Raw genomic sequence first — 55,712 nt, forward strand, 5'->3', positions numbered from 1 at the left:
AAACAGATTTTATTGTTAAGCAAACAGAAAAATTTAGAGAAGCTTCTGCAAGTGCTGAATATAACGCTGGTTCTTTAGATGGAACACGCCCTGGGGTTTTTTATACACCAATTCCTGATGCTACAAAATACAATGTATTTTCAGACGAAGCTTTATTTTTACATGAAGCAATACCAGGCCATCATTATCAAATTTCTTTAACACAAGAAAGTAACGATTTACCTGATTTTAGAAAAACATTATGGTACAGTGCTTATGGTGAAGGCTGGGCTTTATACACCGAAAATTTAGGTAAAGAGTTAGGTTTATATACAGATCCTTACCAGTATTTCGGAATGTTAGGTATGGAAATGCATCGAGCAATTCGTTTAGTTGTTGATACTGGAATGCATGCTAAAGGTTGGAGTCGTGAAAAAGCGATTGAGTATTCATTAGAAAACGAAGCAGAAAGCAAAGCTAGTATTATTTCTGAAATTGAACGCTATATGGCAAATCCAGGGCAAGCATTATCTTATAAAATTGGTCAATTAAAAATTAGAGAGTTACGTGCTAAAGCTAAAAAGGAATTAGGTGATAATTTTGATATCAGAGAATTTCATAATCAAGTGTTAGAAACAGGCTGTATCCCTTTAGCCTTGTTAGAAAATAAAATTAATAAATGGGTTACAAGTAAAAAGTAATCTTTCTTATTTTTTATAAAACCTCTTTAGAAATTTCTAAAGAGGTTTTATAGTATTTTTAAAGTTTTAAAATAACATATAATGAAAAAGATATTTTTATTTCTACTTGTATCAAACATAACACTTGCACAAACGAACACAGAAATTCACTTATTTGATATTTCTAATAAAGAGGGTAAATATATTATCTCTAATGGTAAAAACATTTCTAATAACGAAGGTTATGATAGTCAACCACATTTTTATGATGATGAAAACATTTTATTTGCTTCAACAAGAAACAACCAAACTGATATAATTAAATATAATACAAATACAGCAGAAAAAAGCTTTATAAATAACACATTAAATGGGAGTGAGTATTCCCCACAAAGAATACCTAACTCTAAAAACATATCGGCTGTTAGATTAGATAAAGACGGATTACAACGTTTTTATCAATACCATGTTAAAACAGGTAAAAGTAAAGAGTTAATCGAAAATTTGGTTGTTGCATATCCATATTGGTATGATAAAAACACTTTAATTTCTTCAGTAATTGTAAATGATACTTTAGAGCTTTTTGTTAGTAATTTAAAAAAGAAAACAAATAGTTCTATTACAAAACAAACAGGGCGTTCTTTACATAAAATACCAAACTCTAACTTAGTGAGTTTCATGAAAAAAAATGGTAAAGCGTGGGAAGTTTGGTCTTTAAACCCTAAAACAAAAGAAACTAAAAAAATTACCTCTACAAGAACGAGAGAAGATATTTGTTGGCTTCCAAACGGAACGATGTTGGTCGCCAATCAAAATATGATTTTACAGTTTAATCTAAAAAAAGATAAAAACTGGAGTGTTTTTCATAGATTTAAAGGTGAAAACATTAACAATATATCTAGAATTACCGTAAATCATAATGCCACTAAATTAGCTATTGTTGCCGAAGTTTCACCTAAATTTTTGGCTCAAGAACAGCTAGAGGGATATAATAAAAGAGATATTGATGCCTTTTTAAAACCATATGCTAAAAATGTAAAAGTATACACTTTTCCTGATAAATTAAACTATAAAGGTATTGATGAAATGCGAAAACGTTATGCTCCAATGTTTGAAAAAACGACCGATTTACATTGTAAAATACTAAATAGAATTGTAAAAGGTAATACAGTTATAGATGAAGAATTGGTTACTGCAAACGGTAATACATTTAAAGCAGTAGCTATTTATGAAATTACTAACGGCAAAATTAGCTCAGTTAGGTTTGTACGCTAATTTATTTTTAATAATAAATTTAAAATATCCGTTGTATCCTATTAGATAATAAATATATAGACTACTACACAATAATCTTAAAGAGACCACTTTTCAATATTGAAAAGTAGTCTCTTTTTTTATTCTCGGAAGATAGAATAAACCATTCGGAAATAATTTCTCTTCTATTAAACTTAAGTAAACTTACTTTGTTTATATAAAAAATATACGAACCAAAAACTTTATTAAAATGGAAAAGAAAAAATTACTTTAACAATAAGAATTCTTTAAAAAATCTAAGCATTACTTATTTAAAAACATTTTAGAAGCTATCCGCTTCTATACAAAACATTAAAATTATGAAAGAAAAAAAAATAATCATAGGGATTCTATTAGCCTTATTATTCCTAAACACAGCAGTAGCCCAACAATCATTTAATTGGGCCAATTCAATACCCTATAGTGCTCCTGGAATGGTAGGAGTTAGCTCAGGAAACGATATTGCTAAAGATGAAAATGGTGATTTAATAACTACAGGGTTTTCTTGGGGGAACTCAGATTTTGATCCTAGCACTACTAATCAAGCTTTTTCCAATGGAGATAATTCAGCGAATTTGTACGTACAAAAACTAGATAAAAACGGTAATTATATATGGCATAAAAACTACGGAAATCAAGGAGTTGTTATTGGAAGTTCCATTACAACAGATAATAGCAATAATATTTATGTTGTTGGTACTTTTACTGGTACATTGGTTTTTGATGCTTCTACAAGTATTATTTCTAATGGAAGCGGAGATATTTTTGTTCTAAAATTAAATGCTCTTGGAAATGTATTATGGGCAAGAAATTTTGGTCTTTCAGGATACGATAGTGCAGATTCAATTTTTTTCAATAAAACCACCAATGAATTATATTTTTCGGGGAATTATAAAACTACTCAAACTCCATCTTCTGTTACCGACGATTTTTTTCTATATAAATTAAACCCTACAACTGGTGCAGATCTATGGGTTGAAACTTTTGGTAGTAATAAAAGTGAGTCTAGTTATGGATTAACTGGAGACAATGCTGGAAACATATACATGGTTGGAACTTATATTCATAAACTAGATCAACGTGCATTCCCATCAACAAATGTAATTTCAAATTTACTTACTACACCTTATGTTCCTTCTAATTGGTATGGCGCAAATACGTTTGTCTTAAAAATTAATAACGGAGGTCATGTATTATGGGCTAAAGGAATTAACAAAAACACAGATACAAAGGGCTCTGTAATAGCAAAAGCCATTGAAGTAGATAATAATAACAATGTTTATTTAATTGGTGATTTTAATGGAATTATTGATTTTGACCCAAATAATTCTCAATACGTTACTTCAAATCAAGGTAACAAAGATGTTTTTATTACGTCTTTAAATAACAATGGAGCTTTTAGATGGTTTCAACGAATTGCTGGTTTAAATAATAATGGTGCTTACGACAGAGGAAATACTATTGCTATCGATAATCAAGGAGGAATTGTTGTTGGTGGTCTTTCGGTTAATGGAGGGCTATTTATAGGAAGGTATGGCGCTACTGATGGAGCTCTTGGTTGGTTACATAAAGGAGGAGATGGTGGTTCTGTTAAATCAATAGTTATTAATGATTGTGATGCTATATTTGCAACTGGAGATATTAATTCTGGAGCTACCGATTTTGATCCTGATTTAAATGTAAACCATCCAATTAATGCTATTGGGCACACCAACGCTTTTAACCTTTCATGGGGAAATGCAACTACTAATTTTGATACTTCTTTTACCTACACCGTATGTACTAACACCTTAAGTGTTGTAGGAGCAAACCAACCTTTTGGAGTTAATCCAAATTCAGATTGGCGTTTGGTAAAATACTACGACCCAAATATTCCTAATATGACTCCAACAGTGGTTAGTAACATGTATTGGTGGCAACAACCAACCCCATATACATACCATACAAATGCACTTACATTTAATTACCAATTAGTACCAGGCTGTTTGTATTATGTGAGACATGGAATGTATTTAAATAACAACTGTGCTCCTTGGCAAGAAGCTAGAGAGTACGGAATTCAGTCTAACTTAATTTCTTGTCGCCTTAAAAACGAAAAACAAGAATTAACGAAATCTAAAAAAGGCATAAATACACTTAAGATTACTAGTAATGATTTAAAAATATTTCCTAATCCTGCAACAGAAATTTTACAAATAAAATCTACATCATCAAAAGTTACTGCTTATCAAATTTTTGATCTAATAGGTAAAAATATTTCTAGTGGTAAATATAATAATGAACCAATAAATGTTTCAATATTAAAACCAGGAAGTTATATTATACGGGTAACTACTCCAGAAGGTGTTCACTCTAAACAATTCATAAAAAAATAAAAGAATTTTATACCTCTTAAGGTTTATTAAAAATAAAAAACCACCAATTTTTCATTCAGAAATAATTGGTGGTTTTATTTATATTCAAATATAATTTTCAAAGAACAAACATTCTTATTTTAAAATTTATTCAACTCATTAAAAGACCTTACACATTTAAATTCTTTGTGAAATGGTTTTTTAATAAGTAAATCTGTCCAAAGAACATTAATGTAAAAAAGAAACAAGCAAATAGCATTGTATTAGAAACAGTAATACCTTCAAATAAATTAGGAATTTGAACTCTAGAGAAAAAATCTAAATTAACTTTAGGCATTTTCATCCATGTTAAAGAAGTTCCTCTTGATACATATAAAATACATACTCCTAAAACCCCTACAAGAACAAACCACACTTTTTTTGATATTAAAGCAGTGGCTTTATAAATTTCAGAATTTTCTTTTTGTAATAATGTATCCATCAAATTAGCTGTAAAATCTATTGATGGTGTTTCTATCTTTATTTCCTTAATATACTTTTTAGAAAAAGCATCTAATTCATTTATGTTTTTATCTTCTCCCATAATGATTTATTAATTCGGGTTCAACTTTTTGTTTTACAATATTTAACAACCTTTTTCTAGCTCTATGTAACTTTACTTTTACATTTGCTTCTGAAAAATCAGTTATAGCTATAATTTCTTTTAAACTCAATTCTTCAAAATAAAACATCCATAAAACAGAACGTTCATCTTCAGGTAAACTTAACATACATTTATTTATTATTTCTGCACGCTCTTTTCGTTCAATACCTTCTAAAATACCTTCTGTAGATTTTATTTTATTAATTGTAATTTCATCTATAGTATCAGTATTATATTTCTCTTTATTCTTTTTTAAACTATCTAAACAAGTTCTGTAACCAATTTTATACAACCATGTAGAGAATTTTGATTCTCCTTTAAACTTATTTAAATTTTTAAAAGCTTTAATAAAAGTATCCTGAGAAATTTCTTCTGCCTCTTCCCTACTCTTTACCATTTTTAAAGCCAAAGTAAATACCATACCCTTATACTTTTCTATTAAAATAGAAAATGCATTGGTATTACCATTTAGCACTTCATTAATATATGTTTGGTCGTTTTTAGTAGTCATTTTAATCTTTGACTGTATATTGTTTTAAAAGGTTACATAATTTTCGAAAAAAGTTTTTTAATTTTTCTGTAACCTTTTTTATAAGTCTATGGTCATACTTGCAAACACATTAAAAATAATCATTTAAAATTAAAAATATGGAAGTAGCAATTGTATTTATGTTCTTATTCGCAATAACATTCGGAATCTTTTATTTATTCTACTCTACACGTAATAAAGAGCGTTTAGCATTAATTGAAAAAGGAGTAGATGCTAAAATTTTTATGCAAGGAGAAAGAAAAAAATCAACATTAACAGGAAGAGTAATTGTTTTAAACTTAGCACTACTATTAATGGGAATTGGTTTAGGTGTATTTTTGGCACTTCTAATAGATACTTATACAACTATGGATGCTGAAGCTATTTACCCTGCAATGATATTTTTTATGGCTGGATTAGGTTTATTTGCTGGTTTTAACTTAACAAAAAAATTAGATAACGAATAATTAGTAAATATAATACGTTTTAAAAAAGGGAGTGAAATTAAATTTCACTCCCTTTTCTTTGTATTTTAGTTGTCTAAAATTTATTAAATGAAAAAAACAATCTTTTTTTTATGCAGTTTCTTTTCAATAGCAGCACTCCAAGCACAAACGGATACCAAAATATATGATATTATTAATAAAATATCTGCTAATAGAATTAAAGCTGATATAACAACACTTGTTAATTTTGGCACCCGTCATACACTAAGTGATACACTCTCAAACACTAGAGGTATTGGTGCTGCTCGTCGTTGGATTAAACATGAACTAGAAACTATTTCTATAGATTGTAATAATTGTTTAACTGTTTTTAACCAAAAAGATTTGGTTAAAAAAGGAGCTAATAAAAGAATTACTAAAGATGTTTGGGTTGTTAATGTAGTTGCAATTCAAAAAGGAACCAAAAATCCTAATGATTATATAATTATGAGTGGTGATATTGATTCTAGAATTACTGACCCTAATAATTATACTGATGATGCTCCTGGTGCAAATGATAACGCTTCAGGTATAGCTGGTACAATTGAAGCTGCTCGTATATTAAGCAAATATAAATTTGATAATAGTATTATTTATGTTGGTTTATCGGGTGAGGAACAGGGGTTATTCGGAGGAAAAGGCCTAGCTAATTATGCAAAAAGTAAGAATTGGAATATCATCGGCGTTATTAATAATGATATGATTGGTAATATAAAAGGCGTAGATGGTGTAATAGATAATCGCACATTTAGAATTTTTTCTGAACCAACACCAACTACCGAAACTGAACGACAACGAAAAGCACGTCGATTTTATGGTGGTGAAGTTGATGGAATTTCCCGTCAGTTAGCTCGTTACGTTTATAAAACTACCAAAACATATATGCCTGAGATGAATCCTAAAATGATTTATCGTTTAGATAGGTTTGGTCGTGGCGGACATCACCGTCCTTTTAACGATGCTGGTTTTTCAGGTATTCGAATTATGGAAGCTCATGAAAATTACACACAACAACATCAAGATATTCGTACAGAAAACGGCATTGAATATGGTGATAGACTTAAATTTGTAAATTTTAATTACGTTAAAAAATTAACTGCTGTTAATGCTATTAATTTAGCAAGTATCGCATCGGCTCCTGCTTCTCCTATGAATGTTGCTATTGGAGGAATTGTAGAAGCTGCTGCAAAATTAAAATGGGATAAAGTTTCAAATGTAAAAGGCTACAAAATTTATTGGAGAGATACGACTTCTCCTACTTGGGACAATAGCAGGTATGTAAAAAGTAATATCAATGAGTTTACTTTAGAAGGAATTGTGCTCGACAATTACTTTTTTGGAGTTGCTGCTGTTGGTAAAAACGGACACGAAAGTATCGTTAGTTTTCCTTCAAAAATTATTAGAAAATAATGACTTCTAAAAAAATTCAACTCTATTTTAAAACGGACATCGAATGGAGAACTTGGCTTTCAGAAAATTATGATAAATACCAAGGTATATATCTTATTTTTTATAAAGTAGAAAACCCTGAACCTTCAATGCGTTGGGAAGAAGCTGTTAAAGTTGCTTTATGCTACGGATGGATAGATTCGACCGTAAAAAGTTTAGGAGATGGTAAACGTCAACAATACTTTTGTCCTAGAAAACCTAAAAGTGTTTGGAGTGCTTTAAACAAAAAATATATTAAAGAATTATCCATAAACAACTTAATTCATGAAGCTGGTTTAAATTCTATAGAAATAGCTAAAAAAAATGGTTCTTGGATTGCTTTAGATGATATTGATAATTTAATTATTCCAAACGATTTACAAATTGAATTTAATAAAAACATAACTGCTTTTACTAATTATAACAAATTTGCAAAATCATATAAAAAAGGATACTTGTATTGGCTACATCAAGCTAAAAGAGAAACAACACGTTTAAAAAGAATAACCGAAATTATTCGCTTTTGTGAACAAAATATAAAAACACGAGACACATGGTAAAGGTTTTAATTACTGGGGGAACAGGTTTAATTGGAAAATATCTTCAAAATAAATTGAACGATAAAAATTATGAAGTTACTGTTCTTACCCGTAATCCTACTTTAAAAAATGAGTTTAAATGGAATATTGATGAAGAATATATTGATGATAATGCTTTTAAAAACGTTACACATATTATTCATTTGGCTGGTGCAGGAATTGCCGATAAACGTTGGACTGATACACGTAAAAAAGAGCTTATTGATAGTAGAGTATTATCTACAGATTTGTTACTTAAAAAAATAAAAGAATTAAATATTGATTTAAAAGGTTTTATTTCGGCATCAGGAATTGGGTATTATGGTGCTGTTAGTTCGCCACAAATTTTCACAGAAAATGATGCTCCTAAAAACGATTTTATTTCTAAGGTTTGTGTTAAATGGGAAAAGTCTGCGCTTCATTTTAAGCAAATAAATGTTGCCGTAACTATTTTACGTACTGGAGTTGTACTTGCTAAATCAGGTGGTGCTTTATCTAAAATGAATACTCCTTTGTTTTTAGCTGCATTAGGAAACGGAAAACAATACATGCCATGGATACATATTGATGATTTATGTAATCTTTATATAAAAGCTATAAAAGACACTAATTTTACAGGAATATACAATGCTGTGGCTCCAGAACATCATACTAATGAAACTTTTACCAAAACAATAGCTGAGGTTATTAATAAACCAATGTTCCTATTTAAAGCACCTTCTTTTATATTAAAAATAATTTTAGGTGAAATGTCTAGTATCCTTATTAAAGGTAGCAGAGTTTCATCAAAAAAAATAAATGAATTATACTCTTTTAACTTTCCTAATTTAAAGACTTCCTTAAAAAATATTTATAACGATGAATAGTAAACTAATAAATCCAGTTTGGCATTCTTTAAATGAAACTCATAAAAAATTTGCTATCAATTATGATGGTGTACAATTTTATGACCCTGAAATTTGTCCTTTTGGTGCATTTTCAGATGTATCAAAAACAGCGAATGCTTTAAATGAGTATGCAAAACTTACTGATAGTTTCTTCTTAGTAACTGAAAATAAAACTCCAATTTTTGATGATAGGTTTGTTTCTTTAGATAGAAAAATTGACGGTTGTCAGATGGTATTGCAAAGTTTAATTGAAGTGAATATTACTGAAAACATTGTTCCACTTACAAACGAACATATTAACGAAATATATAATTTAGTATGGTTGGTAATGCCTGGGTACTTCAAAAAAAGAACTTTTGAAATGGGGAATTTCTTTGGAATTTTTAAAAATAATAAACTTGTTTCTATTACTGGTCAGCGTATGCAAACTAATGACTTTGTAGAAATTAGTGCTGTTGTTACCCACCCTGAATACACTCGTAGAGGATACGCTAAGCAATTAACAACTCATGTTACCAAAGAAATTATAAAACACAATAAACACCCTATTTTACACACCACAAAAGGAAATAGTGCAATACCTCTTTATGAAAAATTAGGTTATAAATTAACTCGGGATATGAATTGGTGGCATTTTACAAAAAGTATAAGTTAAGATATTAATCTTAACTTATACTTTTCTATACTTAAACATCTTTTACTTTTTCTTGGTACTTATCTTTATGCTACTTTTTGTGTTTTCTATCACCGTATCAATATTAGACTTTAATAAAACACCTGATTTTTTATTAATATTTACAGTCCCCTCTATATTTCCTGTTACTTCGCCTCCTACCTTACCAGAAACCTCTAATATTACTCTTCTTGAAGTAATAGACACTACTTTATAAACAAAATTATATTTAACTACCTCGTCTCCCTTGATAACAGACCAATTATCTCCTACCGAAACTTCATTCACTGGATATATAATATCATTTAACACCTTAGTAAAATCAGGAAATCCAGGTACATTAGGTACAGTCTTAGTCTCTTTTACTTTTCCTAATTTATCAGATTTTATGGTAGTAATAGCATTCATTTTTAATACTGAATCTATTTGAGCTTTTATAATTTCATCTTTTTTATCTAACCTAGTACTACTTTTACTAGAATCAAAAAACATAATCGTATCTCCTTTAGAAATATTCATCATTATTCGCTTAATTCTCACAGCACTTTCATATTCTTTCTCGGAAACATCTTTAACCTCGTATTGCATTACTATCTTTGTGGATACATTTTTTTTATCTTCTCCTTTTTCATTAGTTATTTCTATACTCGTTTCATAAACATCGCCTTTCTCATAGTTTAAACGAAGTAATACCTTTTCTTGACCAATACATACCATTGTTACCGCTAGCAATAAAAACACTAACAAATTTTTAATTCTCATAATTAAATTTTTAATTCACTTTAAACGAATATATGGAAAATAAAAAAAGGCTTAAGAAATTTCTTAAGCCTTTTTAGTAAAATATAATTTATATTTAAAAATCTTGATTTACATCCCAAGATTCTAATATTTCTTTTAGTGTTTTTATAAACATTCCTCCTAAAGCACCATTAACAACTCTATGATCATAAGAGTGTGCTACAATCATTCTTTGGCGAATACCTATAAAGTCACCCTCTGGTGTTTCAATTACCGCAGGCTTCTTTACAATAGCTCCTAAAGCTAAAATAGCTACTTGTGGTTGGTTTATAATTGGTGTTCCTGTAATACTTCCAAAACTACCTACATTTGTTACGGTATAAGTACCTCCTTGAATATCGTCTGGCTTTAGTTTATTAGCACGTGAACGTCCTGCTAAATCATTTACTTGCTTAGTCATTCCAACTAAACTTAACTGATCAGCATTTTTAATTACTGGTACAATTAAATTCCCATCAGGTAAAGCTGCTGCCATACCTAAATTAACATTTCCTCTCTTAATGATTTTATCACCATCAACAGCAATATTAATCATCGGGTGTTTTTTTATTGTTTGTGCAACTGCTTGCATAAAGATTGGAGTAAATGTTAACTTTTCTCCTTCTCTCTTTTGGTAAGCATTCTTTACTTTATTTCTCCAAGTAACAATGTTTGTAACATCTATTTCAATAAACGACTGAACGTGAGCTGAGGTTTGTACAGAGTCAACCATATGTTTGGCAACTAATTTACCCATACGACTCATTTCAATAATCTCGTCTTGTCCACTTAATGTAACTGGTGCTGCTTGAGCTTTGGCTTTCGGCTTTTCTACTTTTGCAGGAGTAACAATAGTTTGTGGTTGACTTCCTCTATTTTTTATATAAGAAAGCATATCTGCTTTAGTTACTCTTCCTTCTTTACCTGTTCCTTTTATTTTTTCTAATTCTTCAAGAGAAATTCCTTCAGTTTTTGCTATATTTTTTACTAAAGGTGAATAAAAACGATCACTAGATGAAGTATCAATTGCTTCTGAAGTAATTTCTTTAGCAACTTCTATCGATTTTTCAACCGCTACAATTGCCTCTTTTACTTCTACATTAGCTACCGAATTATCGTTTGTTGTTTCTGTTCCTCCTTCTGTTTCTATAATAGCTATAGTTTGTCCTACTTGAATAACAGTATCTTTTTCAAATAATATTTCAACTAAAGTTCCTTCAACTTCACTAGGCACTTCACTATCTACTTTATCAGTTGCAACCTCAACAACTGTTTCATCAATATCAATAGTTTCTCCAATTTCTTTAACCCAAGATGTAATAGTTGCTTCTGCAACACTTTCTCCCATTTTAGGTAACTTCAATTCGTATCTAGCCATAATGTAAATTTTTAAACGTTTGCGAAGTTACTAAAAACCTAGCATTTTTTTTAACTTTTAATCACTAAAAAAATATTGTATTTTGTTTTTATTTGAATAATTCACAAAAAACAGCTCATAATTAAGGTTTTATTAAACTAAAACTTGATAAATCAATTTTATTTTAAATATTTCGCACTAAAAACAACTTTACTGATTTTCAGTACATACTATTTAATAATAAACCCTATTCTATCCAATTTTTAGGAGTTGCTAAAACTTCAAGTAATTTTGCTTCTTCACTTCCTTTTTCTGGATGATGATTATATTTCCATTGAACAACTGGAGGCAAACTCATTAAAATACTTTCAATACGACCGTTTGTTTTTAAACCAAATAAAGTACCTCTATCATGAACCAAATTAAACTCTACATAACGACCTCTTCTAACCTCTTGCCAATCTTTATGCTGTTTAGTGTATACTATATCTTTTCTTTTAGCGACAATTGGTACATATGAATTTAAAAAACTGTTTCCTACCTCGGTTACAAAATCATACCTGTCTTGCATAGAAAATTCATCCGTTTCTTTTAAATAATCAAAAAATAAACCTCCAATTCCACGAGCTTCATTACGATGAGTATTCCAAAAATAATTATCACATGTTTCTTTAAATTTCGGGTAAAACTCAGCACTATGCTTATCACAAGCATCTTTACAAACTGAATGAAAATGAGTTGCATCTTCATTAAATAAATAATATGGTGTTAAATCTTGACCTCCACCAAACCATTGTGTTACAATATTCCCATCACCATCATACATTTCAAAATAACGCCAATTAGCATGTACTGTAGGTACAAACGGATTTTTTGGGTGTAATACTAAACTTAATCCACAAGCAAAAAAATCACCACTATCTACCCCAAACTGTTTACGTAAAGCTTCTGGTAACTCACCAAATACCTTAGAAATATTAACGCCTCCTTTTTCAAATATATTACCATTTTCAATTACACGTGTTCTTCCTCCGCCGCCTTCTGTACGTTTCCAGTTATCTTCTTTAAACTTTGCAACACCATCAACTTCTTCAAGTTTAGAGGTTATACTATCTTGTAATTTTTGAATATATGCGTAAAACTGATCTTTCATTTATTTAATTCTTGGTAAGCAAAAATACTTATTCTAATAATTCTTTTCTTTTAATATTCTTAATAGTTTCTGTAGTTGCTGCAGTTACTGACAATGGTAAAACTAAAATTACTCCAATAATTGGTATTAATAAAAACAACATAAATACAATACCATTACCTATTGCTAATCCTTTATTGTTCTTTACAAATTGAATACTTTCTTTGTATTTAAAATGTCGTTCTAAAGTATAATCCATATTTCCAAAACCAGCATAATATGCTTGCATAAGAAATAATAATACTGTTGATAGTATACCTATAACTGGTATTATACCAATTAGTAAGATTGGAATTGTTAAAAAAAGTTCTCTCAAAAGATTTCTTACATTTATTCTTATACCTCTTATTAGTTGTTCGTTAAAAGAAGTTTTTCTATGCTCATGATTTCCTTCTCTTAAATGTGCTTCAATTTTTTCTGATACTGGGCTCATAAAAGGAGCTGATAAAGCCATTACAATATGTTTGTATAAAACCAAACCAATAACAACTATTAATAATCCGCTAAAAAAAGTGCTAACCATTTCAAATGCACTCTTTCCAAATTCCCATTTCCAAAAACTAGAAACATAATGTCCAACATTATCAGACAAACTATAGGCTAGAATTATTATTAGGGTTGATGTTAAAACACTAATAGTTATTGGTATAATAAAGTACTTCCATAATTTTAACTTCGATATTAATTGAAATGCTCCGAAATAAGCCTTTACACCTTTTATTATATTTTTAATCATATTTATTTTTTGTCTAAAGTAAAAAACCTCTTTCCGATAAGAAAGAGGTTTTTTATATTTTTTATAAAAATCTATTTAACTACACGTTTAATAAAATCGTCTAGTTCTTTTTCGTTAATTTGATTAGCTTCATCTTTAGATCTAGTTTTTGTAGGAGTTAAAGCACCTCTTTTAAAATCTAATATTTTTTTGTTATCTGTTATTAAATAAGCTGAAGGATAATCTAATTTATGAATGAATCCAGAAATTCTTATTGAAGATTTATTCTTTAGTTTTTCTTTAGATGGCACTAAAAATATTCTTTTATCTAGCTTTTCTGCCATTCTCTTAACACCTTTTTCCATATCCCAAAAAAGCATTATGAATTTCACTTTACCATCATACTTCTCTACCATTTTATTCAATGCTGGTATTTCTCCCCAACAAGGAGCACACCAGGTAGCAGCCGTTAGTAAAACAATAGGCACTTTGATATCTTTTGTACTAATAGCTTCTCCGTTTATTGATGTAAAATCATAATTAGAAATATACTTATCTTTTATGCAATTATACACAACATCGTCTAGCATTGCCGCATCTGTGCTAGATGTGGTTATACAATCATCTACTATATCTTTATAATATATTTTCTTTTGTGAGAAAGTTTGTGTTACAAACAATAGGGTTAATAAAAGTAATAATTTATTCATTTTTAGTAATTTAAAGGGATTAAATTAGACTTTATACTCTTTTACCGCGTCTACAAATGCCTTTGCATTTTCGAGCGGAATATTAGGTAAAATTCCATGCCCTAAGTTAACAATATATTTATCTTTACCAAACTCATTTATCATTTGGTGTACCATTCTCTTAATATCAGCTGGTGGAGACAGTAATCTAGAAGGGTCAAAATTACCTTGCAATGTAATATTTCCACCTGATAAATAACGCGCATTTCTAGCTGAACATGTCCAATCTACTCCTAAAGCTGATGCATTTGATTTAGCCATTTTGTCTAAGGCAAACCAACATCCTTTTCCGAAAGCTATAACTGGCGCATCATCTTTTAATGCTTCTATTATTTGATTAATATATTGCCATGAAAATTCATGATAGTCAGTTGGAGATAACATTCCTCCCCAAGAATCGAAAATCTGAACAGCATTTACACCTGCTTTTACTTTTGCTTTTAAATAAGCAATTGTGGTCTCTGTTATCTTACTAAGCAATTGGTGTGCCAAAACTGGTTTTGTAAAACAAAATTCTTTTGCCTTATCGAAATTTTTAGACCCCTGACCTTGTACAACATAACATAATATTGTCCATGGAGACCCTGCAAAACCTATTAAAGGAACTTCATCATTTAATTTTTCTTTGGTTGCTTTTATAGCCTCCATTACATAACCTAAAGATTCATTAACATCAGGTACAATTACAGTATCTAATCCTTTTTGATCTCTAATTGGGTTTGGTAAATAAGGTCCAAAATCTGGTTTCATTTGCACCTCAATATTCATCGCTTGTGGAATTACTAAAATATCAGAAAATAAAATAGCAGCATCCATACCATACCTTCTAATAGGCTGCACAGTAATTTCTGAAGCTAGTTCTGGTGTTTGACAACGTGTAAAGAAATCATATTTCTTTTTTATTTCTTGAAATTCTGGTAAATATCTTCCTGCTTGACGCATCATCCATACTGGTGGACGATCAACAGTTTCTCCTTTTAATGCTCTTAAAAATAAATCGTTTTTTATCATCTTATTTGGTTACGAAGATTATTTCTTTATTTGTTTTATTAATCTTTATTACTTGAAAAGGTTGCTCTATTGCCATTGTAACCATATCTGTAGGTTTTGGCCCAGCATGCTTTACATTAATTATTAATTTACGCTCTTGAATGCTAATTTTTTCAACACCAATATCAAATCCTCCTGTGTTTCTTACTTTATCTATTAGTACGATTAATGTACTTTTAGAAAAATCAACAACAGGAATATTGTTCTTATCGATATTTAATGTTGATAAAAAATACTGCCATTCATTATCAGAAGTAATAACTTTATTAGTTTCTTTAATATTCTCTGAACCATTCATTTTTCCTTTATATAAAGAAACAAATAAACTTTCTTCTTGTAAACCTCTTTGATTTTTGTTAGGGCAAGAGGTTAACATTATACTAAATAAAATAGTTACTACTAATTTCATATTTCTATTACATTTTTGCAACAGCCTCCATTGCTTTATCAATGGCCTTTGTTATTTTTTTAAGGTCTTTTTCTGTTAAAGCTGATGATAAAAACCATGCCTCAAATTGTGATGGTGGTAAGAATACACCATTATTCATCATTGCCCAAAAAAATGTAGCAAATTTTTTAGTATCTGAAGTCTGAGCCTCTTCAAAGTTAGTTACTGTTACATTTGTAAAAAATGGGTTAATCATAGATCCAAATCTATTCACCGTAATTTCTACTCCATTCTTTTTAGCTGATTCTAATAAGAATACTTCAATAATTTGAGCAATCTCATTAAATTTCTCATACGGATTTTGCTTCTTAAGCTCTGTTAAAGTAGCTATTCCTCCTGCCATTGCAACTGGGTTACCACTTAACGTTCCTGCTTGATACATTCCTCCTAACGGTGCTACTTCTTCCATTATTTCATTACGTGCTCCGTATGCTCCTACTGGAAAACCACCTCCTATTACTTTTCCTAAACAAGTAATATCAGCTTCTACGTCAAATAACTCTTGTGCTCCACCAAATTTAGAACGAAAACCTGTCATTACTTCATCAACAATTAACAAAGCTCCTTTAGACTCTAAATATGTTTTTAATTCTTTTAAGAAATTATCTTTAGGTGTTACAACTCCCATGTTTCCTGCAACTGGCTCTAAAATAACCCCTGCAATATCATCATGTTCTTCAAAATGTGCTTTTACACTTTCTAAATCATTATAATTTGCAATTAAGGTATTTTTTACTGCTCCTTCTGGCACTCCTTTAGAGCCTGGTAAACTTAATGTAGCTAAACCTGAACCTGCTGCTACTAACAAAGCATCTTGATGCCCATGATAACAACCTGCAAATTTTATAATTTTATCTTTCCCTGTAAATGCTCTTGCCAAACGGATTCCGCTTAATACAGCTTCTGTACCTGAGTTTACAAAACGAACTTTATCCATTCCTGGAAAAGCATCACAAACAATTTTCGCTAACTTAATCTCATTTTTAGTTGAAGCTCCAAATGAATATCCATTTTTTAACGCTTTTGTAATTGCTTTTTGTACTTTTTTATGACGATGACCTAAAATCATTGGTCCGTAAGACAATACTAGATCTATATAGGTATTATTATCTACATCGGTAATTTTAGTTCCTTTTGCTTTTTTTATAAATAAAGGATTTCCTCCTACCGAAGAAAATGCTCTTACAGGAGAATTTACTGCTCCTACTAAATTTACTAATCCTTTAGTATATAATTCTTGTGATTTTTTAAATTTCATAACTTAATTTTCAGTTATATTTTTTATTAACTAATTACTTTTAGTAACCTAAGTATTTTTATTTAACTCTAACAAGTCCCAAAGGTTACCATATAAATCTTTAAATACCGCAACAGTACCATAGTCTGCTTCTTTAGGAATCCTTACAAATTCAACTCCTTTAGAAACCATTTGATTATAATCTCTCCAAAAATCATCCGTACTTAAAAACAAAAAAACTCTCCCTCCTGTTTGATTTCCTACAAACTTTTTCTGTTCTTCTTTAGATGCTTTTGCTAATAATATTGTTGTTCCCTTTGAATTTGGAGGGGCAACAACGACCCATCGTTTATTTTCAACTGGTTGATACGTATCTTCAATCAATTCAAAATTTAATTTTTTTGTATAAAATTGAATTGCTTCATCATAATCATTAACAACCAAAGCGATATGCACAATAGATTGCTTCATCTTTTACCTATTTAAAACTCTCGCAGCTTCTTTTGCAAAATAAGTAATAATAATATCTGCTCCTGCTCTTTTCATAGATAATAAGCTTTCCATCATTACTTTTTCACCATCAATCCAACCTTTCTCAGCGGCTGCTTTCACCATTGAATATTCACCACTTACATTATAACATGCAATTGGTCTATCAAAATTATTTTTTAAATCTCTAATAATATCTAAATAAGATAATCCTGGTTTTACAATTAAAATATCAGCTCCCTCCTGATCATCAAAAGTAGCTCTCCTTATTGCTTCATTTCTATTAGCAGCATCCATTTGATACGTTCTTCTATCTCCAAAACTTGGAGAAGAATCTACCGCCTCTCTAAAAGGTCCATAAAATGCTGATGCATATTTAACTGAATACGCCATTATTGGTAAATTAGAAAAACCTGTATTATCTAAAGATTCCCTTAGCATTGCTACGATTCCGTCCATCATACCTGAAGGAGCCAACATATCTACCCCTGCTTTTGCATGAGAGACTGCTTGTTTTGCTAGGTTTACAATTGTTGCATCGTTATCTACATCTTTATCGTGAATTACACCACAATGGCCATGTGAAGTATATTCACAAAAACAAACATCTGTGATTACATATAAACTTGGGTAATTTTTTTTGATAAATCGAATTGCTTGTTGCATAATTCCATTATCATTCCAAGTCTCTGTTCCAATATCATCTTTTTTTAAAGGAACACCAAACAACATTACAGCCGGAATATTTAAAGAAACTAATTCTTCTAATTCTTCTGAAATTAAATCCAAAGAGTATCTAAAAATCCCAGGCATTGAAGAAATTTCTGTTTTTATATTTTCTCCTTCTTCAATAAATAAAGGGTATACAAAATCGTCTACAGATAGTTTAGTTTCTCTTACTAACCTGCGAATTCCATCTGTTTTTCTAAGTCTTCTTGTTCTAAACATTACTTTTTTTTGTATAATCGAGCGCAGTCGAGATCATTTTTATTAAAATCTCTCGACTGCGCTCGAGATGACAATCTTATTTATATGTAGTTATTTATGAAAAAAGTGACTTGGCAATTTTGTTTAACATATCACATTCACTTTATCAAGAATAACCTTATTCTTTTACAAAGTGTAAATTCACCAATTCAATAACACTTTCTACCGTTGGTAAATTAGCTACTTGTACATTGGTAAAGTGTTTTCTTGCTTCTTTTGCTGTACTCTCACCTATACAAAACGCTATTTTATCTGAAGTATTTTCTTGCATATAGCTTTCTACAGTCGATGGGCTATAAAACAATACTCCATTTACAGTATCAGCTACTTTAGCAGGACTATATAAGGTTTTGTATGCTTCTACTTCATTTACTGTAATATCATTTACTTTTAAAGTATCTGGTAAGGTATCTAAGCGTAAATCACTACAGAAATAAGTTACTTCTTTTCCTTTTATTTCTTTAGAAAGATACTTTGATAATTTCTCTGCGTTTCTTTCAGATTTTACTACCGCACCTATTCTTTGCTCTATTAATTTCTTGGTTCTACGACCAACACAATAAATATTTTTGAATTTTAATTCATCTGCTGTAAAAGAGTTTGCTATTGCTTCTACTCCATTTTTACTTGTTATGATTACATTCTCAATTTCATTCTTAATTACCTTAGGGGCAATTCTATTAAAACGAATTTTAATAAAATCACTATCTTCTATACCTACAGATTTTGGTAATAATTTCTTTTGAAGTTCAGATAATTTCTTAGTAGAATAAATAGAAAATTCTTTTTCTTCTTCTACATCATCTAACATTAATTCTTTTCCTCCTCTATTTATTACATAATCAGCACAATCTTTAGCTAAAAAACGATGACGTCCTACTTTTGCATTTTTTGTTACTGATATTTTTTTCTTACCATCTTTACTCAATAATAAACCTTTAAAGTTTATCTCTTCAGTTTTAGCATCAATATATGCTAAAGCACCTATTGGAGCCGTACATCCACCTTCTAATAGGTTTAGAAACTCACGTTCTATACCTACACAAACTTGTGTTTCATAGTGGTTTAATTGTTCACATGCATCTATAGAGAAATCATCTTCTTTTAAGACTGTAATCATAATAGCACCTTGAGCTGGTGCAGGTATCATCCAAGAAAGATTAATTGCTCCTTCTGGTCGTTTACCTAATCTTTCTAATCCTGCAGCTGCAAATACAGCTCCATCCCAATCGTTATTTTCTAACTTTTCTAATCTTGTATTTACGTTTCCTCTCAAACCAACAACCTCGTGTGTTGGATAACGATTTAACCATTGTGCTTTTCTACGTAAACTTCCAGTTGCTATAACACCATTTGGTTGCCCGAAAAATTCTTCGTTATCTTTTAGTACTAAGATATCATTGTAATTTGCTCGCTTTAAGACTGCTACTTGAATAATTCCTTCTGGTAAAACAGTAGGAACATCTTTTAAAGAGTGTACTGCAATATCAATATCACCATTTAACATAGCAATATCTAAATTTTTAGTAAAAATTCCTGTGATTCCTAATTCATATAAAGGTTTGTCTAAAACAAGATCTCCTGTAGATTTAATTGGAACGATTTCACATTCATACTCTAACTCTTCTAATTGTTTGCGAACTTTGTTTGCTTGCCACATAGCCAGTTGGCTATCACGTGTACCTATTCTAATTGTCTTCTGCATGGATAGTTTCTAAATTTGCTCCAAACACTTTTGCCATTACTTCTATACTATTGCTAACAGAAGTTTCTTCAGCTTTTAAGTGTTTTACAAATTGGGTGGTTATTTTCTGGATGAATCTTGATGTGATTACTTCTGCTTGAGATTCATCAAAATCTTTTATTTTTTTCTTATGAAAAGCTATTTCGCCTTGTTGTATTGTTTTTAACGATTCTTTTAATGCTGTAATAGCTGGAGTAAATTTTCTATGATTTAACCACTCGTTAAATTCAATTTTATAAGTATCTATAATTGATTCAGCTGTTGGTATTTCTTGTTGACGAATTGCTAACGTTTCATCTGTTATTTTTGATAATTCATCTACATTTATCAAAGTAACATTTTTTAAATCTGCTACTTCTTTTGAAACATTTGCAGGCATTGATAAATCTAAAATTAACAACTCATTATTTGTTAAAATATGATCTCTTGTAATTGTAGCTTCCGATGCTCCTGTTGAAACAATTAATACATCTGTGTTCGCTATTTCTTTATTTAAATTTTCGAACTTAGTATTTTTTATAGAAGGGTGTTCTTTAACAAACTCCTCTGCTTTTTTCTCAGTTCTATTAATTAAACTTACAGATTTGTTTTGAGTATACTCTGCTAAATTTTTACAAGTATGCTTCCCCATCTTTCCTAATCCGAAAACTAAAATGTTTTTCGTATTATAACTTGGTAGATTCTTTATAATGTATTGAACTGCTGCGTAAGAAACTGATGTTGTTCCTGAACTAAGCTTTGTTTCATTCTTAACACGTTTACTAGCTTGCATTACGTGGTTTAATAAACGTTCAAAATATGCATTTGTAGTGCCTACTTCTTTTGCTAATTTAAATGCTTGACGCAATTGACCAACAATTTCGTAATCTCCTAGTATTTGACTATCTAAACCAGTTCCCATTCTAAACAAATGGTTTATAGCTTCTTTATTTTTATAAACGTTAGATACTTCTGCAAACTCCTCTACTGCTCCGTTAGAATACTTACATAACATACTAATTAACTGAAAAGGATGTTCTGCAAATCCAGTAATTTCTGTTCTATTACAGGTAGACAATACAAAAATACCGTCCATACCTTTCAGTTTCGCTTCTTTTAAAAGTTCAACTTGGTTTTCTTTAGAAATACTAAACTTCCCCCTAATAGTTGCGTCAGCTTTTTTGTAACTAACACCTATGTTATATAAATTCTTATTATGTATATCTGCTGTCATTCAGTCTTATTCAATAAGGTGGTTCAAAAATATAAAGATTAAATAAATAAAAATGTCGCTGAAAGAACTTTTAATGTCGCTATCAGTTTTTTAGCATAAAAACATCTCTAAAACGCAGATAAAGTGTATTTTTGCAATGAAATCAACTATTAGAGACGCTTCAATTTAGACTCGTTCTAAATAAATTATTTTTAAATACATTTTCAATTATGTCAAAAAACATCGCAGAAAGTTCATTTAGAGAAATAGTATTAGAAAAAGGTTTTTTTGTATTAAAATTCCAAAATAACTCGAATGAAACAGAACTATATAAAAGAGATATTGACAACTCTTATATACAGTTACATTACTGTATAAAAGGTAATTGTAAATTTCATTTTAACAATAACAGCTATACTTTTAATGTATTAGATAAACATTCTATCTTCTTATACAACCCTCAACAAAACTTACCAATAAATTTAGAAATCCTACCTAAAACATCTTTGGTTTCGATTATAATATCAATTGAAAAATTTCATTCGTTGTTTTCAAAAGAAGCCAGCTACATCCCTTTTTTAAGCGAAGACAATAAAAACAAAAAATATTACGACAATACCGAAATTAAGTCCAATGCATTAATGGTTCTTCAGCAAATTTTAACTGCAAAAAATCATAGTAGTATGAAAGACCTTTATATTAAAGGAAAAACGTATGAACTTTTAAGTCTTCATTTCGATACTGGTGAAAATACAGAAAATGAATACTGTCCGTTTTTAGTTGATGATCGTGAAGTTTTAAAGATTAGGCAAGCTAAAGATATTATTATCTCTAAAATGAGTGAACCTCCAACCCTGCAAGAATTAGCGAATGAAGTTGGTTTAAATTTAAAAAAGCTAAAAGAGGTATTTAAACAAATATACGGTGACACTGTTTATAGTTTTCTTTTTGATTACAAGATGGAGCATTCTCGTAAACTTTTAGAAAGCAATCAATTTAATGTAAATGAAGTTGGTTTACAAGTTGGCTACAGCACTTCTAGTCACTTTATAGCTGCTTTTAAAAAGAAATTTGGCACAACACCAAAACAATATGTAATGAGTTTACAAAATAATTAAATGAAACAACTTACACATTACGATATCGAAAACAAGCAACAAAAATTTCCTATAACTATTGTTTGTGATGCTATTAGAACTCCTGAAAATATAGGAATGTGTTTTCGCATATCTGAAAGCTTTGGGGTTGAAAAAATATTTTTACACGAAAGCTCTCCATCTATTGAGAATAGAAACGTAAAACGTACTGCTCGAAATACAGATACTCAAATTGAACATGAAATATATACTGATTTCGATTTTCTAATCAATAAATTAAAAGAAGAAGGGAATACTATTATAGGTATTGAAATTGCTGATGAGAGTATAAGAATTCAAGATTTTGATTTTACTTCAAAAGAAAAAATAGTTTTACTTTTGGGGAGTGAAAGAAACGGAATTGAAAACATAAACCTAGTAGACGCCACCGTTGCTATACCTATGTATGGCCGTAACTCGTCAATGAATGTAATACATAGTTTAAGTATTGCTTTATATGAAACAACAAATCAATTAAATAAAAAATAACACTACAAACATTGTAGAATAATTTTAAGATAAAATCACTTTATCTTATTAGTAATAGATACATAAACAAAAGAATGAAAGGAGCTTTATTAGTAAACTTAGGATCTCCAGAAAGTACAGATCCAAAAGATGTAAAAAAATACTTAGGTGAATTTTTAATGGATGAACGTGTAATTGATGTTCCTTATTGGTTTCGTTCATTTTTAGTTAAAGGAATCATATTAAATACACGCCCTAAAAAATCTGCCGCAGCTTATAAAAAAATTTGGTGGAAAGAAGGTTCTCCTTTAATTGTTTTATCTGAACGCTTACAAAATAAGGTTCAACAAAAAACAGCACTTCCTGTTGCATTAGCAATGCGCTATGGTACAATGACCATAAAGAAAGGACTGCAAGAATTGCATGATAAAGGAGTTACTGAAGTTATGTTAATTCCTTTATATCCTCAGTTTGCAATGGCAACTACTGAGACCATTGTCGTTTTAGCAGAAGAAATACGTGCAGCTTTTTTTCCTGAAATGAAAATTACAGATGTTCCTGCGTTTTACAAGAAACCTGAATATATTAAAGCTTTATCAAACAGTATTAAAGATTATTTAGCTGATAAAGATTATGATCATGTACTATTTTCATACCATGGAGTTCCAGAGCGACACATTGGTAAATCGGATATTACAAAAAGTCATTGTAAAATAGACGGAAGCTGCTGTAATACTCCTTCAAAGGCACATGAGTTTTGTTACCGCCACCAATGTCTTCAAACCACAAAAAATGTAATTTCTGAATTAGGTTTAGATGAAAATAACGTTTCTACCTCTTTTCAGTCTCGTTTAGGAGTTGATCCTTGGTTACAACCTTACACAGACAGAACTATTGTAAACAAAGCTGAAAAAGATGGAGTTAAAAAATTAGCTATCGTTACTCCTGCTTTTGTTTCTGATTGTTTAGAAACCTTAGAAGAAATAGCTATGGAAGGAAAACATGAATTTTTAGAAGCTGGAGGAGAAGAGTTTTACACAGTACCTTGTATTAATGATGATGAAGAATGGGTAGATGTTTTAGCTGGATGGATTAACGAATTTTAAAATAAATCAATTATGGATTTTTTATACATAAAAGCATTACATATTATTTTTGTAGTTACTTGGTTTGCTGGTTTGTTTTACATAGGTAGGTTATTTATTTATCACGTAGAGGCAGAATCAAAAGACGAACCAGCTAAATCAATTTTACAAACTCAATATAAATTAATGTCGAAACGCTTATGGTATATTATTACTTGGCCTTCATTATTTTCAGCTAGTTTTTTTGCTTTTTGGCTACTTTATAAAAACCCTATTTATTTAGAAATGCCTTGGATGCATGTAAAATTAGCTTTTGTTTTAGCACTATATTTTTACCATGGATTTTGTCATAGAATATACAAAGAATTGCAACGTGATGAGATTAAGTACTCTCCTACAAAACTTAGAATATTTAATGAAGCGCCTACGGTAATTTTATTTGCTGTAGTATTTCTAGTTGTTTTAAAAAATGCAATTAATTGGATTTGGGGAGTTGTAGGTATTATTCTTTTTGGAGTTTTACTAATGATAGGTATTCGTTTTTATAAAAAAATTAGAGCCAAAAAATCATGGGATAAATTCGAAAAAGAATTAATTGAAGAGGATGAAAAACTCGATAATTAATTATACTTTCGCGCACTAAATTAAAAAAAATGAAAAAACTACTTATTTTATCTATCACCATTTTAAGCTTACTCTCTTGTTCTAACAACAATGATAATTTAGATCCTTTTATTGGTACTTGGTCATTATTTTCTTTAGATGGAACAGAAGTTAGTGATTGTGAAAAACAAACAACAATCACAATTATTGAAGGTGGTACATTTACTGCTACTTATTATTTTGATGAGCCAGACAATACCTGCCTTGAAGAAGAATCTTTTACAGGAACATGGACTAATAAAGGTAATAATAATTATACAACTACAGGAGATGGAGATACCGAGTCATCTAAAATAATACTTAAAGACAATAGTACTTATAATTTCATATTAACAGAGATAACTCCTGACGGAGCAAGAACGAGTATTACTACCTTTAAGAAAAAATAATTCATTTCCTTCTTAACATAATAAAAAAAGCGAAGTTTAAAAACTTCGCTTTTTTTATGTAATCATCCTTTTATTTACTGTTCAAAAGGAATCTTATTAACAATACTTCTATCTCAATTTACCCCATGAGCAATAAATAGTAGAGGTTGTTATATTACATTTTCAACCTGCTTATAAACTTGACACCATCTTCTTATTTAGTAAAAAACAATGAATATAATAAGAGATTCTCTTTCCTTATTTATAAAGCTACTAGAATTCTATCTTCTAGTTTTACAAAAGTATACAAAAAACATCTTCTAAACTTTTTCTTCTATAATAGCTAAAAGCTTATCAGACCAAAGCATTTTAAAATGACCGGTTTTTTCTATCTCAATAAACGCTGCATTTTTCATCTGATTACAAACTTGCTTTGAATTTTCGATCTTAACAACTCTATCTTTTTTATCATGAATAAAAAAAGCATTATCAAATGAAATATTTTTCACAAAAAGACTTGCCTCCATATCTAAAGGTTCATAGTTGGTCGTCTTTCTTATTAATTTAATAAAAGCATTTTTTGTTTTATATGTCAACCCGAAATACCTTATTGTTTCTTGAATATAATCTATAAACTTATCTGGAGTTGTGCATTGTATCAATGTATTTCCTTTATATTTCAAAGAACTCATCGCCATTAAAGCCAACACACTTCCTATTGAATGTGTTATAACAAGATTATAGGTTTCTCTCTTTAAAAGAACCTCTATTAATTCAGGAATGTCAAAAAAATCTGTTTTCCTTTTAGTACTATTTCCATGACTTGGAGCATCAAAACTAATGACTCTATATCCTTTTTTAACTAAAACCGGAATTATGGCACCAAAATTAGAAGCTCTTCCTTCCCATCCATGAACAAGTAATGCTGTTTTTTCTCCTTTTCCCCATTCGTACATCGCAATATCAAACTTCTTGAACGATATACTACTCTTTTTTGATTGCTCAATAATAGATTTTTCAAAAGACCTAAATTTCTTAGCTCTTGGATTTGATATAAAATGAAATGCTATTTTTGCTGTTACTCTAGGAGAAATACGTTCTATTAGTCTAAAAAAATTCTTTTTTTTCATATTTCTTTACTGATTAAATAATTAATGAAACAAAGAAAAAAAAATACGCTTAGAAATTCATTGACCTCGGTTAAGAAAAGCTAATTTCAGCTATTCTTCTTCGAATACGACTTAAACTCTCTGGCTGAACACCAATATATTGCGCTATGTAATACTGAGGAATTCTATTTAATAATTTAGGGCTATTTTTCAGCAAATCGGTATACCATTGCTCAGGTGTATTAGTTAATAAAGCTTGGGTGTGTTTATCTTTTTGAATGAGAATTTTTTTATAAAAAAATTCTCTAAGCTTCCCCCAATTAGAAATTTGAGTAGATAAAGTGTTAATCGTTTCTTTTGAAAAAAGAATCAACTCACAATTTTCTAAAGCTTGAATCGTAAATTTAGATGGATTAGAAGATAAAAAACTTTCTAAATCCCCCACCCATTGCCCTTCTTCAAAAAATTGAATAATACGTTCTGTTCCGTTTTCAATGGTATAGAAACTTCGTAGTACTCCCTTTTGAACATACGCTTCAAAATTACAAACACTTCCTTTTAAATGTAATATTTCAGAAATTTTAAGTGTTTTCTTATTTAAAGTATCTTTTAATACAGCTAACTCCTTTTCTGTAATAGAAATTATCTTTGATATTTGATTAAATAGCTCTGAACTCATATAACTCAAATTTAAACTATTATATTAACTTTTTATACTTTGCTCAAAAGGAATTCTACAAAACAAAATAAACACCTAATAAACAAACCATTAAACACACCATAGAATTAAAAGTGAAATATAAGTGAACCTAAATACTTCTTTCACCAAGTTTAAGACTATAATAAATGTTCTAGAGCAAAAAATTATATGACAAATTTACTATTCTATTTTAAGTTTTAAAAACTATAGTTTTTTTATATATCAAGACTTCTTTCACACCAATATTTCTTACATTTATACTCTAATAACAAACTCTTATAAACTTTTTTTATAAAGAACTTTATTATTAGATCAGATTTGTACTATAAGTATGGTTTTACCTTACTTATTTTATGGTTTTTTAGCGTTCTCTTTATTATGGACACACTACTTTTTATTTTTGTTTAACAAGAATAAAAGTTCCTTTTATTCCGCCTAAAAACACCTGATAAAAAGAATATTATCAAGCATAAACAAATTATAATACATTAAAAAACTACAACGATATAAGCGATATATGATCACCATGGTAACTATACCCGTCTTATATGAGATATATAGTTACCTTAGTAACTATATATTGTTGTTATGTACAATATGGAAAGGCATTTAGAGAAGAATGAAATTATTTGATAAAATATTTAAAAAAAAGAACGTTGATAAGACTTCAGACCTGACAACTATAACAAGGACTGAAACTTTTGAAGGATTCTCTATTCCTGGAATAATCCACAATATGCAATACCATTTTACTGATCTACAAGTTTATAGTGATGGTTTGATTTCTTGTTGGGAAATGGTAGACTTATCAATACTAAGAAATAAAATTAACCAAGGATGGATTGTAACCAAAATTCCAAACGGAGAAGCAATTTCAATTTTTAATTTAGGTCATTGGTATATTGAGCAAGGAGAATGGGATCATACAAAAGAATCTCTATATGAGTTTATTTCGTCCTTAATTAAAAGATTAAATCCTACTTTGGAAAATCTTCATAATTACAATGGAAATAATTCAAAAAAAATAGGAAAAGTAGAAGTTGCTAAACACTTTGATCCTTCGCCAAAACCTTATCATTATGATAATCTTGATTCAATACTTCCAAATAAAGTCAACGGAGAAAAGTTTCATTTCTTTTATAGAATCAACGATAATAAAACCTATCTAACAGAACTCTCAATTTATGAAAGTGGACGTGTAGAATTAACTAATTTACCAACTAAGAAAGTTATTGATTTTTCGGATGTGAAAAACTTAATAAATGAGAAGATTTTAGTTACTGACTTAAAAATTGGAGAAACTGTTACAATCCTAAATTTAGGTTCTTTTAAAATTAAATCTGGAAGCGGAGTTGATATAAATTTCAAATTAAACGAACTGACAGATAAATTAAATGAACTAAATGGTAAAGAAAATAGCATTAACAAATGCGCAAGAATTTTCAAAGAATACAAAAATAACCCTAATGTTAAATTAAAGGAGGAATTAAAAATAGCTTATGAAGCTGTTCCTGAGCATAAGCGGATATTTGTTGGAACTATGGATACTAAAGACTATGAAGTTCGACAAGTGATATACGGAGATATCGTCAAAAAAGAATGGGAAGACGATTATGGATATGAGTACCCATATGACGATATGCCAGAACCAAAAGATAAATAAAAAAGCACATAACAATTTGTATAATGCATATGCACCCTACGGGATGCAAACGCACCATACAAGAGACGTTGTGTGTAATTATACAAATTCCTACTCAAAAATGAATGAACATCTGAAAGAGTTAATTACTGCTGATAATGTACTCTCATATTCCAATGCTTGTATTCAGGTTTGTGAGACTCTTTTAGAATTAAAAGATGAAGATTACAAAAGATTAATAATACCTAGCAGAGGCGCTTACCCTTTTTTTAATGGAGCTTTAACTTCTTTATATTTTCTAACAGACTCCCCTGTTGAACGAATGAATTTCAATCTTCACTTTGACCTATGGTTATTACCATACACATCAGATTGGGGGCAAGCAGATATAAATACAGATTCTAAATCAGTTAGAAAGTTTTGGTCAAAAATCCTAGCTGACTCTATTAGAAAAAAATCAACCCCTTACACTCATTTCTATAATAATTTAGTTGACTTAATTGGAAATAGATTAACAATTAATACAACAGATTTAAAAATTGACAAACATTACAAAAAGAATAATATAAAAGATGAAAAATTTATTTTTATAGATACTGCTATCTCAGGAAAAGCAATTTGTGATATTATTGAATCCTTCTACGAATTTAATTTAACTGATTTTTTCATAATTATGATTACTGATTCCGAAGGAGAAAACTTAAAACCTGAATACAAAAAAATCATTGAAAAAGAAAAACAATTAGGAAGATTAAAACAAATAAATGTCAAAAATATTTATTCTGAAGATGCGAGTCCTTTATTAAACACTGGTATTTCAAGTATAGTTTTCCCTTCACTAATCGAAAGAGCATATAATGAAATAAATGAATTTAAAAAGAACCAATTTGCAGGTGCTGGTTTATGGTTTATTGATTCTGTTTCTCATTTAGTAAAACATAACCCTCAAATTAATGGTGTAAGAGGGATATTATCAACACTAAATTACCGAGGTTTATCAAATAATTTTGGAAAAGAGGATATTTGGTTTAAAGAATCAACAGAGTATGATGTTGAAAAAATGATTGAACGACTAGGGAATTTTAATTTATTAGACGGAAGTTCTACTAAAGAGCTCATTTATGATAGAATATCATCAAGAACAAAAAAACTCGAAGAAAATGTTGATGTTACAGGTTCTCACATAATTAGAATCGATTTACATCAAGATATAATTACACAATTAATCAAGCCAATTAAATATAAATAAACTACACACAACAATGGCTATAATTAATACGGGTTTTAGTGCCTAATCCAAAGTTTAGTGTATTTTATAAAGTCCGCCAAATCTTTTGATTTGGCTTTAGAACAAAAAAATTAAAACAAAATAAAAAGTTTTGGCTAAGTGCTTAATCGGAAATTCAGTAATTTTAATTCCCGTACTAACCATAGCCGAGACGTTAGTTTGTTGCAGTTTTGTTGCAACAAAAGCAAATTATTGTTGCAGCACGCTTACAACGCTGCAACACCAATAAACACAGCACTTTTAAAAACTATTACAGAAAATTAAACACCCTGTTGCAACAAGCAACAACAAAATTGCAACAAAACTGCAACAGAATTTAAAGTTGTTGCAACAAAAATCCCACTCAAAAACTGAGTGGGATTTTTATCATGAAAAGTTAATATTGTAGTTGCACTTATAAATCTATAACGATTTCTTTTTCTTCCTCCTCTTCACCAAAATACTCTTTATATTTCTTAGGGTTTACTTTTCTTAAACCTTCCTCCCAAACAACATACTCACCTACTCCATAACGTCCTTGGTTATGCATTACAAAACTATCAACCGTAATTAATGCATCAGGTAAATGCGTCCATCCTTGGTCTCCTTTAAAATTCCCAGACTTGGTTACTTCAAAAATTAAAATGAACGAAATATTAGGGTACTTCTTAATAAACTTATCTTCAAACTCGTGAGGCTTCATGCCTGTTCTATGAATATACGTATTTATCATATCGATAAAAACAAAATCATAATCACCACTTGCACATAATTTTTCAAGATCTTTTATTTCTCTTGCTTCAGAAAGAAAAGCATTCTCCTTTTCATATAATCCTGATAACCTCCACAAGTCTTTTGTATTTTTATTTATTCCCTGGTCTGCAAAATTATAAAGTATGCTACCAAAATTAGTCAAGTAATTTGCCAGTTTTGTTGCTCCTGCTGTTTTACCGTTTTTAGGCTTCCCCCAAATTACTAATTTCATTGTTTTTGCAGGTTCTTGCATAAAACTAGCCCACTCCCCTGTAAAAGGCAACGTATCAAAAGTCATATTATTAATATCTGAAGTAGATAAAACGTTTTTGTTTTGCTTTGTTATTGCTTTTTTAGGTTCATGCAACACTTGTTGCGGTTTTGTTGATTCTTGTTGATTTTTTGTTACAAAGTTGTTGTTTTGTTGCAACAAAGGTGTTTTATTTTCTGCAACAACTTCTGAAACATCCGTATTTACTGGACTTAAAGCAACAGCCTCTTCTTTTTCATTTTGTTGCAACGTTGCAACAGGTTTTGCAACAATTGTTGCTTGTTTTGGTGGTAAACTAAGAAATACTTCTTTTACTGGTGGTAAATTAACAACAATTTCTGGCGCATACATTCCTACAGCTTCTTTTTGCCTTGCTGTTTTCTTTTTTGTTATTCCTGGTGTTTTCTTTTTTGCTGTTTTTAATAATCCATGTAAATACTTTGGAATGCCGTTTTCGTCTCGTTGCAAAATAAAGTCCGTTGCCTTTTGCGCTTGTGAACTTGCTCTAAAAATTAATTTATTATCGTCTTTTAGATGTTTTAAAGCACTTTTCCAATTCTTTATATATTCTGCATGGTTAGAATTATTACGCCACATAATACCCGCTTCTGCACTTAAAAAAACAGCACCAAATTCTGCTACTAATTCTTCCTTTGCATAATCCGCATTTCCAAACTTTGCACCAGGAACAAAACGATCTAATCTTTTTTTATGGCCTGTACTATGAATAAACTCGTGAAACAACGTTCTATAGTAATCCTCCTTAGTATCAAAGTCATTTAACTTAGGCATTTGCACAAAGTCTTTCATAGGGGTGTAATAGGCATTATCTCCACCATGTCTTAACGGTGGATTTGGTTTTGGATATGCCTTTACAATTGCTTCAGCTGTTGTAATTTTCTCTTTAGCTGTTTTTGCAAATTCTTTTCGGTATTCATCTAATTTAAAATCTATTCCTTCAATATCTGATCCGTTAAATACACGGTAGTATCTTAATAATGGAACTGTGGATTTATAAATAAAGGAATCTAAACTCCCTCCTTCTTGGAAGTACTTAATTTTACTTTTATGTTTGTTGATATACGCAACAAATCTTTTCACATCGTAAGTTCCTATCTTTAATTTAGGCACATCTTGTTGAAACACAAACAACTTTGTAAAATAAACAACCTCATGACTTTTTGATCCTTTCTTAATTTTACCTTTAAGTTTTTCAATTTGCTTGAAGGTTAAAAAGTAAGGGTTCTCAAAACTTTCCATCCCAAATAGCGTTAAAAGCGCATGATTGATTCCTCTATATGGTTTCTTTGATACAAAGTTAACCGGGTACATAAATTCGTTAATCGTTTCTTGCCATTTTTTTTGGTAGCCGTGTCCGGTGACTTCTTCTATTAAAGCAATCATTTTATCAGTGATCATCTGATAAATGTCTACAGCATTAATTTTACCATTTAACCCTAAAGCAACATCTTTTACGGGTCTGTTGTACAACGGAATTCCCATTCCTTGTAATTCCGTAACGTCTATCGTTTTTATTTTTTTTGACAACTCAATAAAAAATTCATCATCAGTAAATTCTTTTAAAATGCTTTGAATTTTACCGTGCATAAAACGAGCTTCTTTAGTTGTGTTTTTTACAAGGGCTAATTGTTTTAAAAAAGTGGTTAAAAAAACTCTAGTTACTTCGGTATTATCTAATGCGTTGTATTGTTGAATAAGTGATTCTAACATAAATGTATTAAGCTGTTAATTCAAATTGCTTTCCTAATGATTCAAATTGAAGTTTAATCAATAAGTTTTCTTCTATATTACCTTTGAATAATTTTAAATTTGATAAAATGTTTTTTACAGGTAAAACTGTGGGTACATCTTTAATTTCTAAAGTCTGCTTTGCAGGTATCTGAATATTTGAGAAATTTACATTTGCCGTACCTAAATAGGCATTGCTAGTTTTGTTATAGAACTTAATTTGCTTTAAACTTAAAAGCTTATAAGTGTTAACTCCAATATGAGTATTGGTTGGGTTATGAATAACAAAAGATAAATTAAATCGAATTTGTGTAAAATTTGCTTTTAAATTATTTATTCCACTAATTTTTATAGCCAATTCACTTATTGATTCCTTTACTCTTTGGTACTTTACAGCTGTGTAAATCCCTATTCCTGCAACTAATCCTAAGATTACTTTTTTTTTCATTTATAAAGTATTTAATTCTTTTTTCTCCAAAGCTTTATTAACAGCATTCCTAATAATGAGAAAAACAAAAATCCTACGTGATTTATAATAGGCTCATTATCTATTGTTATATTTGTCTATTAATAATGGCATCATTATTAATCGTCGATATTAAATAAGTACCTCTTACCTGTATTTTACCGTTTGTAAATCTATAACTCATCCCTTCTCTTAGTGTTTGATTCCTATCGTTTACACTATTATATCCTTGCAAAACCAGTTCAAGACTGTTGCTTACTGTAAAGTTGTAAAACAAATCTTTTAAATCGGTATCTAATCCAGAAATATGCATATCAGAAAACACAGGTTGTTGTTTAGCTACATCTAACCACATGAAATAAGGCAAGCCTTTTATTATAAAATTACCTGATCGAGCTCCATTTCTTTGCGTATTAATATTTAAGATAGTTATTTCAAAATGTAATACTTTACCTATCCTATAATACATACCATAAGCATCATAAGTAAATGTATCTGGAGTTTCATTAGCGACAGCTACTAAATTAACAAGAAACGGTTGAAAAGTACCTGTCTCTATAAAATCATTCGGCATTAACCCTGCGTAATCAACATTAGCTAAAGGGATTATTGCACTCTCTCCTGTACTAGAATTTACAAAACCATTTTCAGAAGCTTGAGTATACGCTAAATCAGTAGATGAAGAAGCTCCTGATATCGTTAAATAAAAATTAAAATCGTAGGTCTCATTTAAAAGCAAATCGGTACCCAATACAAAATTTGAATAATCCAAGTTATAAACACGATACCTTGCTGTACTTAAATCTAATCTTAAATTGGTTAATGAGTTATCTATTGCATCAGCGTTTTCAGAATCTATAGAAAGCCTATTTGTTCCTTGCATTCTTTTATCAAAATTATAAGCTCCCTTAGAGGTATCATGTACAAATATTACACTTCCATTTAATTCACACAGGTAAAAAACATTACTTGCTGATGGCCTGCGTAACGCTCCAAATAACTGTAATATATTTGATACAGGAGGTACTATTTTTATCGTACCAAATTTTAAAGAACTCCCTGATAAATCAATTGTTTTATCAATAGTTGATTCGCCGCCACTAAAAAAACCTCGTACAGCAAATTGTGCAATTAACGCTTCTGGTGTTTTTGCCCCGAAAGAATCTTCTAATTCATCTAAATCAATATAAAAATTATTAAAGGCTGCTTCTTCTGGATCTGGTTGAATTTGCACACCGTTTAAATGTTTTGTTACATTTCTTCTAATAGATGAATAACTCGTTTGGGTGTTTCCTTTTTCGGTAATGCTTACCAGGGTAATATTATTTACTTTCTCTATTTTTATAACTCTACTCATCATGATGCATGTTTATTTTTACAGCTACAAGGTTTTTGGTGTGGGTCTGGTCTTGATACTTGCTGAAAAGAAGTTGGTTTTTGCTCGTTTTCATTTCTCAATATTTCAGGCTGATACCCTCTTTTAAATGTAAATCCACAAAAAGAATAGGTAACCGCCATGATTGACTCGTTTGGAGTTTTATTGCTTGTTGCAATTGCTTTTAATACTATTGGAATGTGTGAGCTTGCTACTATTTTTTTATGCAATTCACAGCCTTGAACTTTCCAAATATGGTTATCCAAAAACAATTCAATGTTTTCTATTTTATAAGGAATATTAAGACAACTTAAGGGACTTATAAAACATGTAATCGCTTGCTGATTCTTTTGAACTAACACAATTCTAAATCGTACAGAATCAATGAATTTGACGAACTTATTATATTTTGTAACGCCGATAATTGCAATAATTACAGCGGTAACTAATCCTGTAGGGAAAGAGCTCTCTTCTGCTGCTTTTTTGTTTGGTAGTTTTGTTGTTTCCATGATTTAATTTAATGGGATGCCTATTGAAATTTTATAAAAAGCGGTATTGCTTAGTCCAGGTATATTTAAAAGTCCTGCGCCTGCGCCTATTCTAAATTTGTTTTTAATGGTGTAATCAATCGCTGCTTCAGCTCCTATAAGCGAACTATTAAAGCTCAATAATGGACTTACATTCAAAAACAAGGTGTTTTTTGTGTTTTCTGTAAATACTTCTCTTTCTATAATTTTGGTGATTATGGAATCGTTTGTAATAACTTTTAAATCGTGTTTTAAAACTTTTCCTTCTGCAAAAATTGTCGAATACACCGTTGCATTTGATAGATTAAACGTGTCTTTACTTTTTACAACTTCTTTTAAAACTTCGTTTTTCTTACGGGGTTGCTTAACATATTCAACGATCGTTTTTCTGATAGTATCATAGACCACTAATTCTTTTATATTAAAAATAGTATCGTGTGAAATACTATCTTTTCGTTGTTCTACTTCCTTGGTAATCGTTGTTTTTTCTGTAGTTATTGATACTGGCTTGTAACATGTTTTCAAATTAAAAAGGAGTAGGAAAACAATCAGTATTAATAAAATATATTTTGTAAAATTTTTCATCGTTTTGTAGGTATCATGGTTTTAATAAATTCAACATCTGAGCATATTTTTAAAAGTACCTGCACTAAATTCATGGAGGTTAATCCAATTAAAAAACCTACTCCATAAGATGAGTTTTCTGATAAATGAAAAGAATCCACCAACATTGGGGTTATGTAAGTCGTTGTCATGGCACCTCCAAAAGCACGAAAGAGATAATTTAAAAATCCTTTCTTATCTTCTGCTCTAGCGCCTATAATTCCTGAAATTCCTCCTGTTATTAATAAACTTATTTTTATTCCTAAAAAATCAAACATTTCTTGCATTGTCTTGTTGTGTTATTTTATAAATTCCAAAGCCAATACCTAAGAGAAGGAAAACGGTTAGCAGGCTACTTTTTTTTTAATAATGATGTTGAATTTTTTAGATAACAAGCGTACTCTTCTTAGCCAACTTGGACCATGATGGTTAAAATCTGGACGACCTTCATAGTACACTTTTCTTGCCAATCCTATTTCAATAAATAGCTGTTTAAAAGCTACTGAATTGACTGCTGCTAATGTTTTTACTCCAAATTGACCATCTATTTTTAAGTGTTTTCCGAACTCTTTATTTAAAACAGCTTGTACTATTTTTGTAGTTCTATATGGAGAGGAGTTTATTGCGTGATCTACAATCATTTCGGCAACTTCTTGGCTATCGATATAATCGGCTAGAACCTTATCCCAAAACTCATTTTTAAATAGCATGTGCGCCTGTTCTTGGGTAATATTTAGCATATCTTGCTTTGTTGGTGGTCGATCGATTACCAGTTCATAAAAACGTGCTGAAACACCATAGTTTGTACCTACCAACTCATCTAAAGAATTGAAATTACCCCAATCTGTTTCTATTTCTGAATACCCTCCTTCATGTCGCTGAATAGAGGTTTTAAATTTTTCGTAACTCGCCATTATAAAACTACTTTTTTAACGTTCTTTTCTTTTTTTTCTTCATCATTCTTTGATAACAAATCAAACAGTAATAATGTCCCTGCGATACCTCCAAAAACCTTCCATCCGAGATAACTTTTGGGTGGTGGTATGTCTAAATTAACTTCGTCTAGCATATCAAAACTGGCATCCAGTTTTAATACTTCGGGTACTGCTGAAGCTTCAATTGTCTTAATTCCTTTACCTAAATGCGAAAAGCTTAGTTTTGCTTCACTTCCTATTAATAAAGAGTAATTCCCATCTATATCGGTCGTAGTTCCTAATGTAGGATTGCCTTCAACGGAAATATGTACTCCAGGTATTCCCATACCTGTTTCATCTATTATTTTTCCTTGCTTAGTAAACATTTTTTATTTTTTTTCGTTTGTTACTTGATGCTGTACAACTACGCCTGTTCTAGTAAATGGCAGTGACCAGAAATATGCTTCAATGATGTAGTAATTTTCTTTGGTGTTGTAATTTTCTTTACTTTTATCTTTGTAGGTGTATACTCCGTGCGCAATTACCTTTCCTACTTCCTCCCTAAACTTTAGCTTATCATAAAAAACACCAGTGCCTTTCCATGCACCATTTTCTTTTACTGCTTGATTTACCGTAATACCGTTTTTATCGGCGCAATAAAGGGTACTTCCTATAGGGTATAAAGTGGTGACATCATTTTGTGAACTCGAACTAATAATGCTCCAAAATCGTTTTAGCTCTTCAGTATCTAATCCTTTACGAACATCTGTAAATAAATTACGATCAAATAATATATAATAAGCATGTGATACCGCTTTGATATTCGATACCTTGGTGGCAATATCATTTAACGCTGCTTCATCTGTTGAAATATTTATAGATGAAATCAGCATGCTTAATAAGCTTGACTCTGGAAAACCTATTCTTGTAAATGATTCGTAAATAATAGCTGCTGCTGTTAAGTTCGGATTCCCTGCATTATTTCTTGCAAAGTTGCTTGCTCGTAGCTTTTTATATTGGTTGTTTGCCAAGCGTAATCCTGCAATAATTCCTAAACCAAGTAAAATAACTTTAACCGCATTCACTCCTTGTCCAATTGCTTTTTGTCCTTCTTTTGAATTTACTACTGTAGTTGCTGCTGTGATCGCTAAAGGGTTTCCCATTCCTTGATTTTTCATTGCTTTTGGTTTAAATAAAGCTTTTTAACATTTTACCGTTTTTAACAAACTTTTCACTTGCTCCTGGCTTTCCTACCATTTCAGCTAAAAGAATCAATGCTTCTGTTGATCCATGTTTGTCTATTTTTTCTAAAGCCGATTGACGATTCATTTTATCCACAATGTCTTTTCCTGATACTTCTACTTTAAAACTCCCCATTATTTTACCAATTCTTGTATGTTATGTTTTTTTATTAATTCTTCTAATTCAGTTTTAAATGGTGCTACGCGCATCATTGCTACTGCTAAAAATGATAGTTGCTTTGCGAACGCATCATTTATATTGTTAGATTTTATTAAATGAACAAAGGCTTTTTTATCTTCGGATAATCCTTCAGTTATATCTGGCGCAGCCATACCGACTGAAGCTGTTTCTGGTAAAAAATTACCCGCCATTTCAAGGGCTTTATTAATTACAGTAGGATCAATCAGTGGTTTTTTATTTAAGCGTTCTTCTTTTAACGCCAATTCCTTTACTTGATCTGCAATTTCTATAGCTGCCTTTAGCTTTCTGTTTTCAGAAGACAATTCATCAAACTTTAATTCTTGCCTTGTGTGTTTTGCTTTTAAATCACTAAACCTTTCTTTTAATGTCTCGTGCGCTGCAGCAGTAGTATGCAATTTTATAACCTCTGGCATCGACATTCCCATAGATGCATTCATACCTTGATTTTGTTGGTAATAGTTTAAATTAGAAACAGGCGGTGCAATAGTTGGCTGATTTTCTATTGCACGCACTGTTTCATGAACCACCTTCTCTGGCATTTTGTTTTCTGTACTATTAATTCTTATACATAAATCAACTTTGCGTTTTGAACTTCCGTTAGGCTTAAATTTCTGTATGCCTAAAGCTACTAGGTTGTGTGTATAGTGTAATTGAGACAGAAGATCTTTTAGAGAACTCGATTTTCCTGTTAAATCAGCATAGGAAAGTTTTTTATAGTATTTTTCATCTTGATTTTCGTAGTTGAAAATATCTATAGAATTACGGGGGTCTGCTTTTAAAAAATCAACTATTTCTTCTAATGTGTTTTGCATCTTGATCGGTGGTCATTTAATTAATCACATGTACATTCTGGTACTTTTATATAGCGTACATACAACTCTTGTTTTATTCCCATACCATCTGTAAAAACAATTTCTAGATTCTTAGATTCTAAGGTTATATTTCCTGTATGTATGTAAGTTTCTTGATCTGGCCTTAAAAGATATTGACCAATCATTACGTTTTTTTCTCCAAAATTTTTGAAATAGATATTTTGCAGGTTTTCAAGTTGAAAATCTTTATCATTTGTAATTATATCTTCAATAAGCTTACCTTTTACCTCTTCCATTTAATTTATGCTTTATTATAATAAAATATCATTTGAAAGTTGAAATCCGCAGCTAAATCCCCCATTGCTTGCGTTGTGATTTTCACATCTCTATTTCCATCAAAATGCATATCTTTTCTACTATCAAAATGGTTTCCATTGGTTGGTTGATATTCATGGTAAGTAATAAACGGGTGTAATTCATCACCTGTACTTGCATCTTCAATTTTTACATTGACAATTTCACTTGGTAGAGAACCATTTACGAACAAAGCACATTTTAAAACGGTACCTTTTTCTATGTGTATTGTTTTAGAGTCTTTATTAGTACCTGAAACAATTTTAATGTTTGCTACTTTTGATTTGATTTTCATCTGAAAAATTTAAAAAAAAAGCTCTTACTTAAAAGCAAGAGCTTTTTTGTTATTTGAATATTAATTAACGCTTAACGAGATAGTTTTATACCACCAAAACCAAGCTCTAAATACTCAATTTCTGTTTTATGTGCCTCAGCTCCTTTTCCAAACTCTAATTCAAATTTGATTTCTAATCCACCAACTAATGTTACTGGATTTTTTAATTGAACATAATCATCTTCTAAAGAAGTACCTGTATATCTGTTAAACACATCTGATAAACCAGTTTCATAAACAACATCGCCATCTTGACGAATTCTGAAAGTTGCATTTCTAAAAGCAACAGGCAATGCATTTTTATAAGCTCCTAAAGCCTCCGCTTTAGGATTTGGATTCGTACAATACCCTACTCTTAGTTTCTCAATAATTAAAACTTCTGTATTTGAAATTACTTTTTCAGAAAAATCTGATACGCCAACCACTTTTCGTGTGTCTTCATCAATTAAATTTTGAATCCCCATTGAAGGCTTAATTTCCTTTCTTAAAATTGGAGTTCCATTTAAAATCTTGATTCTATGATTCGAAAAATCACCTATAAATTGTGGGCTTAATTTCTTTTCATTTGCTACTAAAATTGCTTTTATTGCAGCTTTTTGGGCGTCTATGTTGTAAACTGTGCTATTCATTTTTTTTATGCTTTAAAATCACTTGTTAATAATTTACTTTTGGCTGTATCTCCTACTTCTTCAAACACATCGTTTGAATTCCAATCATACTGTGGAATATTTAATGTAGACTGATACATGTCTTCATCTCCTCCATTCATTCCCGCAATGGCAGCAATAAACTTTTCTCCTTTGGTTGTTGGAGTATCCTTTACACTTGGAGAAACTAATTTTGAAACTGAGGTAAGTCCTTGTTCTACTGAGATACCTAACAAAGCGCCTTTAGAGGCTTTTGCTAAAGTGTCTTTTCCTTGTATTCCACTGGCAATTGCAAGCGTTAACAATGATATCCCTGCTCTTACAATTGGCTTTTTTGCGCCTTCTGGAACAATCCCCATGATTCCTTTTGAAGCAGTAGCTCCACCTATGGCAGCAACTCCTGTAATTGTAGAATCAATGGCGTCTTTCTGATTAAATTTAAAATTCATTTTTACTTGTTGTTTTGAGTGTTATTTTTTTGTGAGACATAAATTATCGATCCTATAGCAACAGCACCTGCAACTCCTATTGCAATCTTAGATTCTGTACTCATCTTATTAGAGTTCTTACCTTTATCTGTATTTGGTATCACTGTATTTGATCCACTTTGATTAGGATTAACTACAACCTGCCCTGTTTCTAAATTCTTAAACAAGCCATTGGTTAACTTTACAAAGCCATCTATAACAGTAGTAGAAGTGTTACTCCCTGTATTAGAACTAGAATTAGAGTTAGAGGTAGACGTACCTTGATTCAAAAAGGTCTGATTTCTTACTAAAAGCTTTTTCTTAAATTCTTCATAAGCATCTGCCATTCTTTTGTGTTTTGCCTTTGAATTACCAGATGTGTATTTTCTGTACAAGGCTCTATTCTTCGAAATTTGTGCATCTAAATAACTAATAGCTGGTTGCATTCCTTGCGTGTTTAAAATATTGGTCGCTTTCGTATAACCTTCTCTTATATAGCGATCTGCTCTTGCTAAAACACTCCCTCTATCTTCTGGCCCAAATAAATCTGAAAACACACCAATCGCTTCACTCAAGACAATGCCTAAACCGCTCGATCGCGAGGTTAGATAAAATTCTTGGCCATTTATAATAAACGCTTCCTTAGTTATTTTCAAAGATGGATCGTTACCAGTTTCAATAGCAAATCGAACAGCATTTTTAATTTCTCTTACTGTTTGAGATGGGACTCCTTCTTCTGATAATCTTTTTAAATACCTATTAAACTCTCCAATAGATTTTTGTATTAAATCCTCTTCTAAATTCATTAAACTTTCTACTGACCCATGCAATGCATGGTAAGGCAATGTTACTTCCATATCTTCTTTTTGTGTATAATTTACTTCTGTGTTTACCCGCTTTGTTGGGTCAATAATTAATGTTTCGTTGCCAGAAGGAATTTGCACATATACGTGCGACCATCTTGAAGGTGAAGAGGGTTGTTTTACTTTTCTAAAGGAATGAGGTATATTTAAATTCGTAAGTATTGTACTTACAAAAAGGCTGTAGCTCTTACAGTCAACGCCTTCTAAACGTACGTTCCATGTACATGAAGGACTTCGTAATTGTTGATCGTACCCATCAGCTTGGTACTGTATATGATCGTAAGCAAATTGATAGATGTTTGCAACAGTTTCTTTTAAATTACGTCCTTTTAACTTTTTAGAAATTGCTTTTGTAAAGTCTTTATATTTAAAAGACAATTCAACCATTTGCTGCATTCCACCTGTTGTTGTATAATCTCCCAAAAAAGTAGATCTACAAGGTGTTTTAGTGAAATAACGGTCATACTTAGTATGCGTTTTCACCTTTCTATACAATGCTGAATTTAATGTTGCTATACTCATATATTGCTATTAATACTGACTCTTAAAATCAATATCAATGCAAATATGTATGCTTATAAAATGGAGGTGTTAGGATTCGCTAGCTTTCGTTAGGATTCGTTAGGATTCGTCAGCTTTCGTTAGGATACTTTTACTAAATTCCATCAATTTCTGCTACAAATTTTTTAAATTCTCGTGGAGTTATGGTTTTTTTACGTTTAGCTTCATCTATCGTTATTTGTCTAGATTCTGAAATTATTCTGTTAATTGTCTCTCGTAAAAATCGACTAGAAAGTTTCCAATAGTAAGTTGCTAATTCCTTTTTTGTTCCCATTAATTTTGGGTAGTTTATTTGAGACTCCATTGTTTAATTATTTGTTGCAGTTAAGTTGATTTGCTGTTGCACTTTTGTTGTAACCTTGTTGCTGTTTTGTTGATTTACTTATTTTTAACTCACTAAAACTTTTATTAATACTAGGTTTACCTGTTGCCTAAAGCATTTACGCACTGTTGCAACAAAAGTTAATTTTGTTGCAACACTATTACATTTTTTTATTGCTTTGTGATGCATTATTTTTATATTTGATGATGTCGGAGTCTCATTTCGACATTTCTTTTTCATAGCAATTTTCCCACCTCTCCAAGAAGTGGGTTTTTTATTTTATAGCTTTTCAAAGGTTAAATAATGTGTTATTTTAACGTATGCAAGCATTTTATCGATAACACCTACCGAAGGATCTAATATTTTATTGTCTGTTTTTAAAACAAAATGACCGCTACCATTTGGATAACATACTCTTACAATGCTATTATCAATGACTTCTTTAAACGCTAAGTTTTTACCGCTTATTAGTCTTGTTTTATAACCATTTCTATTTAAAAAATTTTGCAAATCAGTATCAATACTAGTTAGCCAATCTTTACCCAAAGATTTACATATTTCGTCAATGGATTTTCCTGTAATCATCGAAAGACATGTTTGTCCACATTTTTGCGAATGATACGGTTGTTCTATGAATTTAAGCCTGCTCATTACTGCTTTTTGTTTTTATACTCTATAGCTTCCTTCCAAGTCCTCTCGACAATTACACTAAATTGGTACTTTGTGATTCTGATACTTTTATCACTAGAAATTTCTTTCCACAATTCTTTTGTTAGTTCATTCTTCCCTTTCATATCACTTTTATTTTTATCTTCTAAAAATGATAATACTTCTTTCGATTGCTCTTCTGTTAACATTATATGCCTAATATTTTCTGTATATTTAGACACCTCTAAATGAACTCTTCCTTCAGAAAAACTCCTAAACGTAACCTCGCTATCTGTTTCTTTATTTAGTATTACTTTATTTTCCATTATATCTACTATTTTTAATTTTCAAACACACTTAATAATTTATTAGGTATACCCACATATTCATCTGCTATTAATGCTATTACTCCAATTATTGAAAAAACTAAAATTACTGTCGTTAATAACCAAATTGTTAATCCTAATATTGCTACTAAATACTTCATATTTCCTACTGTTTAATTTTTTAAATTGAATTTTCTAACTTTGCTATATGAAGAAGAGAACATCAGAGTTTTTAATAACTATATCGCATATTTTACTTAACCCGAGTAGTTCGTTATTAAAATTCATCTTTTTTTTATGGAAAAATAAATCTATTCTTCTAGTCATTCTAAATCTTATATTTCTTGTATATTATTTTTTAATACTAAAATTGCGCTTTTAATTTCTACTGTTATTTAGTTAACTTCTTAATAGTTATTGTCGCCGAAAGTCTTGTTTCAGATTCACCCCAACGATGTTTTTCTTTCCAACATTTTAACGCGAAAACTTCCAAGCTATTTTCTGGAATGATTTCAAAATTTCCGTTTTCATCAAAGCTTGCTTTCATCTATTTTTAGGGAGTTTTTAATCTACTGTTTAAAAAAGATACTATAGATACAAGCCATTGCTATAAAAACAAGTGAAACAGAAACAATTGTCCTCATAAATTTCATTGTATTCTCTTTTTTTCTTGTCTCTCTATTTTCTATATCATTAACTCTATCTCTTAAAAAAGAGACATCATCTTCCAAACATTCAATATTTATTTTTGCTTTCTTCAATTGTTTTTTCATCTTATTGTCTTTTTTACGTAGCGAAATAGCTACTGTTTGATTATTTTTTGTTCAGCTTTTTCTTTTGTTATTTCATTATAATGCCCTCTCCCTTCATCATAATAATATTTTTGGTCTTCTGTTTTTACAATTAACCTATTCTCGATTATCCATTGATTTACTACTTTCATATTCTAAAAATTACAGATAAGTTAGAATGTAAATTTTATACATAACACCTTCTTTCAAAACTGTTGAAGGTTTAATCCACCAATCACACTCACCGTATAATTGTAATAATCTTTGAATTTTATTGATTTGTTGTAAATAAAATTCGTTCCTGTCTATGTAAACAATTTCGCCTTCAACCCTTAAAAGCATTTCTCCATCGTCTACTATTTTGCCTAATTTCTCTATTAGATCTGAATAAGTCATTTTTGCCATAACTACACTTTTTATGTTGTTTAGTGGAGCGCACCTAGTGCGCTTATATCCACTTCTAAACAACTACATAACTTTCGTTATTAAATTGAAATTTGCTTCTATCTATGGGGTATCGGTTAAAACCTCTCACAAATTCCTTATTCCGATAATTACAGATTATTTAAGCTTTGTTACTTCCTTCTACATTTCTTTTTTTACGATCAGATGTTCGTTTTTCTAACCACATTAAACTTTCCTGAAGGTTCGTAATTACAATTGCATTTTCTTCGCAAGGGAACCTACCTTGTAAATAATTCATTCTATCAATTAACATTTCCAATACTTCTTCGTTTGTGGTACCATCGTTAATTGTTTCTAATTCTGTAGTATCTCCAATTGGTGCTTTTTCTATAAATTGGATTGTTTGCGTAATTTTTGCGTTTTCAAATCCTTTCAATTCGTACTTGTGACCTTGTGTTAATGTTTTCATCTTACTTTTTGCGTTTTGCGTTAATTATTGCGTTTTGGTTCGTAGCGGAATAGCTACAGATTTAATGCTATTATTATTAGTATGATGCTTAACCACATCATGGCTCCAATTACTCTTATCACTTTGTCTTTTGTTCTAAACAATAAACATTCATTTAATATATCTTTTATCATGCTGCTACTTTTTTGTTTTTAGGATTTTCTTTACATCTGCCAATGTGAGCGTTTAAAGCATTTTTACTGGAGTACTCTTTTTCGCAAAATCCGCAAGTAGTTTGTTTTACTTCGCTTAACTCTCGCTTTAATTCGTTAAGCTCTTGTAATGATTCGCTATACTCAATATTAATTTCGCTTATTGCTTGCTGCTTTTCGCTTATTGTTTGCTTGTATTTAGTTACAAAAACTGAAATCAATTGATACCCTATAAAAGCCATGAAAAAGCTTATAAAACTTGAAGTAAGAGTTTCATTAATTGATTTTGAATTAAGAATATTAAATACAAGCAATAACATTACTGCATCCATTAGCGCAATTACATAAGGAGTGTATTTATTTTTATCGTTAACCGATACTATTAATAAGCCAGTTGATAAAGCTATTCCTGTGAATCCTGCTGCTATAAACTTTACAATTATATTTGGTATTATTGGGTTTAAAACTTCGACAAGTAGTACAGAAATTTTTAAAGCATAACCAAAAATGTAGAGTAAAACAGCAATAGAAACTGCTCGTAAACTTGTCATTTTATCTTCTAATTTATAACTCATTTTAACCCTATTTTGTTTTTTAGTTTTTGAATATTGTTTTCTGAAATATGTTTCAAATTAGCATCCATCACGATCAAGTTTATTTATTACATTTTGAATACCTAACTTTTCATAATCAGTATCTCCAATACCGTATAATTCGATACATAATTTTTTTAATGCCCATGCTTCGTAAAAATATAAAGTGAACTTGATAGTTTTTTTTGCTTCAAATAGATCTAGTTTCTTTTGAATGGTTTTATATTTTTTATCAAACATATCTGCCAATATCAAACCTATTGAAACCGCTACTTTTTCTTCTTTCTCAAGCAATGAGAAGTTTAAATCATAAAGTTTGTTTGTGATTTTTCGAAGAGATATTAATTCGTTTATTTTTAAATTCAATTTCTTTTTCATGACTAAATTTTTATACTTGTTACTAAATCACCTGTTCTATTACTGTAAAAATTTACTACGTTGGTAGCTTTTGCATATTTAGATTGCTCGAACCTTCGAAACATTGCGTTTACCAGTATGTTTGCTTTTTTTCTATTCTTACTTAAATGGTTGTACCAAACAGGGTTGAATTTTCTGCCACCATTTCCCGCTATTTTTAAATCATTATTTCCATTTTTTAAAAGAATCACCATTTTTAATTCGCTACAATTCGGACAAGTAATTTTATTATTTGCTCCACAAGTACATTTCTTTAATTCGTTTTCTTGGCTCATGCTATTTGGTTTTTATGCTAAAATTGTATTTTGATTATTAATTAAATTGGGTAGCGAAATAAGATATTCATGAGGTAAATTATCTTTTACGTAATTGAATAATTGCTTGTAACTAAACTTTCCTAATTCGTATTTTTTTATTGCGTTTGTAAGCTTCTTTTGTGATGATAATCTGCGTTTTCTAATGTTAGAATCTTCTATTTGTTTTTTCCTTTCTGCTTCCTTTTTCTCCTGGTACTTTAAATGACTTTTCCATACTGAATGGAGCCCGTAAAAACCTAATTCATTTGATTTGGTACGTGTTTTATCAAAATATGCGAACGGAAATAATGCCTTTACTTCCTTCTTTTTAACAAACCATTTACGAGCAAATTCAAGTTTCCAACGATATTCTTTTAGTTTCTGAATAACCGTTAATTTGTGAACGATATTAGCAAACACTTGTGTTTTTAAAATATTGATAGTTTTGCGCCACTCCCCCACATAAACATTGTGATTTTTCCAAATTTTAGCAGAACTTTTAATAAAATCCTGAATTACTATCTGCTTAAACTCTTCATTACTAACAAGGGCATACTGTTCAACTTTTTGTAAGTAATCATATCTTAAACCTTTGTAATTATTAAATTCACCACTAGCTAGTTTTTCAGCCAATAGGGTTTCATCTATAAAATTGGCAGTAAAATTTTCGGTTAGCAAATTGGTTTTACTCTTTGGTTCTGATATTTTAAGAAAATCGGGCTGTTTTATTTTTTTTTCGCCGCCGAAAGAAATTTCTTTTTTGTTACTTATCCCTTTGGTGTTCTCGTAGCTGTCCGCAGGACATTCGTCAGTGTTGCTTTCGTGTTCATTTGCCAGCATCGAACCGCATTTATAGAGAACTGTGCTATTTGCACAGTCTTTTATTTCTTTTTCTTTTAATTTAGTTCTAGTAGTATCAGTACTATCATGTAATTCTTTCCGATTAGAAGATTTAAAAAATTGAAAATCAGTGTTTTGTGATTTTGGTGGATTTCCCTCTAAAACGGTTAAAATCTCAGGATTAAAATTCACTGAAATAGGTTTTTCTGAATTAATAAACTTATAATTCACCAATAAACCTGCCTCTCTAAACCTTTTAATGTGGTTTTGCGCTGTTTTTTTACAAATTCCTAACATTGCCCACCCTTCTCTTTTATGTTCTGCTAACTTCTTGTGATCTATCTCTAACTTAGGAAGCTTATTTTTTAAAACAGAAGTAGGTTTATTCATTTGTAGAAGAAATGAATTTCTAGTTTTTAATTGCGACACATAAAAACCCGCTAAGGTTCTAAACATCATTTGCGAAAAAGGTTTTAAAGTCTGTTCTCTTTTTTTAGGTAAAATTTTATAAGCTAAAGGGGCATTAAACTCTGCTACTTTTTTATTATAATCACTAATAAAAAGCCTGTTGTTTTCTTTTTTAAACTTAGTAATTTCGCTTAGAAATTCTTTATTCGTAGTTTTTACAATTGATAAGTTATAAGCTGCTATTTTTTTGTTTTCTTGAGTAACCTTTTCATTATAAATTTCTTTATGCTTTCTAAAGTTATTCATTGCATCATTTACAGCTGCTTGGTTTAAGTACGGAAAGTTTATATATGAGTACTGTTTTTGCTCGTACTCTTGCTCTTTACCTCTTTTAAGTAGCAATAAACCATGTGTAGCATTAAACGCTTCTACCGATTTATTATACTGTGTATCTGATACTTTATTTCTATACGCATTATCAATAAAATGTTTAATGGTATGCTCGGTTACTGCGTTTAACTTACGTTTTCTTAAATTATCTTTAACAGCCTCATTATAAACACCAATACTATTAAGTATTAGTTTGCGTTTTTGCGTTTTGTTTGCGTTATTTTTTGTATTTTTGTTCATAGGAAATAACGTGTTATATCTTTCTTTTTTAAGATTGGTTTTATCATACTTATTCCTTTGGTAGAAAGTGGTAGAGGGTCGAAATTTCTAACCACTTTCTTTATTTTTATGCTACTTTATTTACAACTTTACAATTACCTGCTCTATTAATTAAAAACTCATTTAATTTTCCTTTTAGTTCTAAGAGTTTATAGGATGCTAAACATTCTGAAGATTTAAATTTTTCTAAGAATTTTAAAAACTCGTTAAAAACACTGTTTTCACAAGTGATTAATGATTTAAAATTACTATTTGGTAAGTGGTTGGCTTTTCCTTTTACGTAAAAAACTTGTAGCTTTTCTGAAAAGAAAACTTGAATAATGTTTTGCGGTTTAATTGCGCAATTTTGTTTGGTAATTTGCCCTTTTTTCATTGTTTAAATATTAAAATGGCAGACTAAGAACTTACTATGAAAAACTAAACTACAAACTTTATAAAACTCTCTTAATCTGCCAATATGTTAATGATCTTAATTCTAAATATATAACGCAATAATTTTTGCGTTTTTGAATTAATGGCAGAAAAGAAAATCTGATAGGAAACATATATGAATAATACAATTGTATACAGTAATTGTAATGGTTCTAAATGCAATACTGTTTCAATACAAGGCGATAATATTATCGTTCCTATTTTATTCGGTGTTGCAATAGGTTTAGTGATTGCTAAATCATTAAATTAATTTTGCACCTGTTTTAAACAGGTGCTTTTTATTTAATAAGACTTTCGTTTTCTGCCAATATGTTAATGATCTTTTAAAGAAAGTAACTCACAACTTTAGAAAAGGGCTAACTTTTAAGAATGTTACTTAGTAACGATGTTGTGAGTTACTGTTAGATAAGCTTTCTTACTTATCCCTTTGGTATTTTTAACCGATTAATGCCCTTTTATCGGTTAGTTAAATGCAAATTAAATTGCTTTATTATTTTATTTTACAATTCCGTTATTTTCCCAATATTTATTGAATGAACTAATTGAAATCATTAACCCTGAATTTTTTCTATTTCCGTTTTTTGAAAACTTAATATCTCCAGTTTCTAATAACTTCAAAACAAAACTTCTTGAAACTCCTGTATCTTCCGCTATTTTTTTGGCTGTTACCCAATCTATCGCTGTTGTCATATTTCTAATCGTTTTGAAAATGAGATATAAAAGCTCATTTTTAGTTTTACTGAACAATCTTACAACCCAACATATATCACTTATTTATGTATATTTGTTTTGTTGAAGACAAATATACATACATTTCAGTAAAATACAAGTATTTCAGTATTTTTATTGAAAAATGATTTAATTTACGTAAAAAAAACAAGCATTTAAGTACAATGAATTTACCAGAGATTAATGATAGACTAAAGGATATAATAGATTTTTGTAGTAATGGTAATGTGAGTGATTTTTCTAAAAAATTAAAAGGGATTTCTCAACAAAAATTGAATAGGCTTTTCAATTTAGATTCAAGAACAAAAAAATACCCTACAATTTCTCAAGATATTATTACTGAAGTTTTAAGTGAAATTCCTGAGATTAACCCTACATGGTTTCTTTTAGGGAAAGGGGAAATGTTAAATAATGTTAATTTACCAGAATCATCTGAAATTAAATTCGAAAATATATCTGATGATGAGCTGTCTTTGTATATTATAAATAATAAAGAGCGATTATTAAAGAATGAAGCACTTAGCATTTTTATTGAAAAGAGAGCTACAGAAATTGCAATTAAAATGTTGAAATCAGATATTGATTAAAATGTAGCTCTTTTCAAAATCATTTAAATTTAGATTGTTATTTAATTTAAACTTTATTTCTTTAAGAATTCTTATTTCTTTTAAATCTTTATTTATATTATACTCAATGTTCTTTATATTATTCGATTTTACAAATTCTATTTGATCAGTTAATTGTTTTTTATAATCACCTGATAATATTCTTCCCTCTTTGTATTCAAAAGAAAGTGTTTCTAAGTCTTGTAATTTCTTTTTGTAATCTTTTATTTTTTTTCTATTGTTCATTCAGTACTATTTCTTTATTTCTGAATTAATAAAATCTAAACCTTTCTCTAATAATCTTTCTTTGTACTGAAAAGATATTTTAATTAATTTTATGTAATTCATTAATTTTAAAATTAGAAAAACAGATATAGCAGAAATACATAATCCAATAAAAAGATATGCTAAAATATTAAAATCTACACCAGGAATAAATACCCATGACATAAAAAACACTCCACATATAAAAGGAGATAATAAAGAGTATTTTAAATTTATTTTGTAAAATTCAATATTATCCTTTGATAATATTGGTATTAAAATTAATAGACCAGAAACTAAAAAAAGTAAACTAGCATGAGTTCCTGCACTATATAAAAATCTATGAATACTAGAGTATCCAAAAAATTTTTCTTCTAATTTATCGTCAGGAAAAAGGACATGAATAAAAGGTAATATTCCACTAATATAGATTAGAACATTACCCAATGTTTCAAAAGTTAAATACTTGAATGATTTATTACCCTTTTGTAGTTGGAGTCTCAACTTTATCTTTGTCAATAAGTTCATTTCGTCTTTCTTTTTCTACTAAATTTTCTTCAGTGTTATCTGTACAACTAGTTAACACTACTAAACTAAACATTGCTAATACTACCAATACTTTTTTCATTTTTACTTTATTTAAATTAATTTAAAAAAAGTAAAAATAGAGGTATTTTAGATTAAGTATTCATCTGTTGAAGATTTTTCATTTTAATTTTTAGCAAATTAACATAATTTGTTATTAAAACACAATACCCATTACCCCTACATTAAATAGGGACAACCCTATTTTCATTAACATTTCTTTAACGTTTTAAATCTTATTACATTTAAATAAAAATTATTTCGAAATAAGTAGTGATTATACGGCAAATAAAAACTCAAAATACAAGTAGTGTATTTTGAGTTTAGAGTAATAATATTGTATAAATTTAATGAAGAATTTGGTTTGGTTTTTATCTCAGTTCTTTATCGTCCGAAATTTTATATCACTAAATTCATATCAATTTGATAACCGCTGTTTCTCATTTCTTTTGCTAAACTCAATTTCCATTCTTCATCTGTTGAAATATATACTACTCCAGAAATATCATTTGGTTTTTCTAATTGACCTCTAACTAATGCACAAACATTTTCTCTTCCTATTTTGCCAATTAAAAAACCGTGCTCAAAAACTACATTTTGTCGAGCTCTTGATTTCAATTCACTTTTTTCAGATTTTTTATTTCCAACATCACAAGGTGTGTATAGAGCAATTCCAAATCCAACATTTGAATATTCTTCAATCTTTTCAATTATAGTCTTTCCTGAACTGGCTTGTTCGTGAAGTATTATAGACTCCAGATTTAATTTTTCAACAAATCTTGCTACTTCGTTTTTTAATAATTCATCGTGTCCGTGAACAATAAAAACTTTAGTTAAATCAAGTTCTTTAGTTGAAATATGCCCTTTTATGTCATTTTTTGGTGTAATTCTTAAACAAGAAGTTAAAGCACTAACAATTATAGTTTTTTCTTTTTCAAATGTGTCTGTGTAATTTCCGTCAAGGTTACTCATTTCAAACCTTTCATAAATTCTCCAAGGTGCACTATCTCTTCCATAGTTCCTTAATACAAACTCTTCACACTCGGCAATCCAAGCTTGCATATTGACATTTGGTCTGCTATAAGTTCCGTTTTGTGAATTATAATGATTTGTTTGAAAAGTATGTTTTTTAGCTTCTTGGATTAATTCTCTAATTTTTTCATTCATTGACGAAATTTTGTTTTAATTGTGCCTAACGCATGGATAAACACCTGTTTTTTATGCTTACTCAAAATATATTTTCGAAATAAAACTATTTATAGTTCTTATAAAATTCCTAATAGTAATGTCATTCTCAAATTCGATAAGGATATTATTGTTTGTATTATCAATAAATGTTAAACCTTTTATCTCTTTAATTGAATTTATTCGTCGTTTAGATGTCGATTTTTTCATAAATGAATTTGAATTATGAACAAATAGATTTCGTAAATGATTGTATTGACAAATTTCTTTCCACTCAGTATTTACTGGTTCAAAATCAATATTTATTACTTTCTCTAAATAAGTCTTAAACTTAAATATTCCTTTCCCTGAAATATCCTCAATTTTTAAATTCTTTTTCTTTTCAGTGATAGAGCAAAGTTCCAACATTGTTTGTTCTAAAAAAGAATACAGAGAGATAATTATAGAACTATAGTATAATTGTAAAGTATTCGTTTTTATATACATTTCTTCATTATCATATAATGAAGATGCAATCTCATAATCATCAATTACTTCATATTCTTTAATATAAGATTTCAATTTTTCATCAATAGATGAATTCGTGATTTTAAGATATTCTTTAAATGATTCAATATCAAATTCAAATCTTTGAAAACTAAAATCAGAATTATTAAATTCATCTCGGGGGTTTTTACTAATTCCAAATATCATTTTTTCTTATTGTATCTAACAGTCTTGTGTATGAAACGTAGCGCGTGTAAAAGGACGCTAATTTTTCGGATAAACACAGAGCCTAATTTTTATGTTTTGTTTTTAAATTTTTTTCTAAAACTTTGTCTTTCTTCTTTTGCATTTTTTCCATTTCATCGCTATATTTTTTTGCATTTTCCACTCTGTCAAAACTTTCTAATAATGCAAAAAAGAGGTGTCCTTCTTTTGATGTAAATATGTCATAAGAATTAATATCTCCTTCAGTTTTACTCTTAAGTGACGGAATCATTTCGCATAATCCATATGAGACCAGTTTAGGACCTAATTGATAGTATAAAAATACACCTTCGGTTCCAGAGTAATCCCAGTCAATGCCACTGCTGAAATAAGATATAAATAATCTAAAGTAGGTCAGCAAGTCCAATTCTTTCAGTCCAGTTTTGCTTCTTATACTTGGAGGTGTCTCGATATATGTAGTCAACAATATGTTATTCAAATCTCCATAACGATAATTTCCAACTTTTTTATTTAGGAATTCTCTACGCTGTTTTTCAGCTTTTTTATTAAATTTTAAATAGATATAATATACTAAAATTAGGAGTATCGATATAATCAGCAGAGCATAAAGTTTAATTTCAAGATTTAAAAAATTACTAAATACTTCTTTTATTGATATGCTTTTAATGAATGCGTAAATAAATGCAGAAACAAATGGTAATGAAATAAGAATTCCATTAGCTATAAGTTTGCTAAAAACGGAATCAGTCCAAATTTTCAAAAACAGATTTTTAGATTCAGCTTCTTCTGTTTCTTTTTTAGTAATATTTATTTCTTGTTTATCTTTCATTTTTCAGCTTGTTGCCAACAACGGGGTATATGTACTGGTACATATATATCCATTATATTTCTTTAACAAATTAAGTTTTTTTTTATTAATTTAAAGCTTTGAAACACTTTAAATTTAAACAGTTACTTTATCAATTATAACTACTGTAATTGTTCAACTAATTTTCGAGCAATAACTGTGTCGTATATAATTTTTAGTTTACCAATTTTATTATTTTCATCAAATTCTATTATATCAACAACATCAAATTCCACTTTTTCATTATTCTTTAAAGTCCATTTATATTTAAAATATAGTGCTATACTATTAGATTCGTTTTCTTCAAAAATTCCTAATAGGTGAAGTTGAGAATTTGTAGTGTCGCTACTTAATTCGTGGTAAAAGTCTTTTGCTGTTTTTATTCCATAAAGTGGAGAGTCAACAATTCCTTTTTGATTAAACAAATTAATTACATTTTCGATGTCTCCTTTTTCAAGAAAATCTATGTATTTATTAGCTATTTCTTTTTTTGTCATATAATTTATTTATAGTTATAAGGTATTTAACCAAATTCATTTTTTTGCTTGCGTAAAACAGTTAATATATGGTTTATTGTGTGTTTTAAGCAGTAAATTTAGCAAATAAAACCTAGTTTTATTATGTTATTATTTAAACCAATTTGGTACTGATACCATAGCTCTGTGCGTTGCCCCATCATTAATTCCTCTTTTAGCTGTGTAGGCTATTAAGTCTGTTCCTTTTCTTTCAAACCAACGAGTAATTTGGTATTGCCCGCCTGGTACTGGCATCCATTCTCCCCCATTAATTTGCATTTCATATTGTTGATTCATTGTCCAAACTTGAGAACTGCCATCTTGGTTAAGTTTAAAATTAAAACCAGGAGGTATTATTGAATGGTCATCAATTCCAATACCACCATTAGCTGTATTAGAACCTAATCCATTATGAACACCAGAACGTGCGTATTCTCCACTTGGTCCAAATTCTGCGGGTGCAGCATCCCAAGATACTCGCTCTCTCGTTTTTATGTGTCCTAAATCAGCGATAGCTCCAGTACTAGATTCCCATGAAACTTCATGATGAAGAGTTGCTGCACCTGTTGACATTGATTTCGTTTTGAAATTAATGAGGTTTCCTGTAGTTGATGCATTTTCCATTACACTTGATTTTGCCATAATTCTTTATTCTTAACTTAATTAATATTTTTTATTGTTCGATTTAACGTGCCTTTTAAATTGCTTGTAACAATGGAATATATGTGCTGACACATAAATTTCCATTATATTTCTACTAAATCTAAGAGATTTTTAATTAATTTAAAGCGTTGAAATACTCTAAATTTAAACAGTTATAGCTACTATTTTCGCTTGTTTTGTTGCAAATTTCATCTAATAATAAAATAGTTTATAAAAAAAACACCTAAATGCTTATTTCTAAAGCATGAGAGACCTAAAAATAGGTGTGAACGTTACTTATTTAGGCTTGTAAAGCTATTACTTCTTTAATGTTTATTTTTACGGGTTTTCGTAACTTTTATTACGGATTTCCTTTAACTTTTATATTTATTAGTAGTTAGTTTTGAGAAACTAAAAATTAAAAATTTTACTATGTTAGAAGACTTTAAGAATGATTTAGTAATAAAAGGATACCCACTCTACAGTTTTTTTTTATATCTAAATAAATTTTACTTATCAATTTAACTTAATAATTTAGAAGACCTTATATATATTTGATCTATTAAATTTAAATCCGGGGGGATTTAAAAGATTGATTAATTGAAAAGAGCTGTAATAGCTCTTTTCTTTTGTTTTAACCTATAATTTTACGGTTACGCCTTACTTATTTTATGGTTTTAAACCTATACCTCTATCTTTAATAATTTAACTTTGAGAATATCAAAATATATATAGCTTTCTTATGGGGATAAAAAGCTTTATTAATCAAGGGTTCA

Annotated in this window: 72 protein-coding genes (1 of these 72 only partly in view); 17 read left to right on the forward strand and 55 right to left on the reverse strand. The window is 29.6% G+C overall.

Features of this window, described 5'->3' with window-relative positions; translation table 11 throughout:
- From H518_RS0112330 to H518_RS0112340, 3 genes are all read left to right on the forward strand, one after another.
- On the forward strand, positions 1–680 hold the final stretch of the coding sequence (locus H518_RS0112330) for a DUF885 domain-containing protein (protein WP_028889343.1). Its footprint begins 1,111 nt before the window's first position; only the last 680 of its 1,791 coding nucleotides appear in the window; its start codon lies beyond the left edge, outside the window; the stop codon is at positions 678–680.
- A gap of 81 nt (positions 681–761) precedes the next feature.
- Positions 762–1,934 (forward strand): nuclear transport factor 2 family protein, encoded by a 1,173-nt coding sequence (locus H518_RS21340; protein ID WP_205618012.1) that lies wholly within the window; start codon positions 762–764, stop codon positions 1,932–1,934.
- Between the two features lie 338 nt (positions 1,935–2,272).
- The gene (locus tag H518_RS0112340; RefSeq protein WP_028889345.1) at positions 2,273–4,327 is read left to right on the forward strand and encodes a T9SS type A sorting domain-containing protein; all 2,055 of its coding nucleotides are present in this window, start codon (positions 2,273–2,275) and stop codon (positions 4,325–4,327) included.
- Between the two features lie 148 nt (positions 4,328–4,475).
- On the opposite strand, the gene H518_RS0112345 is transcribed toward H518_RS0112340, so the two are convergent.
- Together H518_RS0112345 and H518_RS0112350 are read right to left on the reverse strand one after the other, a co-directional pair.
- Positions 4,476–4,889 carry a glycosyltransferase family protein gene (locus tag H518_RS0112345; protein ID WP_028889346.1) on the reverse strand — a complete coding sequence of 138 codons (414 nt, stop codon included), beginning with the start codon at positions 4,887–4,889 and terminating at the stop codon, positions 4,476–4,478.
- On the reverse strand, positions 4,876–5,460 hold the full coding sequence (locus H518_RS0112350) for an RNA polymerase sigma factor (protein WP_028889347.1): 585 nt from the start codon (positions 5,458–5,460) through the stop codon (positions 4,876–4,878). The genes H518_RS0112345 and H518_RS0112350 overlap by 14 nt, the downstream gene beginning before the upstream one ends.
- 137 nt (positions 5,461–5,597) lie before the next feature.
- Between H518_RS0112350 and H518_RS0112355 the strand changes: the two genes are divergently transcribed.
- The 5 genes from H518_RS0112355 to H518_RS0112375 all read left to right on the forward strand — a co-directional run bounded on the left by H518_RS0112355 (position 5,598) and on the right by H518_RS0112375 (position 9,511).
- Entirely contained in the window at positions 5,598–5,945 is a 348-nt protein-coding gene (locus H518_RS0112355) for a DUF6249 domain-containing protein (RefSeq protein WP_028889348.1), read from the forward strand.
- An 87-nt stretch (positions 5,946–6,032) separates the two neighbouring features.
- On the forward strand, positions 6,033–7,373 hold the full coding sequence (locus tag H518_RS0112360) for a M28 family metallopeptidase (protein WP_028889349.1): 1,341 nt from the start codon (positions 6,033–6,035) through the stop codon (positions 7,371–7,373).
- The gene (locus tag H518_RS0112365; RefSeq protein ID WP_028889350.1) at positions 7,373–7,951 is read left to right on the forward strand and encodes a YdeI/OmpD-associated family protein; all 579 of its coding nucleotides are present in this window, start codon (positions 7,373–7,375) and stop codon (positions 7,949–7,951) included. The genes H518_RS0112360 and H518_RS0112365 overlap by 1 nt, the downstream gene beginning before the upstream one ends.
- Positions 7,945–8,835 (forward strand): TIGR01777 family oxidoreductase, encoded by an 891-nt coding sequence (locus tag H518_RS0112370; RefSeq protein WP_028889351.1) that lies wholly within the window; start codon positions 7,945–7,947, stop codon positions 8,833–8,835. The genes H518_RS0112365 and H518_RS0112370 overlap by 7 nt, the downstream gene beginning before the upstream one ends.
- Positions 8,828–9,511 carry a GNAT family N-acetyltransferase gene (locus H518_RS0112375; protein ID WP_043706903.1) on the forward strand — a complete coding sequence of 228 codons (684 nt, stop codon included), beginning with the start codon at positions 8,828–8,830 and terminating at the stop codon, positions 9,509–9,511. Before H518_RS0112370 ends, H518_RS0112375 begins: the two co-directional genes overlap by 8 nt.
- 42 nt (positions 9,512–9,553) lie before the next feature.
- Here H518_RS0112375 and H518_RS0112380 read toward each other — a convergent pair whose 3' ends face one another.
- The 12 genes from H518_RS0112380 to hemA form a co-directional block, all read right to left on the reverse strand.
- Positions 9,554–10,291 (reverse strand): hypothetical protein, encoded by a 738-nt coding sequence (locus H518_RS0112380; protein WP_155995218.1) that lies wholly within the window; start codon positions 10,289–10,291, stop codon positions 9,554–9,556.
- A gap of 94 nt (positions 10,292–10,385) precedes the next feature.
- A complete protein-coding gene (locus tag H518_RS0112385) occupies positions 10,386–11,687 on the reverse strand; it encodes a dihydrolipoamide acetyltransferase family protein (RefSeq protein ID WP_028889354.1) in 1,302 nt (433 codons plus the stop codon).
- 226 nt (positions 11,688–11,913) lie between these two features.
- Entirely contained in the window at positions 11,914–12,819 is a 906-nt protein-coding gene (gene hemF, locus H518_RS0112390) for an oxygen-dependent coproporphyrinogen oxidase (RefSeq protein WP_028889355.1), read from the reverse strand.
- Positions 12,820–12,847: 28 nt separating this feature from the next.
- Entirely contained in the window at positions 12,848–13,594 is a 747-nt protein-coding gene (locus tag H518_RS0112395) for an EI24 domain-containing protein (RefSeq protein ID WP_028889356.1), read from the reverse strand.
- A 71-nt stretch (positions 13,595–13,665) separates the two neighbouring features.
- A complete protein-coding gene (locus H518_RS0112400; RefSeq protein WP_028889357.1) occupies positions 13,666–14,283 on the reverse strand; it encodes a TlpA family protein disulfide reductase in 618 nt (205 codons plus the stop codon).
- Between the two features lie 24 nt (positions 14,284–14,307).
- Entirely contained in the window at positions 14,308–15,333 is a 1,026-nt protein-coding gene (gene hemE, locus H518_RS0112405) for a uroporphyrinogen decarboxylase (RefSeq protein WP_028889358.1), read from the reverse strand.
- A gap of 1 nt (position 15,334) precedes the next feature.
- Positions 15,335–15,781 carry a protease complex subunit PrcB family protein gene (locus tag H518_RS0112410; protein WP_028889359.1) on the reverse strand — a complete coding sequence of 149 codons (447 nt, stop codon included), beginning with the start codon at positions 15,779–15,781 and terminating at the stop codon, positions 15,335–15,337.
- 7 nt (positions 15,782–15,788) lie between these two features.
- Positions 15,789–17,078 (reverse strand): glutamate-1-semialdehyde 2,1-aminomutase, encoded by a 1,290-nt coding sequence (hemL, locus tag H518_RS0112415; RefSeq protein ID WP_028889360.1) that lies wholly within the window; start codon positions 17,076–17,078, stop codon positions 15,789–15,791.
- Positions 17,079–17,126: 48 nt separating this feature from the next.
- Positions 17,127–17,528: a VOC family protein gene (locus H518_RS0112420; RefSeq protein ID WP_028889361.1), complete on the reverse strand. Its 402-nt coding sequence runs from the start codon at positions 17,526–17,528 to the stop codon at positions 17,127–17,129.
- Positions 17,529–17,531: 3 nt separating this feature from the next.
- A complete protein-coding gene (gene hemB, locus H518_RS0112425; RefSeq protein ID WP_028889362.1) occupies positions 17,532–18,494 on the reverse strand; it encodes a porphobilinogen synthase in 963 nt (320 codons plus the stop codon).
- A gap of 157 nt (positions 18,495–18,651) precedes the next feature.
- The gene (gene hemC / locus H518_RS0112430) at positions 18,652–20,238 is read right to left on the reverse strand and encodes a hydroxymethylbilane synthase (protein WP_028889363.1); all 1,587 of its coding nucleotides are present in this window, start codon (positions 20,236–20,238) and stop codon (positions 18,652–18,654) included.
- Entirely contained in the window at positions 20,222–21,490 is a 1,269-nt protein-coding gene (hemA, locus tag H518_RS0112435) for a glutamyl-tRNA reductase (RefSeq protein ID WP_028889364.1), read from the reverse strand. Before hemA ends, hemC begins: the two co-directional genes overlap by 17 nt.
- 209 nt (positions 21,491–21,699) lie before the next feature.
- Here hemA and H518_RS0112440 point away from each other — a divergent pair, with 209 nt between their 5' ends.
- From H518_RS0112440 to H518_RS0112460, 5 genes are all read left to right on the forward strand, one after another.
- Positions 21,700–22,587, forward strand: coding sequence for a helix-turn-helix transcriptional regulator (locus H518_RS0112440; RefSeq protein WP_028889365.1), 888 nt, complete (start codon positions 21,700–21,702; stop codon positions 22,585–22,587).
- Positions 22,588–23,094: a TrmH family RNA methyltransferase gene (locus H518_RS0112445; protein ID WP_028889366.1), complete on the forward strand. Its 507-nt coding sequence runs from the start codon at positions 22,588–22,590 to the stop codon at positions 23,092–23,094.
- A gap of 74 nt (positions 23,095–23,168) precedes the next feature.
- Positions 23,169–24,179: a ferrochelatase gene (hemH, locus tag H518_RS0112450; protein ID WP_028889367.1), complete on the forward strand. Its 1,011-nt coding sequence runs from the start codon at positions 23,169–23,171 to the stop codon at positions 24,177–24,179.
- 12 nt (positions 24,180–24,191) lie between these two features.
- A complete protein-coding gene (locus H518_RS0112455; RefSeq protein WP_028889368.1) occupies positions 24,192–24,782 on the forward strand; it encodes a CopD family protein in 591 nt (196 codons plus the stop codon).
- Between the two features lie 29 nt (positions 24,783–24,811).
- On the forward strand, positions 24,812–25,210 hold the full coding sequence (locus H518_RS0112460; protein ID WP_028889369.1) for a lipocalin-like domain-containing protein: 399 nt from the start codon (positions 24,812–24,814) through the stop codon (positions 25,208–25,210).
- A 299-nt stretch (positions 25,211–25,509) separates the two neighbouring features.
- On the opposite strand, the gene H518_RS0112465 is transcribed toward H518_RS0112460, so the two are convergent.
- Both H518_RS0112465 and H518_RS0112470 read right to left on the reverse strand, forming a co-directional pair.
- Positions 25,510–26,319 (reverse strand): alpha/beta fold hydrolase, encoded by an 810-nt coding sequence (locus H518_RS0112465; protein WP_028889370.1) that lies wholly within the window; start codon positions 26,317–26,319, stop codon positions 25,510–25,512.
- Between the two features lie 70 nt (positions 26,320–26,389).
- On the reverse strand, positions 26,390–26,977 hold the full coding sequence (locus H518_RS0112470; protein WP_028889371.1) for a Crp/Fnr family transcriptional regulator: 588 nt from the start codon (positions 26,975–26,977) through the stop codon (positions 26,390–26,392).
- Between the two features lie 640 nt (positions 26,978–27,617).
- On the opposite strand from H518_RS0112470, the gene H518_RS0112475 reads away from it, so the two are divergent.
- Positions 27,618–28,661, forward strand: a complete 1,044-nt coding sequence (locus H518_RS0112475) for a DUF7638 domain-containing protein (RefSeq protein WP_028889372.1) — start codon at positions 27,618–27,620, stop codon at positions 28,659–28,661.
- 100 nt (positions 28,662–28,761) lie between these two features.
- Complete coding sequence (locus tag H518_RS0112480; RefSeq protein WP_028889373.1) at positions 28,762–29,889, forward strand: hypothetical protein; 1,128 nt, start codon at positions 28,762–28,764, stop codon at positions 29,887–29,889.
- A 433-nt stretch (positions 29,890–30,322) separates the two neighbouring features.
- Here H518_RS0112480 and H518_RS0112485 read toward each other — a convergent pair whose 3' ends face one another.
- The 30 genes from H518_RS0112485 to H518_RS0112630 form a co-directional block, all read right to left on the reverse strand.
- Positions 30,323–32,662: an ArdC family protein gene (locus H518_RS0112485; protein WP_028889374.1), complete on the reverse strand. Its 2,340-nt coding sequence runs from the start codon at positions 32,660–32,662 to the stop codon at positions 30,323–30,325.
- A gap of 7 nt (positions 32,663–32,669) precedes the next feature.
- Complete coding sequence (locus tag H518_RS0112490; RefSeq protein ID WP_028889375.1) at positions 32,670–33,128, reverse strand: hypothetical protein; 459 nt, start codon at positions 33,126–33,128, stop codon at positions 32,670–32,672.
- A gap of 106 nt (positions 33,129–33,234) precedes the next feature.
- The gene (locus tag H518_RS0112495; protein WP_028889376.1) at positions 33,235–34,503 is read right to left on the reverse strand and encodes a hypothetical protein; all 1,269 of its coding nucleotides are present in this window, start codon (positions 34,501–34,503) and stop codon (positions 33,235–33,237) included.
- The gene (locus tag H518_RS0112500; protein ID WP_028889377.1) at positions 34,503–35,030 is read right to left on the reverse strand and encodes a hypothetical protein; all 528 of its coding nucleotides are present in this window, start codon (positions 35,028–35,030) and stop codon (positions 34,503–34,505) included. Before H518_RS0112500 ends, H518_RS0112495 begins: the two co-directional genes overlap by 1 nt.
- A 3-nt stretch (positions 35,031–35,033) precedes the next feature.
- The gene (locus H518_RS0112505) at positions 35,034–35,633 is read right to left on the reverse strand and encodes a hypothetical protein (protein WP_028889378.1); all 600 of its coding nucleotides are present in this window, start codon (positions 35,631–35,633) and stop codon (positions 35,034–35,036) included.
- Positions 35,630–35,938 (reverse strand): hypothetical protein, encoded by a 309-nt coding sequence (locus H518_RS0112510; RefSeq protein WP_028889379.1) that lies wholly within the window; start codon positions 35,936–35,938, stop codon positions 35,630–35,632. The genes H518_RS0112505 and H518_RS0112510 overlap by 4 nt, the downstream gene beginning before the upstream one ends.
- 57 nt (positions 35,939–35,995) lie before the next feature.
- On the reverse strand, positions 35,996–36,565 hold the full coding sequence (locus H518_RS0112515) for a glycoside hydrolase family 108 protein (RefSeq protein WP_028889380.1): 570 nt from the start codon (positions 36,563–36,565) through the stop codon (positions 35,996–35,998).
- Positions 36,565–36,951: a carboxypeptidase-like regulatory domain-containing protein gene (locus tag H518_RS0112520; RefSeq protein ID WP_028889381.1), complete on the reverse strand. Its 387-nt coding sequence runs from the start codon at positions 36,949–36,951 to the stop codon at positions 36,565–36,567. The genes H518_RS0112515 and H518_RS0112520 overlap by 1 nt, the downstream gene beginning before the upstream one ends.
- A 3-nt stretch (positions 36,952–36,954) precedes the next feature.
- Entirely contained in the window at positions 36,955–37,743 is a 789-nt protein-coding gene (locus H518_RS0112525; protein WP_028889382.1) for a hypothetical protein, read from the reverse strand.
- Positions 37,744–37,753: 10 nt separating this feature from the next.
- On the reverse strand, positions 37,754–37,942 hold the full coding sequence (locus H518_RS0112530) for a hypothetical protein (RefSeq protein WP_028889383.1): 189 nt from the start codon (positions 37,940–37,942) through the stop codon (positions 37,754–37,756).
- Entirely contained in the window at positions 37,942–38,820 is an 879-nt protein-coding gene (locus H518_RS0112535) for a hypothetical protein (RefSeq protein ID WP_028889384.1), read from the reverse strand. Before H518_RS0112535 ends, H518_RS0112530 begins: the two co-directional genes overlap by 1 nt.
- Positions 38,821–38,840: 20 nt before the next feature.
- Positions 38,841–39,116 carry a hypothetical protein gene (locus H518_RS0112540; RefSeq protein ID WP_028889385.1) on the reverse strand — a complete coding sequence of 92 codons (276 nt, stop codon included), beginning with the start codon at positions 39,114–39,116 and terminating at the stop codon, positions 38,841–38,843.
- A gap of 5 nt (positions 39,117–39,121) precedes the next feature.
- Complete coding sequence (locus H518_RS0112545; protein WP_028889386.1) at positions 39,122–39,469, reverse strand: hypothetical protein; 348 nt, start codon at positions 39,467–39,469, stop codon at positions 39,122–39,124.
- Between the two features lie 71 nt (positions 39,470–39,540).
- Positions 39,541–40,137 carry a hypothetical protein gene (locus H518_RS0112550; protein ID WP_028889387.1) on the reverse strand — a complete coding sequence of 199 codons (597 nt, stop codon included), beginning with the start codon at positions 40,135–40,137 and terminating at the stop codon, positions 39,541–39,543.
- A 5-nt stretch (positions 40,138–40,142) separates the two neighbouring features.
- Entirely contained in the window at positions 40,143–40,604 is a 462-nt protein-coding gene (locus H518_RS0112555) for a hypothetical protein (protein ID WP_028889388.1), read from the reverse strand.
- A 2-nt stretch (positions 40,605–40,606) separates the two neighbouring features.
- Entirely contained in the window at positions 40,607–42,007 is a 1,401-nt protein-coding gene (locus H518_RS0112560) for a transglutaminase-like domain-containing protein (protein WP_028889389.1), read from the reverse strand.
- Positions 42,008–42,140: 133 nt separating this feature from the next.
- Complete coding sequence (locus H518_RS0112565; RefSeq protein WP_028889390.1) at positions 42,141–42,350, reverse strand: hypothetical protein; 210 nt, start codon at positions 42,348–42,350, stop codon at positions 42,141–42,143.
- A 297-nt stretch (positions 42,351–42,647) separates the two neighbouring features.
- Positions 42,648–42,953, reverse strand: coding sequence for a hypothetical protein (locus H518_RS0112570; RefSeq protein WP_028889391.1), 306 nt, complete (start codon positions 42,951–42,953; stop codon positions 42,648–42,650).
- A 65-nt stretch (positions 42,954–43,018) separates the two neighbouring features.
- Positions 43,019–43,342 carry a hypothetical protein gene (locus tag H518_RS0112575; RefSeq protein ID WP_028889392.1) on the reverse strand — a complete coding sequence of 108 codons (324 nt, stop codon included), beginning with the start codon at positions 43,340–43,342 and terminating at the stop codon, positions 43,019–43,021.
- Positions 43,343–43,356: 14 nt separating this feature from the next.
- Complete coding sequence (locus H518_RS21150) at positions 43,357–43,503, reverse strand: hypothetical protein (RefSeq protein WP_155995220.1); 147 nt, start codon at positions 43,501–43,503, stop codon at positions 43,357–43,359.
- Positions 43,504–43,733: 230 nt separating this feature from the next.
- Positions 43,734–43,889: a hypothetical protein gene (locus H518_RS21155; protein WP_155995221.1), complete on the reverse strand. Its 156-nt coding sequence runs from the start codon at positions 43,887–43,889 to the stop codon at positions 43,734–43,736.
- 22 nt (positions 43,890–43,911) lie between these two features.
- Positions 43,912–44,115, reverse strand: a complete 204-nt coding sequence (locus tag H518_RS0112590) for a hypothetical protein (RefSeq protein WP_028889393.1) — start codon at positions 44,113–44,115, stop codon at positions 43,912–43,914.
- Between the two features lie 29 nt (positions 44,116–44,144).
- A complete protein-coding gene (locus H518_RS21160) occupies positions 44,145–44,285 on the reverse strand; it encodes a hypothetical protein (RefSeq protein WP_155995222.1) in 141 nt (46 codons plus the stop codon).
- Positions 44,286–44,295: 10 nt separating this feature from the next.
- The gene (locus H518_RS0112600) at positions 44,296–44,538 is read right to left on the reverse strand and encodes a hypothetical protein (protein ID WP_028889394.1); all 243 of its coding nucleotides are present in this window, start codon (positions 44,536–44,538) and stop codon (positions 44,296–44,298) included.
- A gap of 160 nt (positions 44,539–44,698) precedes the next feature.
- Positions 44,699–45,007: a hypothetical protein gene (locus H518_RS20555; protein WP_051263761.1), complete on the reverse strand. Its 309-nt coding sequence runs from the start codon at positions 45,005–45,007 to the stop codon at positions 44,699–44,701.
- Between the two features lie 169 nt (positions 45,008–45,176).
- Positions 45,177–45,773 carry a hypothetical protein gene (locus H518_RS0112610; protein ID WP_028889395.1) on the reverse strand — a complete coding sequence of 199 codons (597 nt, stop codon included), beginning with the start codon at positions 45,771–45,773 and terminating at the stop codon, positions 45,177–45,179.
- Between the two features lie 57 nt (positions 45,774–45,830).
- Entirely contained in the window at positions 45,831–46,169 is a 339-nt protein-coding gene (locus H518_RS0112615; protein ID WP_028889396.1) for a hypothetical protein, read from the reverse strand.
- 2 nt (positions 46,170–46,171) lie between these two features.
- Complete coding sequence (locus tag H518_RS0112620; RefSeq protein ID WP_028889397.1) at positions 46,172–46,483, reverse strand: hypothetical protein; 312 nt, start codon at positions 46,481–46,483, stop codon at positions 46,172–46,174.
- Between the two features lie 12 nt (positions 46,484–46,495).
- Positions 46,496–48,382: a hypothetical protein gene (locus H518_RS0112625; RefSeq protein ID WP_028889398.1), complete on the reverse strand. Its 1,887-nt coding sequence runs from the start codon at positions 48,380–48,382 to the stop codon at positions 46,496–46,498.
- 106 nt (positions 48,383–48,488) lie between these two features.
- Positions 48,489–48,794: a hypothetical protein gene (locus H518_RS0112630; RefSeq protein ID WP_028889399.1), complete on the reverse strand. Its 306-nt coding sequence runs from the start codon at positions 48,792–48,794 to the stop codon at positions 48,489–48,491.
- 174 nt (positions 48,795–48,968) lie between these two features.
- Between H518_RS0112630 and H518_RS21500 the strand changes: the two genes are divergently transcribed.
- The gene (locus H518_RS21500; protein ID WP_262509220.1) at positions 48,969–49,103 is read left to right on the forward strand and encodes a hypothetical protein; all 135 of its coding nucleotides are present in this window, start codon (positions 48,969–48,971) and stop codon (positions 49,101–49,103) included.
- 245 nt (positions 49,104–49,348) lie between these two features.
- Here H518_RS21500 and H518_RS0112635 read toward each other — a convergent pair whose 3' ends face one another.
- On the reverse strand, positions 49,349–49,543 hold the full coding sequence (locus H518_RS0112635; protein WP_028889400.1) for a helix-turn-helix domain-containing protein: 195 nt from the start codon (positions 49,541–49,543) through the stop codon (positions 49,349–49,351).
- Between the two features lie 203 nt (positions 49,544–49,746).
- Here H518_RS0112635 and H518_RS0112640 point away from each other — a divergent pair, with 203 nt between their 5' ends.
- Positions 49,747–50,169: a hypothetical protein gene (locus H518_RS0112640; protein WP_028889401.1), complete on the forward strand. Its 423-nt coding sequence runs from the start codon at positions 49,747–49,749 to the stop codon at positions 50,167–50,169.
- Here the strand turns inward: H518_RS0112640 and H518_RS0112645 are convergent.
- From H518_RS0112645 to H518_RS0112680, 8 genes are all read right to left on the reverse strand, one after another.
- Positions 50,155–50,433, reverse strand: a complete 279-nt coding sequence (locus H518_RS0112645; RefSeq protein WP_028889402.1) for a hypothetical protein — start codon at positions 50,431–50,433, stop codon at positions 50,155–50,157. The genes H518_RS0112640 and H518_RS0112645 overlap by 15 nt on opposite strands.
- A 6-nt stretch (positions 50,434–50,439) precedes the next feature.
- Entirely contained in the window at positions 50,440–50,955 is a 516-nt protein-coding gene (locus H518_RS0112650) for a hypothetical protein (protein WP_162143111.1), read from the reverse strand.
- Positions 50,930–51,079, reverse strand: a complete 150-nt coding sequence (locus tag H518_RS21165) for a hypothetical protein (RefSeq protein WP_155995223.1) — start codon at positions 51,077–51,079, stop codon at positions 50,930–50,932. The genes H518_RS0112650 and H518_RS21165 overlap by 26 nt, the downstream gene beginning before the upstream one ends.
- Positions 51,080–51,435: 356 nt before the next feature.
- Positions 51,436–52,203, reverse strand: a complete 768-nt coding sequence (locus H518_RS0112660) for a TIR domain-containing protein (protein ID WP_028889404.1) — start codon at positions 52,201–52,203, stop codon at positions 51,436–51,438.
- A gap of 57 nt (positions 52,204–52,260) precedes the next feature.
- Positions 52,261–52,914 carry a hypothetical protein gene (locus tag H518_RS0112665; protein ID WP_028889405.1) on the reverse strand — a complete coding sequence of 218 codons (654 nt, stop codon included), beginning with the start codon at positions 52,912–52,914 and terminating at the stop codon, positions 52,261–52,263.
- Positions 52,915–52,996: 82 nt separating this feature from the next.
- The gene (locus H518_RS20560) at positions 52,997–53,761 is read right to left on the reverse strand and encodes a hypothetical protein (RefSeq protein ID WP_028889406.1); all 765 of its coding nucleotides are present in this window, start codon (positions 53,759–53,761) and stop codon (positions 52,997–52,999) included.
- 140 nt (positions 53,762–53,901) lie between these two features.
- A complete protein-coding gene (locus H518_RS0112675; protein WP_028889407.1) occupies positions 53,902–54,276 on the reverse strand; it encodes a hypothetical protein in 375 nt (124 codons plus the stop codon).
- Between the two features lie 129 nt (positions 54,277–54,405).
- A complete protein-coding gene (locus tag H518_RS0112680) occupies positions 54,406–54,936 on the reverse strand; it encodes a hypothetical protein (protein ID WP_028889408.1) in 531 nt (176 codons plus the stop codon).
- Positions 54,937–55,712: the final 776 nt, after the last annotated feature.

Origin of the sequence: Tenacibaculum ovolyticum DSM 18103, assembly GCF_000430545.1 — a bacterium.
Lineage (GTDB): Bacteria > Bacteroidota > Bacteroidia > Flavobacteriales > Flavobacteriaceae > Polaribacter > Polaribacter ovolyticus.

Bases quoted from the DNA above. Each gene is read 5' to 3' on its own strand.
- H518_RS0112620 (WP_028889397.1), bottom strand. From the start codon at position 46,483: ATGAGCCAAGAAAACGAATTAAAGAAATGTACTTGTGGAGCAAATAAT.
- H518_RS0112345 (WP_028889346.1), bottom strand. From the start codon at position 4,889: ATGGGAGAAGATAAAAACATAAATGAATTAGATGCTTTTTCTAAAAAG.
- H518_RS0112625 (WP_028889398.1), bottom strand. From the start codon at position 48,382: ATGAACAAAAATACAAAAAATAACGCAAACAAAACGCAAAAACGCAAA.
- H518_RS0112370 (WP_028889351.1), top strand. From the start codon at position 7,945: ATGGTAAAGGTTTTAATTACTGGGGGAACAGGTTTAATTGGAAAATAT.
- hemA (WP_028889364.1), bottom strand. From the start codon at position 21,490: ATGACAGCAGATATACATAATAAGAATTTATATAACATAGGTGTTAGT.
- H518_RS0112525 (WP_028889382.1), bottom strand. From the start codon at position 37,743: ATGAAAAATCAAGGAATGGGAAACCCTTTAGCGATCACAGCAGCAACT.
- H518_RS0112630 (WP_028889399.1), bottom strand. From the start codon at position 48,794: ATGAAAAAAGGGCAAATTACCAAACAAAATTGCGCAATTAAACCGCAA.
- H518_RS0112420 (WP_028889361.1), bottom strand. From the start codon at position 17,528: ATGAAGCAATCTATTGTGCATATCGCTTTGGTTGTTAATGATTATGAT.
- H518_RS0112635 (WP_028889400.1), bottom strand. From the start codon at position 49,543: ATGACAACAGCGATAGATTGGGTAACAGCCAAAAAAATAGCGGAAGAT.
- H518_RS21155 (WP_155995221.1), bottom strand. From the start codon at position 43,889: ATGAAAGCAAGCTTTGATGAAAACGGAAATTTTGAAATCATTCCAGAA.
- hemH (WP_028889367.1), top strand. From the start codon at position 23,169: ATGAAAGGAGCTTTATTAGTAAACTTAGGATCTCCAGAAAGTACAGAT.
- H518_RS0112515 (WP_028889380.1), bottom strand. From the start codon at position 36,565: ATGGCGAGTTACGAAAAATTTAAAACCTCTATTCAGCGACATGAAGGA.
- H518_RS0112540 (WP_028889385.1), bottom strand. From the start codon at position 39,116: ATGGAAGAGGTAAAAGGTAAGCTTATTGAAGATATAATTACAAATGAT.
- H518_RS0112490 (WP_028889375.1), bottom strand. From the start codon at position 33,128: ATGAAAAAAAAAGTAATCTTAGGATTAGTTGCAGGAATAGGGATTTAC.
- H518_RS0112675 (WP_028889407.1), bottom strand. From the start codon at position 54,276: ATGACAAAAAAAGAAATAGCTAATAAATACATAGATTTTCTTGAAAAA.
- H518_RS0112475 (WP_028889372.1), top strand. From the start codon at position 27,618: ATGAAATTATTTGATAAAATATTTAAAAAAAAGAACGTTGATAAGACT.
- H518_RS0112470 (WP_028889371.1), bottom strand. From the start codon at position 26,977: ATGAGTTCAGAGCTATTTAATCAAATATCAAAGATAATTTCTATTACA.
- H518_RS0112660 (WP_028889404.1), bottom strand. From the start codon at position 52,203: ATGAATGAAAAAATTAGAGAATTAATCCAAGAAGCTAAAAAACATACT.
- H518_RS0112495 (WP_028889376.1), bottom strand. From the start codon at position 34,503: ATGAGTAGAGTTATAAAAATAGAGAAAGTAAATAATATTACCCTGGTA.
- H518_RS0112340 (WP_028889345.1), top strand. From the start codon at position 2,273: ATGAAAGAAAAAAAAATAATCATAGGGATTCTATTAGCCTTATTATTC.
- H518_RS0112365 (WP_028889350.1), top strand. From the start codon at position 7,373: ATGACTTCTAAAAAAATTCAACTCTATTTTAAAACGGACATCGAATGG.
- hemF (WP_028889355.1), bottom strand. From the start codon at position 12,819: ATGAAAGATCAGTTTTACGCATATATTCAAAAATTACAAGATAGTATA.
- H518_RS0112500 (WP_028889377.1), bottom strand. From the start codon at position 35,030: ATGGAAACAACAAAACTACCAAACAAAAAAGCAGCAGAAGAGAGCTCT.
- H518_RS0112350 (WP_028889347.1), bottom strand. From the start codon at position 5,460: ATGACTACTAAAAACGACCAAACATATATTAATGAAGTGCTAAATGGT.
- H518_RS0112550 (WP_028889387.1), bottom strand. From the start codon at position 40,137: ATGAATAGCACAGTTTACAACATAGACGCCCAAAAAGCTGCAATAAAA.
- H518_RS20555 (WP_051263761.1), bottom strand. From the start codon at position 45,007: ATGAAAACATTAACACAAGGTCACAAGTACGAATTGAAAGGATTTGAA.
- H518_RS0112560 (WP_028889389.1), bottom strand. From the start codon at position 42,007: ATGAGTATAGCAACATTAAATTCAGCATTGTATAGAAAGGTGAAAACG.
- H518_RS0112440 (WP_028889365.1), top strand. From the start codon at position 21,700: ATGTCAAAAAACATCGCAGAAAGTTCATTTAGAGAAATAGTATTAGAA.
- H518_RS0112575 (WP_028889392.1), bottom strand. From the start codon at position 43,342: ATGGAAAATAAAGTAATACTAAATAAAGAAACAGATAGCGAGGTTACG.
- H518_RS0112645 (WP_028889402.1), bottom strand. From the start codon at position 50,433: ATGAACAATAGAAAAAAAATAAAAGATTACAAAAAGAAATTACAAGAC.
- H518_RS21150 (WP_155995220.1), bottom strand. From the start codon at position 43,503: ATGAAGTATTTAGTAGCAATATTAGGATTAACAATTTGGTTATTAACG.
- H518_RS20560 (WP_028889406.1), bottom strand. From the start codon at position 53,761: ATGAAAGATAAACAAGAAATAAATATTACTAAAAAAGAAACAGAAGAA.
- H518_RS0112485 (WP_028889374.1), bottom strand. From the start codon at position 32,662: ATGTTAGAATCACTTATTCAACAATACAACGCATTAGATAATACCGAA.
- hemL (WP_028889360.1), bottom strand. From the start codon at position 17,078: ATGAAATTTAAAAAATCACAAGAATTATATACTAAAGGATTAGTAAAT.
- H518_RS0112355 (WP_028889348.1), top strand. From the start codon at position 5,598: ATGGAAGTAGCAATTGTATTTATGTTCTTATTCGCAATAACATTCGGA.
- H518_RS0112615 (WP_028889396.1), bottom strand. From the start codon at position 46,169: ATGAAAAAGAAATTGAATTTAAAAATAAACGAATTAATATCTCTTCGA.
- H518_RS0112385 (WP_028889354.1), bottom strand. From the start codon at position 11,687: ATGGCTAGATACGAATTGAAGTTACCTAAAATGGGAGAAAGTGTTGCA.
- H518_RS0112565 (WP_028889390.1), bottom strand. From the start codon at position 42,350: ATGGAGTCTCAAATAAACTACCCAAAATTAATGGGAACAAAAAAGGAA.
- H518_RS0112455 (WP_028889368.1), top strand. From the start codon at position 24,192: ATGGATTTTTTATACATAAAAGCATTACATATTATTTTTGTAGTTACT.
- H518_RS21500 (WP_262509220.1), top strand. From the start codon at position 48,969: ATGAATAATACAATTGTATACAGTAATTGTAATGGTTCTAAATGCAAT.
- H518_RS0112590 (WP_028889393.1), bottom strand. From the start codon at position 44,115: ATGAAAAAACAATTGAAGAAAGCAAAAATAAATATTGAATGTTTGGAA.
- H518_RS0112680 (WP_028889408.1), bottom strand. From the start codon at position 54,936: ATGGCAAAATCAAGTGTAATGGAAAATGCATCAACTACAGGAAACCTC.
- H518_RS0112460 (WP_028889369.1), top strand. From the start codon at position 24,812: ATGAAAAAACTACTTATTTTATCTATCACCATTTTAAGCTTACTCTCT.
- H518_RS0112530 (WP_028889383.1), bottom strand. From the start codon at position 37,942: ATGGGGAGTTTTAAAGTAGAAGTATCAGGAAAAGACATTGTGGATAAA.
- H518_RS0112360 (WP_028889349.1), top strand. From the start codon at position 6,033: ATGAAAAAAACAATCTTTTTTTTATGCAGTTTCTTTTCAATAGCAGCA.
- H518_RS21340 (WP_205618012.1), top strand. From the start codon at position 762: ATGAAAAAGATATTTTTATTTCTACTTGTATCAAACATAACACTTGCA.
- H518_RS0112570 (WP_028889391.1), bottom strand. From the start codon at position 42,953: ATGATTACAGGAAAATCCATTGACGAAATATGTAAATCTTTGGGTAAA.
- H518_RS0112445 (WP_028889366.1), top strand. From the start codon at position 22,588: ATGAAACAACTTACACATTACGATATCGAAAACAAGCAACAAAAATTT.
- H518_RS0112610 (WP_028889395.1), bottom strand. From the start codon at position 45,773: ATGAGTTATAAATTAGAAGATAAAATGACAAGTTTACGAGCAGTTTCT.
- H518_RS0112465 (WP_028889370.1), bottom strand. From the start codon at position 26,319: ATGAAAAAAAAGAATTTTTTTAGACTAATAGAACGTATTTCTCCTAGA.
- hemB (WP_028889362.1), bottom strand. From the start codon at position 18,494: ATGTTTAGAACAAGAAGACTTAGAAAAACAGATGGAATTCGCAGGTTA.
- hemC (WP_028889363.1), bottom strand. From the start codon at position 20,238: ATGCAGAAGACAATTAGAATAGGTACACGTGATAGCCAACTGGCTATG.
- H518_RS21160 (WP_155995222.1), bottom strand. From the start codon at position 44,285: ATGAAAGTAGTAAATCAATGGATAATCGAGAATAGGTTAATTGTAAAA.
- H518_RS0112505 (WP_028889378.1), bottom strand. From the start codon at position 35,633: ATGAAAAATTTTACAAAATATATTTTATTAATACTGATTGTTTTCCTA.
- H518_RS0112480 (WP_028889373.1), top strand. From the start codon at position 28,762: ATGAATGAACATCTGAAAGAGTTAATTACTGCTGATAATGTACTCTCA.
- H518_RS0112510 (WP_028889379.1), bottom strand. From the start codon at position 35,938: ATGCAAGAAATGTTTGATTTTTTAGGAATAAAAATAAGTTTATTAATA.
- H518_RS0112600 (WP_028889394.1), bottom strand. From the start codon at position 44,538: ATGGCAAAAATGACTTATTCAGATCTAATAGAGAAATTAGGCAAAATA.
- H518_RS0112395 (WP_028889356.1), bottom strand. From the start codon at position 13,594: ATGATTAAAAATATAATAAAAGGTGTAAAGGCTTATTTCGGAGCATTT.
- H518_RS0112410 (WP_028889359.1), bottom strand. From the start codon at position 15,781: ATGAAATTAGTAGTAACTATTTTATTTAGTATAATGTTAACCTCTTGC.
- H518_RS0112555 (WP_028889388.1), bottom strand. From the start codon at position 40,604: ATGAATTTTAAATTTAATCAGAAAGACGCCATTGATTCTACAATTACA.
- H518_RS0112640 (WP_028889401.1), top strand. From the start codon at position 49,747: ATGAATTTACCAGAGATTAATGATAGACTAAAGGATATAATAGATTTT.
- H518_RS0112375 (WP_043706903.1), top strand. From the start codon at position 8,828: ATGAATAGTAAACTAATAAATCCAGTTTGGCATTCTTTAAATGAAACT.
- H518_RS21165 (WP_155995223.1), bottom strand. From the start codon at position 51,079: ATGAAAAAAGTATTGGTAGTATTAGCAATGTTTAGTTTAGTAGTGTTA.
- H518_RS0112535 (WP_028889384.1), bottom strand. From the start codon at position 38,820: ATGCAAAACACATTAGAAGAAATAGTTGATTTTTTAAAAGCAGACCCC.
- H518_RS0112520 (WP_028889381.1), bottom strand. From the start codon at position 36,951: ATGTTTACTAAGCAAGGAAAAATAATAGATGAAACAGGTATGGGAATA.
- H518_RS0112665 (WP_028889405.1), bottom strand. From the start codon at position 52,914: ATGATATTTGGAATTAGTAAAAACCCCCGAGATGAATTTAATAATTCT.
- H518_RS0112380 (WP_155995218.1), bottom strand. From the start codon at position 10,291: ATGAGAATTAAAAATTTGTTAGTGTTTTTATTGCTAGCGGTAACAATG.
- hemE (WP_028889358.1), bottom strand. From the start codon at position 15,333: ATGATAAAAAACGATTTATTTTTAAGAGCATTAAAAGGAGAAACTGTT.
- H518_RS0112400 (WP_028889357.1), bottom strand. From the start codon at position 14,283: ATGAATAAATTATTACTTTTATTAACCCTATTGTTTGTAACACAAACT.
- H518_RS0112545 (WP_028889386.1), bottom strand. From the start codon at position 39,469: ATGAAAATCAAATCAAAAGTAGCAAACATTAAAATTGTTTCAGGTACT.